Origin of the sequence: Methylophilus sp. 42, assembly GCF_000384155.1 — a bacterium.
Lineage (GTDB): Bacteria > Pseudomonadota > Gammaproteobacteria > Burkholderiales > Methylophilaceae > Methylophilus.
This window is the reverse complement of sequence record NZ_KB913031.1, coordinates 1,381,468-1,439,138: the sequence shown is the minus strand read 5'-3', so window position 1 is coordinate 1,439,138 and position 57,671 is coordinate 1,381,468. Positions and strand designations below refer to the sequence as shown.

Annotated in this window: 60 protein-coding genes and 1 other RNA gene (2 of these 61 only partly in view); 13 read left to right on the top strand and 48 right to left on the bottom strand. The window is 50.6% G+C overall.

From position 1 onward, the window contains the following. Together MET42_RS0107100 and glgC are read right to left on the bottom strand one after the other, a co-directional pair. Positions 1-409 carry the 5' end (the start) of a glycoside hydrolase family 57 protein gene (locus MET42_RS0107100; RefSeq protein ID WP_019882174.1) on the bottom strand. Its footprint begins 1,298 nt before the window's first position, so the window shows 409 of its 1,707 coding nt (coding positions 1-409); the start codon lies at positions 407-409; its stop codon lies beyond the left edge, outside the window. Between the two features lie 41 nt (positions 410-450). Continuing rightward, positions 451-1,773 carry a glucose-1-phosphate adenylyltransferase gene (glgC, locus tag MET42_RS0107095; protein ID WP_019882173.1) on the bottom strand — a complete coding sequence of 441 codons (1,323 nt, stop codon included), beginning with the start codon at positions 1,771-1,773 and terminating at the stop codon, positions 451-453. Between the two features lie 217 nt (positions 1,774-1,990). Here glgC and glgB point away from each other — a divergent pair, with 217 nt between their 5' ends. Continuing rightward, the gene (gene glgB, locus MET42_RS0107090) at positions 1,991-4,207 is read left to right on the top strand and encodes a 1,4-alpha-glucan branching protein GlgB (RefSeq protein WP_198289764.1); all 2,217 of its coding nucleotides are present in this window, start codon (positions 1,991-1,993) and stop codon (positions 4,205-4,207) included. A gap of 113 nt (positions 4,208-4,320) precedes the next feature. After that, complete coding sequence (pgi, locus tag MET42_RS0107085) at positions 4,321-5,973, top strand: glucose-6-phosphate isomerase (RefSeq protein ID WP_019882171.1); 1,653 nt, start codon at positions 4,321-4,323, stop codon at positions 5,971-5,973. 73 nt (positions 5,974-6,046) lie between these two features. On the opposite strand, the gene MET42_RS0107080 is transcribed toward pgi, so the two are convergent. The 3 genes from MET42_RS0107080 to MET42_RS0107070 form a co-directional block, all read right to left on the bottom strand. Next, positions 6,047-6,688 carry a response regulator transcription factor gene (locus MET42_RS0107080; protein WP_019882170.1) on the bottom strand — a complete coding sequence of 214 codons (642 nt, stop codon included), beginning with the start codon at positions 6,686-6,688 and terminating at the stop codon, positions 6,047-6,049. A 78-nt stretch (positions 6,689-6,766) separates the two neighbouring features. Then, complete coding sequence (locus tag MET42_RS0107075; protein WP_019882169.1) at positions 6,767-7,915, bottom strand: sensor histidine kinase; 1,149 nt, start codon at positions 7,913-7,915, stop codon at positions 6,767-6,769. A 96-nt stretch (positions 7,916-8,011) separates the two neighbouring features. Next, entirely contained in the window at positions 8,012-9,799 is a 1,788-nt protein-coding gene (locus tag MET42_RS0107070; RefSeq protein WP_019882168.1) for a GGDEF domain-containing protein, read from the bottom strand. Positions 9,800-10,015: 216 nt separating this feature from the next. Here MET42_RS0107070 and ffs point away from each other — a divergent pair. From ffs to MET42_RS0107050, 5 genes are all read left to right on the top strand, one after another. After that, an RNA gene (gene ffs, locus MET42_RS14585) (signal recognition particle sRNA small type) lies at positions 10,016-10,112 on the top strand. A gap of 144 nt (positions 10,113-10,256) precedes the next feature. After that, positions 10,257-12,074, top strand: coding sequence for a DNA polymerase III subunit gamma/tau (gene dnaX / locus MET42_RS0107065; RefSeq protein ID WP_019882167.1), 1,818 nt, complete (start codon positions 10,257-10,259; stop codon positions 12,072-12,074). Between the two features lie 23 nt (positions 12,075-12,097). Continuing rightward, positions 12,098-12,406: a YbaB/EbfC family nucleoid-associated protein gene (locus MET42_RS0107060; RefSeq protein WP_019882166.1), complete on the top strand. Its 309-nt coding sequence runs from the start codon at positions 12,098-12,100 to the stop codon at positions 12,404-12,406. 16 nt (positions 12,407-12,422) lie between these two features. Further along, positions 12,423-13,022, top strand: a complete 600-nt coding sequence (gene recR / locus MET42_RS0107055) for a recombination mediator RecR (protein WP_019882165.1) — start codon at positions 12,423-12,425, stop codon at positions 13,020-13,022. A 266-nt stretch (positions 13,023-13,288) separates the two neighbouring features. Beyond that, on the top strand, positions 13,289-15,670 hold the full coding sequence (locus MET42_RS0107050) for an EAL domain-containing protein (RefSeq protein WP_019882164.1): 2,382 nt from the start codon (positions 13,289-13,291) through the stop codon (positions 15,668-15,670). Positions 15,671-15,685: 15 nt separating this feature from the next. On the opposite strand, the gene MET42_RS0107045 is transcribed toward MET42_RS0107050, so the two are convergent. The 16 genes from MET42_RS0107045 to gltX form a co-directional block, all read right to left on the bottom strand. Next, complete coding sequence (locus MET42_RS0107045) at positions 15,686-16,330, bottom strand: HAD family hydrolase (RefSeq protein WP_019882163.1); 645 nt, start codon at positions 16,328-16,330, stop codon at positions 15,686-15,688. An 11-nt stretch (positions 16,331-16,341) separates the two neighbouring features. Continuing rightward, positions 16,342-17,040 carry a bifunctional 2-polyprenyl-6-hydroxyphenol methylase/3-demethylubiquinol 3-O-methyltransferase UbiG gene (gene ubiG, locus MET42_RS0107040; RefSeq protein ID WP_019882162.1) on the bottom strand — a complete coding sequence of 233 codons (699 nt, stop codon included), beginning with the start codon at positions 17,038-17,040 and terminating at the stop codon, positions 16,342-16,344. A gap of 35 nt (positions 17,041-17,075) precedes the next feature. Then, on the bottom strand, positions 17,076-18,425 hold the full coding sequence (locus tag MET42_RS0107035) for a TRZ/ATZ family hydrolase (protein ID WP_029512358.1): 1,350 nt from the start codon (positions 18,423-18,425) through the stop codon (positions 17,076-17,078). 104 nt (positions 18,426-18,529) lie between these two features. Beyond that, the gene (locus tag MET42_RS0107030) at positions 18,530-19,621 is read right to left on the bottom strand and encodes an OmpA family protein (protein ID WP_019882160.1); all 1,092 of its coding nucleotides are present in this window, start codon (positions 19,619-19,621) and stop codon (positions 18,530-18,532) included. Between the two features lie 138 nt (positions 19,622-19,759). After that, positions 19,760-20,467 carry a (5-formylfuran-3-yl)methyl phosphate synthase gene (locus MET42_RS0107025; protein ID WP_019882159.1) on the bottom strand — a complete coding sequence of 236 codons (708 nt, stop codon included), beginning with the start codon at positions 20,465-20,467 and terminating at the stop codon, positions 19,760-19,762. A gap of 8 nt (positions 20,468-20,475) precedes the next feature. Continuing rightward, complete coding sequence (locus MET42_RS0107020) at positions 20,476-21,051, bottom strand: DUF447 domain-containing protein (protein ID WP_019882158.1); 576 nt, start codon at positions 21,049-21,051, stop codon at positions 20,476-20,478. Between the two features lie 5 nt (positions 21,052-21,056). Further along, positions 21,057-22,514 (bottom strand): DUF6513 domain-containing protein, encoded by a 1,458-nt coding sequence (locus tag MET42_RS0107015; RefSeq protein WP_019882157.1) that lies wholly within the window; start codon positions 22,512-22,514, stop codon positions 21,057-21,059. Positions 22,515-22,518: 4 nt separating this feature from the next. Beyond that, positions 22,519-23,106 carry a flavoprotein gene (locus MET42_RS0107010; protein ID WP_019882156.1) on the bottom strand — a complete coding sequence of 196 codons (588 nt, stop codon included), beginning with the start codon at positions 23,104-23,106 and terminating at the stop codon, positions 22,519-22,521. Positions 23,107-23,124: 18 nt separating this feature from the next. Further along, positions 23,125-24,459: an adenylosuccinate synthase gene (locus MET42_RS0107005; protein ID WP_019882155.1), complete on the bottom strand. Its 1,335-nt coding sequence runs from the start codon at positions 24,457-24,459 to the stop codon at positions 23,125-23,127. A 42-nt stretch (positions 24,460-24,501) separates the two neighbouring features. Then, positions 24,502-25,656, bottom strand: coding sequence for an ATP phosphoribosyltransferase regulatory subunit (locus MET42_RS0107000; protein WP_019882154.1), 1,155 nt, complete (start codon positions 25,654-25,656; stop codon positions 24,502-24,504). Positions 25,657-25,781: 125 nt separating this feature from the next. Continuing rightward, positions 25,782-25,961 carry a DUF2065 domain-containing protein gene (locus MET42_RS0106990; protein ID WP_019882152.1) on the bottom strand — a complete coding sequence of 60 codons (180 nt, stop codon included), beginning with the start codon at positions 25,959-25,961 and terminating at the stop codon, positions 25,782-25,784. Between the two features lie 33 nt (positions 25,962-25,994). Next, positions 25,995-26,864 (bottom strand): protease modulator HflC, encoded by an 870-nt coding sequence (hflC, locus tag MET42_RS0106985; RefSeq protein ID WP_019882151.1) that lies wholly within the window; start codon positions 26,862-26,864, stop codon positions 25,995-25,997. Positions 26,865-26,886: 22 nt separating this feature from the next. Further along, positions 26,887-28,077: an FtsH protease activity modulator HflK gene (gene hflK, locus MET42_RS0106980; protein WP_019882150.1), complete on the bottom strand. Its 1,191-nt coding sequence runs from the start codon at positions 28,075-28,077 to the stop codon at positions 26,887-26,889. A gap of 27 nt (positions 28,078-28,104) precedes the next feature. After that, on the bottom strand, positions 28,105-29,232 hold the full coding sequence (hflX, locus tag MET42_RS0106975; protein ID WP_019882149.1) for a GTPase HflX: 1,128 nt from the start codon (positions 29,230-29,232) through the stop codon (positions 28,105-28,107). A gap of 3 nt (positions 29,233-29,235) precedes the next feature. Further along, a complete protein-coding gene (hfq, locus tag MET42_RS0106970) occupies positions 29,236-29,478 on the bottom strand; it encodes an RNA chaperone Hfq (RefSeq protein WP_019882148.1) in 243 nt (80 codons plus the stop codon). Between the two features lie 110 nt (positions 29,479-29,588). Continuing rightward, a complete protein-coding gene (gene gltX / locus MET42_RS0106965; protein ID WP_019915234.1) occupies positions 29,589-30,995 on the bottom strand; it encodes a glutamate--tRNA ligase in 1,407 nt (468 codons plus the stop codon). A gap of 128 nt (positions 30,996-31,123) precedes the next feature. On the opposite strand from gltX, the gene MET42_RS14360 reads away from it, so the two are divergent. Beyond that, the gene (locus MET42_RS14360) at positions 31,124-31,459 is read left to right on the top strand and encodes a hypothetical protein (RefSeq protein ID WP_198289763.1); all 336 of its coding nucleotides are present in this window, start codon (positions 31,124-31,126) and stop codon (positions 31,457-31,459) included. A gap of 76 nt (positions 31,460-31,535) precedes the next feature. Here the strand turns inward: MET42_RS14360 and rimO are convergent, their stop codons facing one another. The 6 genes from rimO to rluD form a co-directional block, all read right to left on the bottom strand. Then, positions 31,536-32,870, bottom strand: a complete 1,335-nt coding sequence (rimO, locus tag MET42_RS0106955) for a 30S ribosomal protein S12 methylthiotransferase RimO (RefSeq protein WP_019882145.1) — start codon at positions 32,868-32,870, stop codon at positions 31,536-31,538. Positions 32,871-32,882: 12 nt separating this feature from the next. Next, positions 32,883-33,800, bottom strand: coding sequence for a ZIP family metal transporter (locus MET42_RS0106950; RefSeq protein ID WP_019882144.1), 918 nt, complete (start codon positions 33,798-33,800; stop codon positions 32,883-32,885). Positions 33,801-33,910: 110 nt separating this feature from the next. Then, positions 33,911-34,336: a hypothetical protein gene (locus MET42_RS0106945; protein ID WP_019882143.1), complete on the bottom strand. Its 426-nt coding sequence runs from the start codon at positions 34,334-34,336 to the stop codon at positions 33,911-33,913. Between the two features lie 11 nt (positions 34,337-34,347). After that, complete coding sequence (locus MET42_RS0106940; protein ID WP_019882142.1) at positions 34,348-34,995, bottom strand: HAD family hydrolase; 648 nt, start codon at positions 34,993-34,995, stop codon at positions 34,348-34,350. Positions 34,996-35,286: 291 nt separating this feature from the next. Next, positions 35,287-36,015, bottom strand: a complete 729-nt coding sequence (pgeF, locus tag MET42_RS0106935) for a peptidoglycan editing factor PgeF (RefSeq protein ID WP_019882141.1) — start codon at positions 36,013-36,015, stop codon at positions 35,287-35,289. Continuing rightward, a complete protein-coding gene (rluD, locus tag MET42_RS0106930) occupies positions 36,015-37,124 on the bottom strand; it encodes a 23S rRNA pseudouridine(1911/1915/1917) synthase RluD (RefSeq protein ID WP_019882140.1) in 1,110 nt (369 codons plus the stop codon). Before rluD ends, pgeF begins: the two co-directional genes overlap by 1 nt. 47 nt (positions 37,125-37,171) lie before the next feature. Here rluD and MET42_RS0106925 point away from each other — a divergent pair, with 47 nt between their 5' ends. Then, positions 37,172-38,005 (top strand): outer membrane protein assembly factor BamD, encoded by an 834-nt coding sequence (locus MET42_RS0106925; protein ID WP_019882139.1) that lies wholly within the window; start codon positions 37,172-37,174, stop codon positions 38,003-38,005. Positions 38,006-38,082: 77 nt separating this feature from the next. Here MET42_RS0106925 and MET42_RS0106920 read toward each other — a convergent pair whose 3' ends face one another. Continuing rightward, on the bottom strand, positions 38,083-38,487 hold the full coding sequence (locus MET42_RS0106920; protein WP_232411373.1) for a hypothetical protein: 405 nt from the start codon (positions 38,485-38,487) through the stop codon (positions 38,083-38,085). A gap of 114 nt (positions 38,488-38,601) precedes the next feature. Here MET42_RS0106920 and MET42_RS0106910 point away from each other — a divergent pair, with 114 nt between their 5' ends. From MET42_RS0106910 to MET42_RS0106900, 3 genes are all read left to right on the top strand, one after another. Next, positions 38,602-39,114 (top strand): sigma-70 family RNA polymerase sigma factor, encoded by a 513-nt coding sequence (locus MET42_RS0106910; protein WP_019882135.1) that lies wholly within the window; start codon positions 38,602-38,604, stop codon positions 39,112-39,114. 23 nt (positions 39,115-39,137) lie between these two features. Then, on the top strand, positions 39,138-40,160 hold the full coding sequence (locus tag MET42_RS0106905; RefSeq protein WP_232411372.1) for a FecR domain-containing protein: 1,023 nt from the start codon (positions 39,138-39,140) through the stop codon (positions 40,158-40,160). Between the two features lie 77 nt (positions 40,161-40,237). Continuing rightward, the gene (locus MET42_RS0106900) at positions 40,238-42,661 is read left to right on the top strand and encodes a TonB-dependent receptor (protein WP_019882133.1); all 2,424 of its coding nucleotides are present in this window, start codon (positions 40,238-40,240) and stop codon (positions 42,659-42,661) included. Positions 42,662-42,694: 33 nt separating this feature from the next. Here the strand turns inward: MET42_RS0106900 and MET42_RS0106895 are convergent, their stop codons facing one another. From MET42_RS0106895 to MET42_RS0106810, 18 genes are all read right to left on the bottom strand, one after another. Continuing rightward, complete coding sequence (locus MET42_RS0106895) at positions 42,695-42,931, bottom strand: MliC family protein (RefSeq protein WP_232411371.1); 237 nt, start codon at positions 42,929-42,931, stop codon at positions 42,695-42,697. 74 nt (positions 42,932-43,005) lie between these two features. Further along, positions 43,006-43,338, bottom strand: coding sequence for a YnfA family protein (locus tag MET42_RS0106890; RefSeq protein ID WP_198289784.1), 333 nt, complete (start codon positions 43,336-43,338; stop codon positions 43,006-43,008). A gap of 67 nt (positions 43,339-43,405) precedes the next feature. Then, positions 43,406-43,813 (bottom strand): hypothetical protein, encoded by a 408-nt coding sequence (locus MET42_RS0106885; RefSeq protein WP_019882130.1) that lies wholly within the window; start codon positions 43,811-43,813, stop codon positions 43,406-43,408. A 7-nt stretch (positions 43,814-43,820) separates the two neighbouring features. Next, positions 43,821-44,126 carry a hypothetical protein gene (locus MET42_RS0106880; RefSeq protein ID WP_019882129.1) on the bottom strand — a complete coding sequence of 102 codons (306 nt, stop codon included), beginning with the start codon at positions 44,124-44,126 and terminating at the stop codon, positions 43,821-43,823. Between the two features lie 109 nt (positions 44,127-44,235). Continuing rightward, entirely contained in the window at positions 44,236-45,435 is a 1,200-nt protein-coding gene (locus MET42_RS0106875) for a PQQ-dependent sugar dehydrogenase (protein WP_019882128.1), read from the bottom strand. A gap of 188 nt (positions 45,436-45,623) precedes the next feature. Further along, positions 45,624-45,851: a hypothetical protein gene (locus MET42_RS0106870; protein WP_232411370.1), complete on the bottom strand. Its 228-nt coding sequence runs from the start codon at positions 45,849-45,851 to the stop codon at positions 45,624-45,626. Positions 45,852-45,931: 80 nt separating this feature from the next. After that, positions 45,932-46,570: a hypothetical protein gene (locus MET42_RS0106865; protein ID WP_232411368.1), complete on the bottom strand. Its 639-nt coding sequence runs from the start codon at positions 46,568-46,570 to the stop codon at positions 45,932-45,934. A gap of 166 nt (positions 46,571-46,736) precedes the next feature. After that, entirely contained in the window at positions 46,737-47,165 is a 429-nt protein-coding gene (locus tag MET42_RS0106860; protein ID WP_019882123.1) for an EamA family transporter, read from the bottom strand. Between the two features lie 125 nt (positions 47,166-47,290). Next, positions 47,291-47,980 (bottom strand): aquaporin Z, encoded by a 690-nt coding sequence (aqpZ, locus tag MET42_RS0106855; protein ID WP_019882122.1) that lies wholly within the window; start codon positions 47,978-47,980, stop codon positions 47,291-47,293. 252 nt (positions 47,981-48,232) lie between these two features. Beyond that, positions 48,233-48,601 carry a VOC family protein gene (locus MET42_RS0106850; RefSeq protein ID WP_019882121.1) on the bottom strand — a complete coding sequence of 123 codons (369 nt, stop codon included), beginning with the start codon at positions 48,599-48,601 and terminating at the stop codon, positions 48,233-48,235. A gap of 65 nt (positions 48,602-48,666) precedes the next feature. Continuing rightward, positions 48,667-49,092, bottom strand: coding sequence for a VOC family protein (locus tag MET42_RS0106845; protein WP_029512355.1), 426 nt, complete (start codon positions 49,090-49,092; stop codon positions 48,667-48,669). Positions 49,093-49,101: 9 nt separating this feature from the next. Next, positions 49,102-49,458, bottom strand: a complete 357-nt coding sequence (locus MET42_RS0106840; protein WP_019882118.1) for a hypothetical protein — start codon at positions 49,456-49,458, stop codon at positions 49,102-49,104. Continuing rightward, positions 49,451-49,972, bottom strand: coding sequence for a GNAT family N-acetyltransferase (locus MET42_RS0106835; protein WP_019882117.1), 522 nt, complete (start codon positions 49,970-49,972; stop codon positions 49,451-49,453). The genes MET42_RS0106840 and MET42_RS0106835 overlap by 8 nt, the downstream gene beginning before the upstream one ends. Positions 49,973-50,056: 84 nt before the next feature. Beyond that, positions 50,057-50,377, bottom strand: a complete 321-nt coding sequence (gene sugE / locus MET42_RS0106830; RefSeq protein ID WP_019882116.1) for a quaternary ammonium compound efflux SMR transporter SugE — start codon at positions 50,375-50,377, stop codon at positions 50,057-50,059. A 105-nt stretch (positions 50,378-50,482) separates the two neighbouring features. After that, on the bottom strand, positions 50,483-50,920 hold the full coding sequence (locus MET42_RS14580) for an SRPBCC domain-containing protein (RefSeq protein ID WP_029512354.1): 438 nt from the start codon (positions 50,918-50,920) through the stop codon (positions 50,483-50,485). Between the two features lie 102 nt (positions 50,921-51,022). Further along, positions 51,023-51,481 (bottom strand): hypothetical protein, encoded by a 459-nt coding sequence (locus MET42_RS0106820; protein WP_232411366.1) that lies wholly within the window; start codon positions 51,479-51,481, stop codon positions 51,023-51,025. 32 nt (positions 51,482-51,513) lie between these two features. Beyond that, positions 51,514-52,215, bottom strand: coding sequence for a hypothetical protein (locus MET42_RS0106815; protein ID WP_019882111.1), 702 nt, complete (start codon positions 52,213-52,215; stop codon positions 51,514-51,516). Positions 52,216-52,296: 81 nt separating this feature from the next. After that, a complete protein-coding gene (locus tag MET42_RS0106810; RefSeq protein WP_019882110.1) occupies positions 52,297-53,532 on the bottom strand; it encodes an HNH endonuclease signature motif containing protein in 1,236 nt (411 codons plus the stop codon). A 1,036-nt stretch (positions 53,533-54,568) separates the two neighbouring features. On the opposite strand from MET42_RS0106810, the gene MET42_RS0106805 reads away from it, so the two are divergent. Then, positions 54,569-55,552: an integron integrase gene (locus MET42_RS0106805; protein WP_019882109.1), complete on the top strand. Its 984-nt coding sequence runs from the start codon at positions 54,569-54,571 to the stop codon at positions 55,550-55,552. 13 nt (positions 55,553-55,565) lie between these two features. Here MET42_RS0106805 and MET42_RS0106800 read toward each other — a convergent pair whose 3' ends face one another. Together MET42_RS0106800 and MET42_RS0106795 are read right to left on the bottom strand one after the other, a co-directional pair. Then, positions 55,566-56,087, bottom strand: a complete 522-nt coding sequence (locus tag MET42_RS0106800; RefSeq protein WP_019882108.1) for an HPP family protein — start codon at positions 56,085-56,087, stop codon at positions 55,566-55,568. Positions 56,088-56,165: 78 nt separating this feature from the next. Next, a protein-coding gene (locus MET42_RS0106795; RefSeq protein ID WP_019882107.1) for a bifunctional diguanylate cyclase/phosphodiesterase crosses the window boundary here: on the bottom strand, positions 56,166-57,671 show its 3' portion. 678 nt of this gene lie beyond the right edge of the window; the window shows 1,506 of its 2,184 coding nt (coding positions 679-2,184); its start codon lies off the right edge, out of view; its stop codon occupies positions 56,166-56,168.

Here is a 57,671-nt window from a genome sequence, read left to right as displayed (position 1 = left end):
GCATGATGGGCTCGACCAGTTCGTACAATTTCAGCAGGCGCTGGTAATGCGGAAACGGGCTCAGCATTTTTTCATGATGCGCCTTGAAGCAACTGTCTACAATGAGCTGGCATTCGGCATCGGTAATATTGTCCAGATCCGGGTTCGCCAGCAAGCGCAACAAGGGGTCACGCCATTCACCTGTGCGCGACTGGTCAGCGTAATCCTGTAACTGCTCAACCAGAATCGGCACAAAATTGAAACTCACCCTAGCCGCCGCATTCTGCTCCAGGTGATAGGCCATATCGCTATAGTCTTTGAGTGCGTGCAGGTAGGTCCACGGCAGTACATACTCGCCGGTGACCAGGTCGCGATAGTCAGGTTGATGCATGTGCCAATACAGATTCAACAGCAATTTTTTATCGGACATCCCTCAACCTCTTTTCCATCGTTACCTCATCTCAATTGATATTACTTCACACGGTACAAATCCTGTCCCAGCATATCTGGCGTCACCAGAACAATGCCTTTTTCAGACACATAAAAACGCTTTCTGTCACGTTCAAGATCGACGCCAATATGCATACCGGCCGGAATCTCGCAACCACGGTCGATCACGGCATTACGCATGACCACGCCTTCATTGATCTTGACTTTTGGTAGTACGACCGCACCATCCAGATCGGAATAATCAGCGACATGCACGCCTGAAAATAATACCGAGTTAGAGACACATGAGCCGCTGATCAGGCAACCGCCAGACACCAGTGAATCCGTTGCCTTACCGGTACGTCCCTCGTCTTTAAACACAAACTTGGCCGGCGGCAATTGCTCCTGATAAGTCCAGATCGGCCAGTCGCTGTCATACAGGTTCAGCTCTGGAATCACTTTGGTCAGCTCCATATTGGCTTCCCAGTAAGCATCAATCGTACCGACATCGCGCCAGTAATAATTATCGCTTTGCGCACCGACACAACTATCGACAAAGCGGTGTGCCTGCACTTTATATTTCTTGATGATATAGGGAATAATATCCTGGCCGAAATCGTGGTTGGACTTACGGTCGTAAGCATCCCGGATCAACTGTTCATAAAGGAATTTGGCGTTAAACACATAAATACCCATGCTCGCAAACGCCACCTCTGGGTTATTGGGCGTTGGCTTGGGATGCGCCGGTTTTTCATCAAACGCCACCACCCTGTCGGTACTATCTACCTCCAGCACGCCAAAGCCTTTGGCGTCCTCCAGTGGCACATTAATGCAGGCAATCGTCATATCCGCATTGCTGCGCGCATGTGTGGCCAGCATTTTGCCGTAGTCCATTTTATAAATATGGTCGCCAGCCAGCACCAGAATGTATTCGCCACCATTCTCGCGCAACAAGTCGATATTTTGGTATACGGCATCTGCCGTACCTTTGTACCACTCTTCGCCTAAGCGCTGCTGTGCCGGGATGATGTTGACGTACTCGTTAAACTCGCCACGCAAGAAGCCCCAGCCACGCTGCACGTGCTGAATCAGGCTCTGCGCCTTGTATTGTGTGGCGACATTAATGCGGCGGATGCCAGAGTTAATGCAATTAGATAGCGGGAAATCGATAATACGGAACTTGCCGCCAAACTGCACTGCCGGCTTCGCTCGCCAATCAGTCAGGTTTTTCAATCGGCTACCACGGCCACCGGCCAGGATAATCGCGACGGTATTTTTTGTCAGGTTACTGATAAAGCGGTCAGAAGGACGTTCTTGCCGCCGGTTGCTTTTACGACGTTCGATAAACTCTGCTGCTTGAGACATGATGCTGTTCCTGTTTTTCTGATCCTGAAAATCAGCCCGAAGTCATGCGCAGCGATGTGCGTTCCGGTAGAGACGACACAACGCTTGGTAACCGCAGGTCCGACACCCACAGTCTGCATGATAATTCGGGTAAAGACAACGATATTTTCAGCGATAAATGACGTAAATCTTAACTTTTTTTGATAGGATTGAGGCTAGTCAAATGGACATTGCTAGCATGACAGTCAAACCTTCAGCCACTCCCCATCCCGACACCTTGCATCTGCAACGTATTTTAGACGCGACACATCACAACCCTTTTGAATACTTGGGTGTACATGCAGATAGCCAGCAAGGCCCGTGGCATGTACGTGTTTTTCTGCCGAATGCCGACAAGGTTTGGGTGAAGGTCGATGATGCCTGGCAAGCCATGACACTCAACCATCCGCAAGGCCTGTTTCTTTACAAGTCAAGCACAGCTGTCAATACGCCGGTTGCACTCAAAATACAATTGCATAAGCAGGCATCCAGCTATGAAACGTTCGACACCTATAGCTTAGGCAGCACCTTGTCGGCAGACGACTTGCATCTGTTTGCCGAAGGCAAATTATTTGAGGCCTACAACACACTTGGCGCCATCCCCATGACAGTCAATGCTGTGCCTGGCGTCAGGTTCGCCGTATGGGCCCCGAATGCTGAGCGTGTCAGCGTCGTTGGCAGCTTTAACCAGTGGGATGGCCGCGTACATGCCATGCGCGTACTCGGCAGCAGTGGCGTATGGGAATTATTTATTCCACACTTGACCGAGCACGATTTATATAAATTTGAAATCCGCAATCGCGAACATGGCCATGTCATGGTCAAGGCCGACCCGTATGGCAAGGCCTTTGAAGCCAGGCCAGGCACCGCCAACCGTATCTGTGAGAGCCACTACACCTGGCAAGATGACAGTTGGCAGCAACAACGCCAGCAACGTGACTGGTTACATGCGCCTTTTAACTGCTATGAGGTGCATCTCGGCAGCTGGCAGCGCGACCACAATGGCCACTTTTTAAGCTATCGCGCCATGGCAGATGCACTGATTCCGCATTTAACTGACATGGGTTACACCCACATTGAATTATTGCCCATTGCCGAGCATCCGCTCAATGAATCGTGGGGCTATCAAGTCACGGGATACTTTGCCCCCACCCAACGCTATGGCAACCCGGATGATTTGAAGTATTTTATTGATCGCTGTCACGCGGCTAATATCGGCGTCATCCTTGATTGGGTGCCAGGGCACTTCCCCAAGGATGACTGGGCACTGGCGCGTTTTGATGGCACGGCCCTGTATGAGCATGCCGACCCCAGGCTGGGCGAGCATATGGACTGGGGCACCTATATCTTCAATTATGGCCGCAATGAAGTGCGCTGCTTTTTGCTCAGCAACGCCTACTACTGGCTAAAAGAGTTCCATGTTGACGGCTTTCGCGTGGACGCAGTCGCCTCCATGCTCTATCTCGACTACTCACGCAAAGATGGCGAGTGGTTGCCAAATGCTTATGGCGGCCGCGAAAACCTTGATGTGATTGAATTCCTGAAGCAACTCAACATGATGGTTGGCGAGCGCTTTCCTGGTGTGCTTACCATTGCTGAAGAGTCGACTGCCTGGCCTGCAGTCTCGCGCCCGGTCTATGCCGGCGGCCTAGGATTCAGCATGAAATGGAATATGGGCTGGATGAACGACATCTTGACCTATATGCAACTGGATCCGGTATACCGCCAATATCATCACAATCGGCTGACTTTTGGGCAGATGTATGCTTACTCCGAGAACTTTGTGCTGCCGTTCTCGCATGATGAAGTGGTGCATGGCAAAAAGTCCTTGCTGGAGAAAATGCCCGGGGATGCCTGGCAAAAATTCTCTAATTTGCGGCTGTTACAAACCATGCAAATGACCATGCCAGGCAAGAAATTGAACTTTATGGGTAACGAATTTGGTCAAAGCCGCGAGTGGAGCGTCAACCAGAGCCTGGATTGGCATTTGCTCGAAGCATCAACTCCTGACCATGCCTTGCATAGAGGCATACAGGCATTAAACCGCGACCTGAACGCACTTTATCGCCAGCATCCTGCCCTGCATGCGCATGATTTTGACGCGCAAGGCTTTCAGTGGATAGATTGCGAGGATGCTACCCAGTCAATATTGAGCTACATCAGACGCGGCAATGACCATAGTTTTGTTATAATAGTGTTAAATTTCACACCAGTACCGCGCCATCAATATCGTTTGGGCGTACCACAATCTGGTTACTATCAGGAAGTGTTAAACAGTGATGCCGCTTGTTATGGTGGCAGCAATTTCGGTAATGGTCATGGCTGTCAAAGCGATTCCGTCCCATGGATGGAACATCCGGCCTCTATCAGCCTTAACTTGCCGCCGCTGGCTGGTGTCATACTTCAGTTACAATAGCTGGTTAAACTGGCTAAAAATGCAAGCTTGCAGTACAGATTTTGGCAGCGCAGACTGAATGTTTGCGCGCCCTATAAAATTAATTGACTTGAAAACGATAGCAACAACATAACATGGCAAAACTAACCACACACCCGAGCTGGCACGCGCTGAACCAGCATCAAATTGAAATGCGCGATATTCAAATGCGCGACCTGTTCAAACAAAATCCAAAACGCTTTGAAGAGTTCAGCTTAACCGTCGAAGATATCCTGCTCGACTACTCGAAACACCGCATCACCAAAGAAACGCTGGCACAACTGTTCCAGCTGGCGCGTGACTCCAATATCGAGCAATGGCGCAGCCGCATGTTCAGCGGTGAAAAAATCAACATCACTGAAAACCGTGCCGTCTTGCACACTGCCCTGCGCAACCGCAGCAACACGCCTGTATTGGTCGACGGCAAAGATGTAATGCCCGACGTCAATGCCGTGCTGGCACAAATGCGCAGCTTTACCGAGCAAGTGCGCGGCGGTCAATGGACGGGTTATACCGGCAAACGTATCACTGACGTGGTGAATATCGGTATTGGCGGCTCAGATCTCGGCCCGGTCATGGCCTGCGATGCATTGAAGCCTTATGCCAGCCCAGACTTGAAAGCACATTTTGTCTCCAACATTGATGGCGCGCACCTGATGCGTGTGCTGGAGAACTGCAATCCTGAGACCACGCTATTTATTGTGGCGTCTAAAACCTTCACCACCCAGGAAACCATGACGAATGCACACTCTGCACGTCGCTGGTTCCTCAATGCCGCCAAACAAGACCAACACGTGGCCAAGCACTTTGTGGCGCTGTCTACCAACGCGACCGCGGTGCAAGCCTTCGGCATCGATACCAACAACATGTTCGCTTTCTGGGACTGGGTTGGCGGTCGCTATTCCCTGTGGTCTGCGATTGGCTTATCCATTGCGCTGTATGTCGGCATGGACAACTTTGAACAGTTACTGGCTGGTGGCCACGCCATGGACCAGCACTTCCAGACTGCACCGCTGGAACAAAACATGCCAGTCATCATGGCCTTGCTAGGGGTCTGGTATAACAACTTTTTCCACGTCGATACACACGCTATCCTGCCTTACGACCAGGGTATGTCACGCTTTGCAGCTTACCTGCAACAGGCAGACATGGAAAGTAATGGCAAATTCATTTGCCGCGATGGCAGCCGTGTCAGCTACAAAACCGGCCCGGTCATCTGGGGCGAAGCAGGTACCAATGGCCAGCATGCGTTTTACCAGTTGATCCACCAGGGTACGCAAATGGTGCCAGCGGACTTTTTAATGCCAGCTAACAGCCATTACAAAATTGGCAGCCCGGATGACCAGCACCACAAGATTTTGCTGGCTAACTTCCTGGCACAAACCCAGGCACTGATGTTGGGCAAAACGCGTGAAGAAGCGCGCGCCGAGTTGGAAAAACAAGGCCTGAGTGGTGAAGCGCTGGAAGATCTGCTGCCTCACAAAGTATTCGAAGGTAACCGCCCAACGACGTCTATCGTGTTCAAGCAATTAACGCCTTACACTTTGGGTAAACTGATTGCGCTGTATGAACACAAAATCTTCGTACAAGGCATCATCTGGGACATTAACAGCTATGATCAGTGGGGCGTGGAATACGGCAAACAAATTGCCAGCCAGATCCTGCCACAGTTGACCACACCAGATGCGGTGACCAGCTTTGACAGCTCAACCAATGGCTTAATCAATTACGCGAAGAAAATATCTTAGTAATTTGATTAATAAACAAAAAAGGCCTCTTAATGAGGCCTTTTTTATTGTGTTTTAACCATGCTTTAAACGACTAGACCAGCTGATTTTTAATTGCATAATGCGTGATATCCGCATTGTGCTTCAGGTGCATTTTCTCCAGCAAACGCGTGCGATACATACTCACCGTTTTTACCGACAAAGCAAGTTTATCGGCAATCTCACTCACCGAGTTACCGGAAGCAATCAGACGCATGACCTGGAACTCGCGGTCAGACAAGGCTTCATGCGGCGCCACGGCATGGTCATTCCCCACCTGCTCCGCCAGGATTTCTGCCACGTTGGGCGTAATGTATTTTTTGCCTTTAGCCAGCGTGTGAATCGCGGTCAGCAACTCCTCAGAAGCCGTATGCTTGCACAAATACCCCGAAGCACCGGAGCGTATCGAACGCACGGCATATTGTTCTTCCATGTACATGGACAACATAAGGATATTCAGCGCGGCATTTTCACGTTTAATCAGCTTCAGCGCCTCAATGCCTGTTTTGTCCGGCAAAGAGATATCGAGCAGCATGACATCGGCCGCGAGCTCACGGACACATTTAATGGCCTGCGCCACATTTTCTGCCTCACCAACGACCTCTATATCGCCACTGGCGATCAATATCTGCTTGATCCCAGAACGTAAAATAGCATGGTCATCCACAATAATGACTTTAATTTTTTGTATATCCACCCTGATCCCTCTAATTCGCTCGCGCGGCTGTCATGTCATGCATGATCTAATTGATTGTAAATCGGATACGCACTTCTGTCACGAAGCAACCGCGACCAATGGCGCGCGCACATGAATGCAGGTACCTGGCCCAGTGGCAGAAGCGTCGATATGGCATTCTCCACCCAATGCCGCCGCCCGCTCTTGCATACCGCGCAGGCCGAACGAATTGGGTTTGATTTTATCCGCAGGTGCAATGCCAATGCCGTTATCAACAATACGCATCAACAGCACATCCTCTTCCAGTGACAACTCGACGGACACCTGGTCTGCCTGCGCGTATTTGGCGATATTGGAAAGGGCCTCCTGGCAAATGCGGAACAAGGCCATGGACTGATCGGCATCACATTCCAGGTCATGACAGTTAGTGACAAACTTCGCTGTCACGCCCAGCTGTTTTTTAAACTGGCTGACTTGCCATTCCAGCGCATCTACCAGGCCCAGGTCCAGAATATTCGGACGCAAGTTGCCAGAGATTCTATGCACGGCATCAAAGGTCTGATTGATAATGGCCTGTAACATGGTGGCCTGCTCGAGGTTCACGGGCAAGCCGCCTTCAATCTGCTGGATAATGGTAGACAGCCCCAGCTTCATCGCCGTCAGGTTGCCGCCCAGATCATCATGAATCTCGCGCGCAATACTGACGCGCTCTTGCTCCTTCACCTGGTGAATGTGCGCCGTAAGCGCCTGCAAATCACGCCTGGCCTGTTCAATTTCGTGTTTTTCATGTTTGCTCTGGCTGATATTCAGCATAATGCCGTCCCACTGCACGGCACCATGGCCTAAATCCTGCACGGTGGCACGAATATTGACCCACTTCATATCTTGCCAGTCAGCGATCCAGATTTTGCCTTCCCAATCCAGCCGTTTATGCTGCCTGGCCGACTTTTGCAGGTTATGCCTGAATTGACTGGCTGAATGCTCTTCCATCGCATTAAACAGCGTTTGCGCGTCTTTTAACAACGCCGCTGCCGGGATGCCCAGCAAGGCCTCACAGCCCTCACTCAAGTAAGTAAAGACCACTTGCGCATCGGCAGTCATATGCATTTGGAACACCAAGCCAGGGATGCTGGACACAATCGCAGAAAATCTGCGCTCGCTTTCATGCAAAGCGTCTTTGACACTATCGGCAGGTGAATTGGCGCCAGCAGGGCTGACGGCAGCAGAATGGATGGCAGGAGTGGACACTTGGCACCTCGCTTAAGATGCCGATTAGCATATCATGCCCACGCCAGGCTGGGTATGTCTGTCATGACTGGTGTATCCCGCCAGTCATGAGGTTCATTAAGGATTTGCTTGCAGGTCGATTTCCGTCATGACGCGATTTTTACCGCGTTTTTTAGCCAGGTACATGGCCTGGTCGGCGCGCGCAAGAATCGAATTAACGTCATCTTCGGTTTTAAACAAGGCCACACCGGCACTAAAGGTAATCAGCAACTTCTGATTATTACCAAGGAAATATTCTTTGGTGAGCGCACGCTGTAAGCGGCTCATCGTCACGACGGCCTCCTCCAGGTTGGTATTCGGCAAGATCACGACAAACTCTTCCCCGCCCATCCTGGTCACGATATCGGTCGGCCTGACGGCGCGTTTGACTACACCCGCCAGATGTTTGAGTGCAGAGTCCCCTGCCGCATGCCCATGTTGGTCATTCAGCATTTTAAAGTTATCAATATCCAGCAAAGCAATGCTCAGCAATTCGCCACTGCGGCGATAGCGGGCAATTTCAGTACTAAACGCCTCATCCATACCGCGGCGGTTGAGCACACCTGTCAGCTGGTCGATACGGACAACCTCGCTCAATTGCTGTAATTCTTCCTGCAGCTTCTCCATGCGTTGCTGGGTATCGGTCGCCACCCGTTGCTGGTTCAGCAAATCATCACGCGAACGCATGATATCCGTCTGCATCACAGAAGTATCTCGCATCAAGTGATTAACCAGCTCATTGATTTTAATCAGGTCATCGGTCTGCGAGAGCTCCTGGGCATAATTTTCAATTTTGCCGCTATAGAGTTCACTCGCTTCGCCCATGTATTTCAGCTTGTCAATAAAAGTACTGATCAAAGTTTTAAACGAGTTTCTGGCTTCCACCAAGCTATGTTTTACCAGGCCTTGCTTGTAGACCACCTCTTTCAGGCTTTTTTCTGCCTGCTTGAGCTTGGCGCGATCCAGCGGGCCGCTGATAATTGATTGCACGGCATAGACCTGGCCGCTCAGCCAGCTATCCTCCGCCACCAGTTCACCAATATTGGATAACAGCAAATGCAGCAAATCAATAATGTCACCACGCACATCATCCTCTTTGGCACCAATCACTTCCACACGCATCAACAAGGCTTTGAGTGACTTGGCCAGCGCCTCCCACTCTTTAACCTTTTTAGCGCGTTCGGTGCTTTCCTGCAACGCGACCGCCTCTGTTTGTAAGTCAGGATAACCTTCCAGGCGCGGAATCAATCCGAGCTGCAAGGTTTGTTTGAGCAAGGTTTGCAAGATGGTAAATGCACCATGAAACTGCTGCACATCACTCGGCAAACCTTCAGTGCTGGCAGGCTCAACCGCAGCTGAAGGTGCCGCAGTCTCTGTGCCATCCGTTAAAGGAATGCCATCACCGCCGGCATCAGACGGCAGCCAGTGATTCGCCATACCAATCAGTTTGTCAGACAATGACTCATCGTTACCAAAGTTGATCAGCACGCGCTCCAGTGTTTCGCGCTTTCTGGCGATATCAACCCCGCTGCGCTTGTCGTCCCAGGCTTGCAGCAGTGTGCGTATGGCTTTGGGCCATTTGGTCGAATGACTTAATTGTTGCTGCATGGACTCAGTAAGCAACTCACCCAACCCTTGCCAGTTATCCTGCTTGAGCAGTTTTTCCCAACGGTTGATCCAATTGGTCTGCTCCAGGGAATCATGCGGCAGTTGTTTAAGTGCTTTGCGCAATGCGCCAACGGCATCTTCTTTCACCGGCTTGCCGGCAACCTCAAAATAAATTTGAGTGTAATTGTCCGGGGTCGGCTCTACGCGGCGAACGGCCATTTGTTTAATGGTTTCGCGGGCAATTTCCGACGCGGTCATGGAGGGTCCGTTGGCTGCCATAGTCTTAAGTCACATCCTTGAATCACATCATAAATGAATGAAAAATATGCCTCATTATGCAGTGAAAAATCGGGGCGTTATGCCACTATAAGAAGGTAGATTATTGGTCATTTCCACTGCTTGAAAAAGCAGCGCATGTCATGGTCAATTTAAAAAGAAGCTTATGCCAAATAGTTTTTGCGTTACAATAGCAGCCGCGGGCCTCCCCGCATTGTAAGGTAGCCAACCTGGTCAGGTGCGGAAGCAAGCAGCCACAACTATCAAGCAAGTGCCGGGGGTTGGGCTCGCCCCTTCCCATATTGCCCTTTGATTGACCTACACCAGACACGCATTCATTTAGCGCGCATTAATTTAGTTGGTATCGAGTCAAGCATGAGCAGGCAATTTAAGCTAAAGTACGGGTTTGCCTTATAGCATTTAATCAGTAGAGTGCGCGATGTCTTACCAAGTATTGGCGCGTAAATGGCGCCCAAAATCCTTTAGTAGTCTGGTCGGACAAGACCATGTGGTTCAGGCCTTAAGCAACGCCCTGAGCCAGCAACGTCTGCACCATGCCTATTTATTTACCGGCACGCGAGGTGTCGGTAAAACCACGCTGTCACGTATCCTGGCCAAATCCCTCAACTGTGTGACTGGTATCACGGCCACCCCCTGTGGTGAGTGCGAAGCCTGCCGTGCCATTGATATTGGCCGCTATGTCGACTACGTGGAGATGGATGCGGCGTCTAACCGCGGTATTGCCGACATGGTCAGCCTGCTCGAACAGGCGATTTATGCGCCCTCTTCCGGCCGCTTCAAAGTCTATATGATTGATGAAGTGCATATGCTGACCAAGGAAGCGTTTAATGCCATGCTGAAAACGCTGGAAGAGCCACCTGCGCACGTCAAATTTATCCTGGCGACCACTGATCCGCAAAAAGTACCGGTCACTATTCTGTCACGCTGTTTGCAGTTTAACTTGCGCCAAATGGCTAGTAGCACGATCACTGCACATTTGCAGGATATTCTCGGCCAGGAGCAACTGCCGTTTGAACCGCCAGCATTACAACTGATTGCACGTGCCGCCAATGGCAGTATGCGTGATGCCTTGTCGCTCACCGACCAGGCGATTGCTTACGGTAATCAATCTGTGCGCGAAAGTGATGTACGCAGCATGCTGGGCGCAATTGACCAGAGCTATTTATACGAACTGCTACGCGCGCTGATTGCCAATGATGCGGTAAGTTTGCTTGGCATTGCCCAGCAGATGGAGTCACGTAGCATTGGCTTTGAAAGTGCCTTGAATGACCTGGCGGCCTTGCTGCATTTACTCGCTGTGGCGCAATACAGCCCGCAAGCCATTGCCGATGACCACCCGGAACGCCAGACACTGCTAGACCTGGCCTCACAGCTCACGGCGGAAATGCTGCAACTGTATTACCAGATTTGTATTCTAGGCCACCGCGACATTGGCCTGGCACCTGACGCTTACGCAGGCTTTACCATGACCTTGCTGCGGCTGCTAGCGTTTAAAGCAGACGCCATGACACCATCAGCCGCACCGGCCACTGGCGGCAGCGCACCCACAGAAGGCACGCCTCGTGGCAATGCAGGCGGTGGCGCCCGCGCAGCACTGGCACAAAGCCGCCAGATGAGTGCTGCAAGTGAGCCTACTCAGGCAGTTGCACCGCCAGTCACACCCGCTACACCGAATATGGCAGCGCCTGCGTTGAAAGCAGAAACGTTTACGGCTCCGGTACCCGCTGCAGCGCCAGAAGCTATGACGACGCATGTAGCAGACATGCCTGAGCAAGCGATACCTGATATCGAACAGATTCCACAACAAGCCTTTTCACAACCGGTAGTCACTCAGAGTGACTCAGCCTCACTCGCATGGGATGGCAACTGGCGTGCGCTGGTTGAAAACCACCTGAGCAAGTTGGGGCTGGTGCGTGCACTGGCGCAGAACTGCGAACTGGTGAGCTACGATGCAGACAATATGACCTTGCGTATCGGTGAAGCCCATAAACATCTGGCCAGTGCCAATTACCTGGAAAAACTTAACAGCGCGTTAAGCAGCCATTTTGGCCGCCGCCTGAAGTTGAATATTGTCACTGGGCAAGAAGCGAATACGCCTGCCAGGCAATTAGCCGTTGAGCGTGCCGAATTGCAGGATCAAGCCACAGAAGCCATTATGGCTGACCGCTTTGTGCAAGGCCTGATGCAGGAAATGGGCGCGACTATCGTGCCAAACTCAATAAAACCCTTACATTAACCACAACACTTTAGGAGCAGACAATGATGAAAGGTGGCATGGGCAACATGATGAAGCAGGCCCAGATGATGCAGGCCAATATGCAGAAAGCACAAGCCGAACTCGCAAACACTGAAGTCGAAGGTATCGCCAGTAACGGCATGGTCAAAATCACCATGACCTGTAGCAATGATGTCAAACGCGTGCAAATTGATGACGCCGCGATGGATGACAAAGAAACACTGGAAGACCTGATTCTCATCGCACTCAAAGATGCCAGAACCAAGGCCGAAGCAACCAGCACAGCCAAAATGGGCAACGTGATGCCCGCTGGCTTCAAACTGCCGTTCTAAACGCAGGAAACCCCGCTTGAACAATCCCGCCGTACTTGAACAGCTGATTGGTGCCTTGCGCTGCTTGCCGGGCGTCGGCCCCAAGTCGTCTACGCGTATGGCCTATCACCTGTTGCAGCGGGATAGAGAAGGCGCACAAAAACTGGCGGCCAGTTTGCAGCAAGCCTTGGACAAACTGGCCCATTGCGATTACTGCAACAACTTTAGCGAACATAGTGTATGTAGCCTGTGCCAGGATAGCAGCCGCGACAAATCCATTTTGTGCGTGGTGGAAATGCCTACCGATCTCATGATGCTGGAAAATACTCGCAGCTACCAGGGCCAATATTTTGTATTAATGGGCAAACTCTCGCCCATGGATGGCATAGGCCCTAAAGATATTCACCTCGACACCCTGCTCAAGCGCGCACAGGACAGCGCGATTCACGAAGTGATCGTCGCCACCAACTTCACCTCCGAGGGTGAGGCCACTGCCCACTACATTGGCCAGATGCTCAAATCGCGCGGCATCCGCGTTAGCCGTATCGCGCGCGGCTTGCCGATGGGTGGTGAAATTGAGTATGTTGACAGCGGCACCTTATCCACGGCTTTGCTGGAACGTAAGTCAGTCACTTAAGCAGCTTACCCAGCTGTTTGCATGCCAAGCAACAGCGTTTCATCTGCACACGGCCTAATACGCGTGCGCTTTCCGCACCAATTTGATGCAGACAATTAGATTGTTTCGTGGCTTTTATGCCCGCTCTTCACGCAAATAAACTCCATCCCCTGTCGTTATAGTAGTGATGCGACCTGTCATAGAACCAGCGCAGTATTTGTCTGGCTCTGTGAGGTCTAGCCATAAGCAAGCCTGCACTCAACCTCTCACAAGCAAAGTGATTTTTCATGGAACTATTTCTGCATATTTTCGATGCCAACAGTCATGCCAACATGGAAAGCCCGCGCTTTTCAGGGCAGAATCAAACATCGTTGCGTTATCACACTGAAGCTGAACTATTGCAGATATTAGATCAGATGATCGCCGAGGAATCCGCGCATACGCTTAAGGACACCTGGGTGCTGGTTTCTGAGGACAATCAGCCTATCGGCCCGATGCAAGCACTACAGGCCACCATGCCGTTTAATACCTTTTACGCACGGCACAAATATCCGTGGTTATTGTCTGAGCTTGAGCCGCATGTGCAAATGCATTACCAGCCGATTGTCGACTTTGGCCAAGGCGGCAAAGTATTCGGCTTTGAAGCGTTGTGCCGCCTTAAAACACCAGAAGGCAAGTGGCTCAACGGCATGGAAGCATTTGCATTGGCCGCCGAGGTCAAGCGCACACACGAGTTAGACCTGGCTTGCCAGCGTCTGGCCTTGATTGGTAAGTCACAATCCATTTCTGCGGAAAAACCCATTTTTATTAATGTGTTGCCACAAACCATTATGAGTCCTGGCTGGCTCGATTTCATCTTACAAATTCTGCTACAGCAAAACATTGATAAACGTGATGTCGTCATAGAAATTGTCGAAAGCGAGAAAACAAACCCTGAGGTACTGGCACGCTACTGCGATGAAATTCGCATGCATGGCCTGCGCATTGCCTTGGACGATATGGGATCAGGCTTTAACGGGCTGCGTATCCTGGCAGAAGTCCGCGCTGATTTCATTAAAATAGACCGTGCAATTGTGCATGAAGCACAAGGTAGCCGCGTGAGAACCGTGCTGCTGGAAGCGATTATTTCCATGGCTCAACGTTTGGGCTGCACCATTATTGCAGAAGGCCTGGAGCGCGTAGAAGATATTACCTACTGTCAGGACTTAGGCTTACATTACGCACAAGGCCATTATTTTGCCCATCCGCAAAGCATCCCCAGCGACCAGGTAGCCGCACTACCTGCACGTGACGAATCGCATCGCTCGCACGTGCCGGATGACTTTCACATTGGAGAGTTCATTAGTCACGGCCTGACCATTGATGTCAGCAACTCGATCGCTGAAGCCAGAAGCTTATTTAATATCCATATTGATGTCGCTATCGCCGTCGTTCTCGATGGGAAAACACCACTTGGCGTATTACGACGTGGCAAGGTATTTTCCAAAAAAGTCACCGGACTAGGCGCATGCTGCGACCCTCTACCCAAGGTGATTAATCACCTCATCCCCTCTTCCGTACTTGCGCGACTGTTTTATCTCGATCGCGCCAATACTGATATATGGATTACGGTGAACGAAGAAGGTGCCTATGTCGGCATCCTGCAACCCATGGAAATCATGGCCCAGTTGATCAGCCGTAAAGCCTCCACCGGCAATTTACACCCGCTGAGTCATCTCACTACCGGGCCGACCTTAAGACAGACCCTGGACAATAGCTTGCGTAACAACCCCAATACGCAGTTAGTGTATATCGACCTGGATCACTTTAAGGCGTACAACGATCGCTACGGCTTCATCCGTGGCGATGCCATGATCCGATTATTGTCTGAAATCATCCGTCAGGAATTTCAAGACAAAACCGGCGTCATGGTCGGTCATATTGGCGGCGATGATTTTGTGCTGATTTACGATCACAATGCCCCGACACTCACCGATATCCTGCTACACATTATTAGCCAGTTCCAAGCCTTAGCGGTTCACCTGTACGATGCCAGTGATCTTGAGCGTGGATTTTTCACGACCGAAGATGGCAAAGACCACCCTGTCGCCAGCGTGTCTATCGCGGTGGTGAATGGCAAACAAGGCTTGCTGGAGAATAGCGTTATGGCTGCCGAGCGAGCGGCCGTGCTGAAGAAAATCGGCAAAGCCAATCTTGGCAGTATCGTGGTGGTAGAAGATACGCCGCCACAAACCATTTTGCCTAAAAAAGAGTTTTACTCTGACTGGCAACAGAGAGCCTTATCCGCCCTGCAATCGTTATTGAAAATCCAGCGCTCAACAGGGTCACATGATCTGGATAGCTGCTTTGCCGAATTCCCTTATTTTGAAGTGATCTTTGAGCTCGAACCGAATGGCGTGCAACGTTACGCCAACTGGATCAACCCGAATATGTATGGAAAAATCAAGGCAGGTGGTGCTGGCATAGACCGCAGCCAGCAAGCCTACTACCAGAGAGTGGCTGAGTCACATGCGCCTTATATTTCCACCATTTACCTGTCTACGGCGACTGAAGACTTCTGCCTCACGGTATCATTACCAATTATCAATGAACAAGGCATGCTGGAAAGCATCCTGGTCGCGGATATTAATATTGCGGCCATGGCTGTGCTGAGCAGCGCACGCAAGTAAGGTGCAGATCAGCGATTATAAATACGCGAGCAAATCCTGAGGCTGCTGGATGCAGCCATCGGCACCCCACGCCTGTGGGTTGTCAGTGCTTGCCAAATAGCCAAACAAGGCCACCAGCGTCTTCATGCCAGCCGCCTGGCCAGCTTGTATATCACGCTCGGCATCACCAATATACAACACGGTTTGCGGATCTATATTCATACGCTCGCAGGCCAGCAGCAGGGTTTGTGGTGAGGGTTTGGGTTGTGGCGCATCATCGCCACTGATCACGGCCCCGGCACGGACATCCAGCCCCATGTGGGCCACCATCGGCATGGTAAAGCGGCGTGGTTTATTGGTGACTATACCCCAACGCAAGCCGCGTTGCTCAATCGCCTGCAAGGCCTCGGCCATGCCGTCAAACAATACAGGCTGACGCGTCATCACTTGCGTATACAAGTCCAGATATTCCGTACGCATGGCTTCAAAATGAGCATCGGTAGGCAATAAGCCAAAGCCGACTTCAAGCAAGCCACGTGAACCATGTGAGGCATAAGGGCGTATGGTGGCATCCGCTAAAAAATCCAGGCCATGACGTTCACGTTGCAAATTCAGGGCGTAACCCAAATCCGGAGCGGTATCAACCAGCGTCCCGTCCAAATCAAACAAAACAGCTTGCATTTAACTTCCTGTCAGGCTTCTTTAATCGCGTGCAACATGTAATTCACGCTGGTATCCAGCGTCAGCGCATATTGTTTGCTGAACGGGTGGTAAGTCACACCGGTTTGGTGTTGTAACTCCAGCCCGGATTGACGCATCCATGCCGCTAATTCGGAAGGTTTGATAAACTTGCTGTAATCATGTGTGCCTTTTGGCAGCAAATTCAGCACATATTCTGCACCAACCACCGCCATCAAATAGGCCTTGGCATTACGGTTTAAGGTCGAGAAGAAAACATGACCACCTGGTTTCACCAAGGCGGCACAGGCACGCACAACACTGGCAGGGTCCGGTACATGTTCCAGCATTTCCATGCAGGTCACTACATCAAAAGCCTGCGGCTTTTCTTGCGCCAGAATTTCAACGGCGACATTACGATACTCAAGCACCACACTGGCTTCCAAGGCATGTAATTGCGCCACCTGCAGAGACTTCTCTGCCAGGTCGATACCGGAGACCTGGGCGCCGCGCTGCGCCATAGATTCGCTTAAAATACCACCGCCACAGCCCACATCCAGTACTTGTTTACCTGCAAGGTGCGCGCGACTATCGATATAATCCAGACGCAATGGATTCAGTTGATGCAATGGTTTGAATACCCCTTGCATATCCCACCACTGATGCGCCAACTCTGCAAACTTGTTTACCTCTGCAGCTTCTACATTCGCCATGCTCACTCCTTTTGCTTGATCTTTATTTGCTGCGATTAGCTATGCGCGGATTGCAGCTTGAGTTGCCACTGCAATGCAATAGACCGTAATTCTTCAGTTTCCATGCCTGCAAACTGGCTTTGACCCTCCACGGTGCGCTGATAACGTAATTCACCATCTACCCAGGTGTGGGTAACCTGCTCGCGCCCCGCGACGTAAACCAAATGCGAAATGGGATCAAAGCAAGGCAAACTGTTTAAATCGTCCAGCCTTACTGCCACCAGGTCGGCCTGTTTACCGACTGCAATACTACCAACCCTGTCTTGTAAGCCCAAAGCACGCGCACCATGCAGGGTAGCCATTTCCAATGCCTGATAAGCAGGCAAGGCTTCTGCATTCTGATCTGCGACTTTGGCAAGTAATGCCGCCGTACGCATTTCTTGCCACATATCGACGCGGTTATTACTGGCGGCACCATCCGTGCCCAAACCGACATTGATACCAGCCCTTAATGCAGCGGCGACCGGCGCAATGCCGCTGGCCAATTTAAGATTTGAACTCGGGCAATGGGCGATATGTGCACCTAATGTCGATAATGATTCGAGCTCTTGTGTTTCAAGATGCACACCATGCGCTAATACAGTGGCCGGGCCAATCACACCCAGTGCTCGCAAACGTTGCAATGGCCTCACGCCATATTGTTCCAGACTGTGCGCGATCTCGGCCTGTGTTTCGTGCAAGTGGGTATGAATACCGAGGTTTAGCTGTTCAGACAGGGTTGAGATTTGCTCAAAGGTCTGGTCACTCACGGTATAAGGGGCATGTGGCGCAAACGAGAAGCTGATATGCGGATCGGCTTTATATTGGTCCCGCACCTCGGTGCCTAGCCGGATGTAATCATTAGCTGTTGCTGCATAATTGGTCGGAAAATCTAATACAGTCAGACCAATATGGGCACGCATGCCTGCACGCTTCACCGCCTCAATCGTAGCTTGCGGGAAGAAATACATGTCATTGAAGGTGGTCACACCGCCACTCAACATTTCTGCACAGGCCAGCAAGCTACCATCATGCACAAACGATTTAGATACCCACTGCTTTTCTGCCGGCCAGATATGCTCATTGAGCCAGGGCATCAGTGCATAATCGTCAGCATATCCCTTTAACAGGTTCATGCTGCTGTGTGCGTGTAGATTAATCAACCCTGGAATCAATACATGCTGGGAGCAGTCAACCACTGGCCAATCAGCAGCCCATGCCGGGATATCAGTCTTGGGCACAATGGCTTTAATTTGCCCGGCCTCCACCAACACTGCATGCTGCTCTAAGAGGGTATGGTTCGCGTCTACGTTCGCATCTATGGGAATCACCCAGCGTGCTTTAATAATAAAGTGTGTATCAACCATTGCAGAATTATAACTGAGCCAGTCATGCAAAAGGCTGACTCAAAACAACAGGCATAAAAAAAGCCACGCTGACGCGTGGCTTTTTACTCAGAAGCTAGTTCTGATTATTGGCAACCAACTTGTTTGGTGCCTTCAGCGCGGATGTCAACGCGGCGGTTTGGTTGCAAGCAAGAAATCAATTTTTTGCTTACTTTTTTGCCATCGCATTGAACTACTGGCTCAGTTTTACCTTTACCTTCAGAAGTGATGATATTGCTATCAACACCTTGAGCGATCAGGTAATCAGCTACTTGCTTAGCACGACGCTCAGACAACTTTTGGTTGTAAGCGTCAGAACCGATACGGTCTGTGTGGCCTGTAACGATCACAGCAGTAATTTCTGGGTTAGCCTTGATCTTAGCAGCTGTTTCTTCCAGAACTTTACGGCCTTCTTCACGCAGGTTAGCCTTATCGAAACCAAACAGTTTTTCAGCACTTACTGTCACTGTTTCGTTTTGTGGCTTACATACTGGTGCTGGTACCGGAGCTGGTGCTGGTGCCGGCGCTGGTTCAGCGGCTGCCAATGGTGCTGGTGTTGGCTCTGGTGTTGGCTCTGCAACCACTGGTGCTGGTGCGCCAAAACGGAAGATACCACCCAGGTTAACCAAAGTATTACCAATCGTTTCGGTATCGCTACCTACGCCAGCAATATCAATTTTTGCACGGCTCCATTGATGACGCACATCAGCTTGAATACCAAACTTATCGTTAAACAAGTATTGAGCACCCAAACCTACATTGGCCATCCAGGAATTTTTCTTACCATCAATATCGGCACCAGGAGCAGAGTAATCAACATCATTACGTGCTGCGCCAAGACCTGCCAACAGGAATGGACGGAATTTTTCGCGGCTGAATACATACAATGCATCCAGACCTAAGGCTGTTTGTTTGTATTTACCACTTACACCGGCAAGATCATTATCAGCACGGTTGTAGCCCAAACGACCTTGAATGTCCCAGTGCTCGCTCAGCTCTTTACCGATAGACAGAAAACCGCCACGGCCATTGTCAGCTTCGAGATCATTGTCAGTGTTCATGTAGGTTGCACCTGGAACAACATACCAAGCGCCACGGTACATGTCTTCAGCTTGTGCAACTTGCGATGCAAACACAAATGCAGAAGCAATTGCCAAGCCTAAAAAACTTTTTTTCATTCATCGACTCCTTCGTTATTGGGCTTTTTTGCCACATCTTTGAAAAAACTTACAAATTGAACTATACGCAAAGGTCGCTACAGACGCAACCCTAAGCGCCATCTCAAAGGCGTATTTATTAGGTTTGAGACCAATTATTCAACAAATTTCTGACACTCTTGCAATCAGCGCGTGCACGCGTTCTGCCAATAAGCCTTGCGCTCTTTGTGCGCCTTCGCACAAACCACTGCGAAATCCCAGATAATCTGGCGCCAATATAGACAGCGGTTCGATATGCGCCAGCAATAATCCGCCAGCTATGCCGACGAATAAGCGTGCTGATTTTGCCGCCCGCACAAAATCAGCGAGCGCAGCGATAGGTACGATCTCTAGCAATGCGCGTGATTTTTGTGTCGTATCCACCATCACGCCCCAGTACCCTTGTTGCGCCAAAGCCTGTAGTCGCTGTTGCATATTGGCAGCCATCAGGCTGTCAGGATGCATCACAGCAATCAATTTAAGGCCCTGCGCAAGCAAGGCAACAATTGTTGGCTGGTAGAGAGATTCGGCCCAGATAGTTTCCGGCAACTTGATCACTTCAACCCCAATTTGCAGGCGGCTTGTAATCATCTGCCTGAGGTCATCGACCGTGCCACCGTGATCGCCCACCGTTGCGCTGATGACAATATCTGTCGCCGCGGTTTGTTGCCTATGCTGGAGAATCGCTTCAATAATCGCGGTTGAACGATCTATATCCAATGCCGCCAATGCACCATGACTGGTCTCTTTGAGATCGATTAATGGTACTCCGGCAGACAGCACGAGTTGTGCCTCGACAACGGAATTCACACTCACAAGTACTTGCATAGACTGACTCACGCTTGTTGCATGCCGCTTTGTTGCGCCAAGTGGTTGTTAACGCAATCGACCAGCCATTGCCAGGCTTCTTGCTCGCGTGGCCCGGCCGTTTTATCAATGGCGATTTGCAGATACTGCATTTCCTGGCTGATTTTTTCAACCGGCAACATATGCAAACGGCTGACCAGCACGGCTAATTCAATCACCGCTGCCTGCGCGCGGTTAAATCCCATAAATGGTGCGTGCGATGCACTTTCGACTACTTGCATCCACAATTTTGGACGTACATCATCCTCTTCAATCTGCTGCAAACTGAGTACATGATGCGCCAAACAATCTTTGAGCCTGACGCCTTGACCGCTAGCGATCGCCTCGGTAGCAAAGGCGGTTTTCCTGGCAATTGCCGCAGCAAACACGCGTACGTCGTCAGTTAGATTCAGGACAGCAAAGCCGGTCTGCAAGATATTCTGCAAAGTAGTAGACGGTTTAAAAGGCATGATGAGTACTCTGCCCTCATGCCATTGAATACCAAATGGTGCGACATGCACATCACCATCCACCGAACAGCTAGTCACTATCGTTTCATAAATCATGAAAATTATTCCGTGCCCGATGTAGGGCTATCAGGCGTTGTATTGTCATTAGATTTGGTGCGCGCGTTCTCCAAACGTTCCTGGATAGAGGCCTCGCGGTGGGCTACTTTGGCTTTCTTGTTTTGTTGCACCGAGGCCACGCCCCACTCCAGCAACTCGTCTTGTACATAGCGCTTTTTCAACTGCCAGGCGATTTGCGCGCGTGCCAGTTCAACGCCCAGGTAAAACGCGTGCGATGCGTCATCCTGCACGTTTAATGTCGGGTAAAAACGGTATGGGTCCGTGTCGTGCTGAATGCCATCCCGATTATAAACATGCACCCCCTGCTCGCTCACCATAATGCGAAAACTGGGGTCTTTGATCTGGCTCGCCATTGCCATGATTTCTTCAGCACTATAAGGGAACGGCTTGCGGTCATGTAAGCCAAGCAAACCATTCGAATAGCCGCGCGGCAGGCGCTTATCCTGGCTGGCACGATACATAACGCGGCGCGCCACATCTGCCTCAGCCACGGCTTCGCTGGCATGTGGACTCACTGACGTTGCCAGTACGGCGTTGATATTCAACTCACTGATCATGCCAAACAACAAGGCATTGACGCCGGTAGTATCGGCATCGGTCAGCTCGGTCAGGTTGCCTACGCCCATCATGATGGCAATATCCGGGTATTTTTTGCGCAATTTGTGATAGCGCACAATGGAGTCAGTCAGGCCAAAATGAATAGGATCCAGAATCGGGTCAGCAATAAAACGTCGGCCGCGCTTTAAGCAATGCTCAATCGCACGCTGCAAGCTGGCAAAACTGCCAGGTACTGCCGGAATTAAGATCGGCGTGGCCGCGACTTCATCAGCAATCCACAAATTCTTTTCATGCAAACTCAGCAGGTAATCGGCACCCGCCTTCCCCGCCGCCAGTAAGTCCTCATCGCGCATGGAATCTACACTGACCTGAAAACCTTGCGTTTTCAGTGCCTGTACTGCGTCTGTCATATGGGCAAAGGCTTTACCCGGCAGACAGCCCAGGTCGATAACGTCCGCACCCTGTTGCTGAAAATGGCTGGCCTTAGCCACAATTTGCGCAACAGTGAGGTCTGGTGCATCGACAATTTCAGCAAAAATAGTGACGCTATGTTGCGTCAGGTCTGGCGCTTTACCTTGCTGGCCAAAGTATTGTGGCAAATCTTTCAAGTCTTTTGGTCCTCGTTCCACCGGCACGCCCCATTGCGCCTCAAGCAGTGCCAAATCGCCCTGGCATAAGCCAGGCAAAATGACCTTGTCTATATTCTCCACTTTTGCCAGACGTCGTGCAATTAAAGGCGGCGTCATCAAAGCAGCAACAGACACGCCAATTTGTTTGACTTCATACTCGAAAGGAGACTGTTTACTGTCAGCCTGAATGGACTGCAATATTTGGCGCAGACTGTGTTCTGCCAGTTTTCCGGTGAGGAACAGCAGCCGTGTCATGGGTTTACTCTGTGAGCGTATCTAGCACCTGTATGCCATCGTGCAAATGCAGATCATGGCATGCAGCCAATCGCTGCATAATGGCATTTTGCAAAGCAGCCATATCCTCGACCACCGTGGTATCAGCAAACTGCTTTAACTTAGCCACGTTGTCGAGGTCAATCTGGCGCGGGAATACTTTTACGACATGATCGCGCGGCGCTTCAGATTCCAGCTCTGGGGCAGTATCACAAGCAAACAAAATGCTGTGTACACGTGTTTTACCCGCTTGCGCGAACAGGTTGGTCACCAGGCTGTCAGAAAATCCGTAGGCCATTTTGGCGATGGTATTAGAGGTCGCTGGCGAAACCACCAGTGTGTGATACACACCTTCATAAAAGCGCTCGACTGGCACACTGCTGGCCGTTTTGTCCTGATAGACCTTGTGACCCGTGGCTTCCAACGCGGATTGGAACCCGTATTGCTGGATGATTTCAGACGCAGCGCGACTGAGATAGATATCCACATCCTGCAAGGTTTGCAGAATGGCCAATGATTCACGCAAGTAGTGGCCAGAACCCGTAATTGCCCAGGCCAGTCGTTGTGCACTCATATCAACGGACTCTTATGCTTAAGCAAAAGGATGTTGCAGGACAATGGTTTCGTCACGCTCTGGGCCGGTAGACACAATCGCAATCGGCACACCGCACACGGCTTCCAAACGCTTGAGGTAATGCTGTGCATTTTTAGGCAGTGCATCCCACGTTTTTGCGCCAAAAGTCGTTTCAGTCCAGCCCGGTACAGTTTCGTAGATAGGCTCACAACGCGCGACATCATCAGCGCCGACTGGCAGCATGTCAACGATTTTGCCATCCAGTTTGTACCCGGTACAAATATCCAGTGACTCAATGCCATCAAGCACATCCAGCTTGGTAATGCACAGGCCTGTCAAACCATTGATACGGGCTGAGCGACGCAAAGCGGCGGCATCAAACCAGCCACAACGACGCTTGCGACGGGTCACGGTACCGATTTCCTGGCCTTTGTTAGACATCTGGTGACCAGGTGCGCCTTCGGTATCGATATCCAGCTCGCTCGGGAACGGACCGCCACCCACACGGGTGGTGTAGGCTTTGGTGATACCCAACACGTAATGCAACATATTGGCGCCGACACCGGTACCCGCTGAGGCTTGGCCAGCGATACAGTTGCTGGAGGTCACATAAGGATACGTACCATGGTCAACGTCGAGCAAGGTGCCCTGCGCACCTTCAAACAACAGGTGTTCGCCGCGCGCATTGGCGTCGTACAGAGCTGCTGAAATATCGGCCACCATAGGTTTCAACGCGACTGCGTGTTGCATGCTGGCGTCATATTGCTGTTGAAAGTCGACAGCCGCTGCGCCCAAGTAATTAGTCAATACGAAGTTATGGTAGTCCATGACTTCACGTAATTTTTCGGCAAAGCGTTCCGGATGGAACAAGTCGTACACACGCAAAGCACGTCTAGCGACTTTGTCTTCATAAGCGGGGCCGATGCCTTTACCGGTGGTGCCGATCTTTTTCTCGGCGCTACGCTTGGCTTCACGTGCCAAGTCAACAGCAACGTGATGTGACAGAATCAATGGGCAGCCAGGGCTGACTTTCAGGCGGTTTTTAACATCCAGGCCGCCTTGCTCCAAGGTAGAAATCTCATGCAGCAAATGCGTAGTATCGAGCACCACACCGTTACCGATATAGCAATTGACGCCATCACGCACAATGCCAGAAGGCACCAGATTGAGCTTGTACACTTTTTGTGCAGCCCCCTGACCAACGACCAAGGTATGACCAGCGTTATGACCGCCCTGAAAGCGCACGACGCCTTGGGCGTGATCCGTCAACCAGTCTACGATTTTACCTTTACCTTCGTCGCCCCATTGGGTACCAATCACAACGACGTTTTTTGCTTGCTTAAATTGTGTCATGTTCAATCAATATCTTGTAAAAACAAAAAAGGGTACGCTGTGTTACACAGCCACCACTTGCCAGTGGCCATCTACTTTTTGCAAAGTGCGGTCACAAGCCAATTCAGAATAGTTCACAGGCATATCGGGCAATGCTTCCACCACAATCTGCCCCTGAGAACGTAAGGTATCTATCAGTGACAATAATTCGGGTTCTGTAACCACTGGCGCCAGAATCCCTTTATGCAATGTTGCCGGGCCCAATGCTTGTAATGCGCCACGCAAATCCAGGCTAAATCCGGTTGCCGGACGCGCACGCCCAAATGCCGCGCCGACTTCGTCATAACGTCCGCCCAATGCGATCGGTCCTGCATAGCCTTTGGCGTATGCCGCAAACACCATGCCGCTGTGATAGTGATAACCACGCAGCTCGCTCAAATCAATGGTGACGGTGACATCATCCGTGGTCAGCGTTTTGGCCACGGCTTCCAACTCACGTAAAGCCTGTTCAATCTCTTCAGATTCTGGCAACACATCACGCGCTTGATCCAGCACCTCAATACCACCGTTCAACTGCGTCAGCGCAACAAAAGCCTGGCGGGATTTTTCAGGCAAATTAATGACTAACTGCTCTACCAATGTGATGTCTTTTGCCTGTAAAGCCGCCTGCAACGCCTGCTCCTGCTGTACACCCAACTGTGCCATATGCGAGAGGCTGGCAAAAACCGCTGCGTGACTCAGGTCTACGAACAAAGTGCGCATGCCTAACAACTGCAAGGCTTTCACCATCAGTCGCTGCACTTCAATATCGCTCTCAATCCCGGCGTGACCATACAGCTCAGCGCCCAATTGCAGTGGCTCACGTGTGCGTGCCAAACCATCAGGCTTGGTGCGCAGCACCGTACCGGCATAGCACAGGCGCGAAACGCCTTGATGGTTCAACATATGCGCATCGATGCGCGCGGCTTGCGGTGTCGTATCCGCGCGCAAACCCATCAGGCGACCGGTTAACTGGTCAACCACTTTAAAGGTCGCAATGTCCAGATCATGGCCAGTGCCGGTCAACAAAGACTCCACGTATTCCATCATCGGCGGCACCACATATTGGTAACCATGGACGCGGAACAAGTCCAGCAATTGTCGGCGATAAGACTCAAGACGCGCCGCTTCAGCAGGCAATACGTCTTCAATATATTCAGGAAGTAACCAATTATGCATCCCGTCATTATACCCGCAAACCCCTATCTAAAGCACGGCTTTAGCAATGGCGATCTTCAGGTCTTGCGTAGAAAACCAATAAAAAAGCACGCCATCATGCGTGCTTTTTTACTTCAAGCTGGTATTTAACGGTTCAGCCACAAAATAAGTATCCCGATCGCCGCAGAGGCAAAGCCAACAAAGCGTATCTGACCATCTTGCAACTGCAATAGCTTTTCAAATGTTTGACGCCATGCGCGCGTAAACAGCAATGGCATCAAACCTTCAATCAGCAACACTCCACCAATCAGCCACCACCAGTTCATCGACAAGTCAGCTAAGCAGCCACAGACAACAAGTTACTTCTTGCCACTGCTACGCATATATTTAAAGAAGTCAGAGCTTTGATCAATGACCATCACGTCAGACTTGCTCTTGAAGCTGTTTTTATAAGCTTCCTGGCTGCGGTAAAAAGCATAAAACTCGGGGTTTTTACCAAATGCCTGTGCGTAGACTTCAGACGCCTTGGCATCGCCCTCGCCCTTGACTTTTTGCGCATCACGGTAAGCTTCGGCAATAATCACTTCACGCTGCCTGTCGGCATCCGCACGGATTTTTTCAGCCGCTGCTGCACCTTGTGAACGCAACTCGTTGGCCACCGACTTACGCTCGGCCTCCATACGCTGATACACAGACTCACTCACCTCTTTTGGCAAGTCGACACGGCGCAAACGTACATCCAGAATCTGGATGCCCATCTGGCGACTTTCTTTGTCGGCACGCTGACGCAGAATCTCCATGATTTCGGAACGCTCACCAGATACCACATCATGAATAGTGCGCTTACCAAACTCGGCTCGCAAACCATCATTCACCATCTGCGACAGGCGACGCTCAGCTTGCACTTCATCCCCACGCACAGACACATAGTATTTGGACGGATCAACAATGCGCCACTTCACAAACGAATCCACCAAGACGTTTTTCTTCTCGCTGGTAATAAAGCGGTCTGGCTCTTCCCAGTTCAGGGTCAGAATGCGTTTGTCGTAATAGCGGATATTTTCCACCATAGGCATCTTGAAGTAGAGGCCGGGCTCGCTCTTTACGGACACGATCTCACCCAGACGGAACACCAGTGCATATTCACGCTGATCAACGGTATAGGCCGAAGAGGTAATGATCACCAGTAGAACAAACACCCCGATTAACAGACTTCCAATATTTCTCATATGTATATTCCTTCAGGGCAATCTAGCGATATTCACGATCGCGGCTTCTCATCGCATCACGCGAGCGATCCGAGGTGCTTGCGTCGGCTTGTGGTTCCTGCACCGGCTTGTCAGCCGTTGTCGCAGGTGCAGATGCCGCATTATTGCCTGCACCACTCATGGTCATGAGTTTATCCAGCGGCAAATACAGCAGGCTATTGCCACCCTTCTGGTCTACCAGCACTTTGCTGGTATTGGCTAAGATATGCTCTTGCGCATCCAGATACAGGCGCTGGCGTGTCACTTCAGGCGCTTTGTTATATTGCGACAGCACCTGCTCGAATCGGTCAGCATTACCCTTGGCTTCGTTTTCTACACGCAACTTGTAACCTGCCGCCTCTTCGGTCAAACGAGAGGCAGTGCCTCGCGCCTTAGGAATTACATCATTCGCATAGGCCTGGCCTTCATTCTTCTGGCGCTCCAAATCCTGCTTGGCTTTCACTGCATCATCAAACGCGGCTTGCACCTGCTCTGGTGGTTGCGCATTCTGCATGGTCACGTTAACCACATTGATGCCAGATTTATACCTGTCCAGCATGTCCTGCATCAGCTTTTTGGCTTTGGCCGCCACATCATCACGGCCTTCATACAGTACAAAGTCCATTTTGCTTTTACCAACGATTTCACGAATCGCGGTTTCTGCTACGCCACGTACGCTTTCTTCAGTCGAACGGTTGCTAAACTGGTAATCCTCAACAGACTTCAGGTTATATTGCACCGCAACTTGCAAGTCGATGATGTTTTCATCATCGGTCAGCATCAAAGACTCTCGGAGCTCTTTGCTGCGGCCAGACTCGCCTTCAAATGAGCGATAGCCCATTTCAATGGTACGCACCTGCTCCAGGTTAACGTTTTCGATGGTTTCAATCGGGAACGGCAAATGCCAGCGCGGACCAGGCATGGTGGTCTCAACATGCTGGCCGAAACGCAATACCACACCACGCGAACCCTGATCAACAATATAAAAGCCTGAGCCCAGCCAAATAAGCGCGACCAGGCCTAAAATAGGCGCCACTGGCAATGGTTGCGGTGCAGGTGAACTGCCACGTGGGCCACCCTGTCCGCCTTTGTTGCCAAACAAACGATTCAGCTTTTGATTCAAATCCTTGAATACCTCATCCAGGTCAGGCGGGCCTTCGTTATTCTTATTCCAAAAGCCGGGGAATTTTCTCATGCTAGTACTCCGTGTTTTTTTGATCTTTTAAACATAAGCACGCTCTTCAGTGCTCAGTTTTTTCAAATATTGCTGATGCTCCAACAACGCCTGGCGTAAATCATCAATACCAGTGCCTTCTCTAGCCGAGACGCGCACTGTACGGATGTTACCATACTCGTCTCTATCAATTCCTGGCGCCATGCCCATGCGGTCTATCTGGTTCAATACCAGAACCTGTGGGACATTGGCGGCGCCAATCTCGTTCAGCACAATGTTGACCTGCTCAATTTGATTATCGCGGTTAGGGCTGGCGACATCGACAATGTGCAGCAATAAATCTGCTTGTGCCGCTTCTTCCAGCGTCGCACCAAAGGCTTCAATCAGTGTAGTGGGCAAATGCTTGATAAAACCAACCGTGTCTGAAAGCACCACGGGATAGCCATCAGGCAGATGCATTTTGCGTGAAGTGGTATCAAGCGTGGCAAATAGCTGATCTGCCGCATAGACGCCAGAATGCGTTAAACGGTTAAACAAGGTCGATTTACCAGCGTTGGTATAGCCGACCAGAGACACGGTCATCAGGTTGGAGCGTTTGCGTGCACGCCGCTGCATCCCGCGCTGCTGCTTGAGTTTGTCCAGTTTTTCACGCAGTTGCTTGACGCGTACGCGCAGCATGCGTCTATCCAGCTCCAACTGTGTTTCACCTGGGCCGCCACGCACACCGATACCACCTTTTTGGCGTTCAAGGTGGGTCCAGCCACGCACCAGCCGTGTAGACAGATGCTCCAGCTGCGCTAGCTCTACCTGCAACTTACCCTCGTGCGACTGCGCACGCTGGGCAAAAATATCCAGGATGAGACCGGTGCGATCAACAACGCGTGCTTCGAGCAGTTTTTCGAGGTTACGCTGCTGCGACGGACTCAAATCATGGTTAAAGGCAGCCACCTTGCTATCGTGCGCTGCCAACAATGCCTTGAGCTCATCTGCCTTACCAGAGCCGATAAAATATTTGGGATCGGGTGCCTGACGCTTGCCTTCCAGCGTCGCTGAGATATTCAATCCGGCAGTGCCGGCGAGGTGGCGGAGTTCTTGCAAACTTTCTTCGTAGTCAGCATCACCAAAATTGACGCTGACCAGAACGACGGCATCTCCGCCGCTTGGCCTATCAAACATGCATTAAGATTCTTGTGCTGTTTCGTGTGGCGCCAAACTGACCGGACGCGCTGGAACGATGGTTGAAATCGCGTGCTTGTACACCATTTGGGTCACTGTATTTTTTAACAAAATCACATATTGGTCAAAAGAGTCAACCTGACCTTGCAGTTTGATACCATTAACCAGATAAATAGACACTTGCACGTGTTCTTTTCTTAAGGCGTTCAGAAAAGGGTCTTGTAACATTTGGCCTTTATTATTCATAGAATTGCTCCTTGTTTGTTTTAATCGTATTGGAGTTTTATTATCTTGAACACCAATCCCTCATAATGACTATGATTGTACTAATTTGTTCCAATTTCAATCCCCGCACCTTATTTTTTTGGAAATAATGCGCGAATACGCTGCAAACAAGCCTCTTTACCCAATATCGACATCACCTGATCAATGCTGGGTGACTGTGCAATCCCGATTAAAGCCACCCGTAATGGCATGGCCAATTTGGGAAATTTAATCTGTTGCTCAGCCACGACCTGATTTAGCGCATCGTGTAAGTTATCGGCAGTCCAGGCAGAATCTTGAGTCTTTTGCAAAAAGCTTTCGATATACGCAGATGTTTCTTCCTGAATGTGTTTGGTCGCATCTGCTTCATTGATCGCAGGCATCTGGTAGAAGAACGCAATTTCTTTTGCCAGTTGATTCAGGTTGTTAGCCCGCTCACGGTATAAATTCAGCACCGCCAGCAAGTCTGGCGACTGCGTTTCCGTGATACCCAGCGCAGCCAGGCGCGGCTTCACTTCGTCCGCAATTTGCGCTAGTGGCAAGCTTTTAATGTAATGTGCATTGAGCCAGTTGAGTTTCTCGGTATTAAACTGCGCCGCAGAAGGCGTGATATGATCAAGATCAAACCACGCACAGAACTGCTCCATACTGAATACTTCATCATCACCATGTGACCAGCCCAAGCGTGCCAGGTAGTTAAGCACCGCTTCACGCAGATAACCGTCTTCGTGATACTGCATCACACTCACGGCGCCATGGCGCTTGGATAATTTCTGGCCGTCATCGCCGAGGATCATGGACAAATGCGCATATTGAGGCACTTGCGCGCCCAAAGCCTGCAACATATTGATCTGGCGCGGCGTGTTATTGACGTGGTCATCACCACGGATCACCTGCGTCACGCCCATTTCCCAGTCATCGACAACCACACAAAAATTATAAGTGGGCGTGCCGTCAGCACGCGCAATAATCAGGTCATCCAGCTCGGCATTGGCAATCTCGATACGGCCTTTGACCATATCGTCCCATGCAACCACGCCAGTAGTCGGGTTTTTAAAGCGCACAACAGGCGGTACATCTTTGGGCGCCTCCGGCAAGACCTTGCCTGTTTCCGGGCGCCAGCGGCCATCATAGCGCGGCTTTACGCCCTGCTGCATTTGCGTTTCACGCAAGGCATCCAGCTCTTCTTTGCTGCAATAGCAATAATAAGCATGGCCTTCATCCAGCATTTTCTGGATGATTTTCTTGTAAGTATCCATGCGCTGCATCTGGTAAAACGGACCTTCGTCATGGTCCAGCTGCAACCAGGCCATGCCATCCAGAATCGCCTGCACCGCCTCTGGTGTCGAACGTGCGACATCAGTATCTTCAATACGCAGGATAAATTGCCCGCCATGGCGCTTGGCATATGCCCATGAAAACAAGGCAGTACGTGCGCCGCCAATATGAAGATATCCGGTAGGGCTAGGTGCAAAACGGGTTTTAACAGCTGATGACATGATGACTCTCTGAACGCTCAAGCCTGCCATTTTAACATGGCAGCCGCACTCCTGCCTGACTCCTAAGCTTGGTGCAAAATGGCCGCAACCAGATTGAAGCCAGCAGGCAAACGCGATATGATGCAGCCATGACGCAATCCCCTACTTTCAGCAACGATATTCATGTTGGCGAGCTTTATGGCAAACCTGCCGCACCTGGCCAAACCAGTGCGATTTATCATGTGGTCGCCGTGCACAAGCTAGGCATTACCTTGCAAAATATGGATAACCCGTTGAGCCAGTTTGAGACCACGGCCAGCAAATTACTGCAATCCGGCTATGTGCGTTTAAGCCAAACGCCTTATGTCAACCTGCAACAGGCTGGCAAACGCAAAACAGCGCAACAAAAGCTCAAGCGCTGCCCGTTTACGCTAGATGTATTTGCTGAGCGCGCCGATTGTGAACGACCGGCAGTGATCGCCTAAGCGACACCTACAATAAGAAAATGCCGCAATAGCGGCATTTTTTACGACTTGACCCAGCGGATAACATCCTGGCTGATTAACCCTCTGGCGGCGCACCAATCAAGTCGTGACCTTGCGAGTCCACAATCTGCACATCGACAAAGTCGCCCGGATTCAGACCATCAGCATCCTGCAGATAAACAATACCATCAATTTCTGGCGCGTCGCTTTTCGTGCGCGCGATAGCAATGACATTGCCTTCGTCGTCTTCAGTCAGCTCATCCACCAGCACGGTTTGCAGGCTACCAATCTTGGCAGCTACTTTAGCGGCACTAATACGCTCTTGCACTTCCATAAAGCGGCTTAAACGCTCCTGCTTGATTTCTTCAGCCACCTGGTCCGGCAAGGCATTCGCCACTGCACCATCGACGGCAGAATAGGCAAAGCAACCCACACGATCCAGCTGTGCCTCTTCCATAAAGTCGAGCAGCATTTTAAAGTCGTCTTCGGTTTCACCCGGGAAGCCGACGATAAAAGTACTACGGATGGCGATTTCAGGGCAGATATCGCGCCAGGCCTTGATACGCGCCAGGTTGTTCTCGCTACTGGCCGGGCGTTTCATGGATTTGAGAATGCGTGGACTGGCGTGTTGCAGCGGCACATCCAGATACGGCAAAATCGCGCCCTCCGCCATCAGCGGAATCACATCATCCACATGCGGGTATGGGTAGACATAATGCAAGCGCACCCACACACCCAGCTCGCCCAGTGATTTACTGAGTTCTGTCATATGGGTCCTGACCGGACGGCCGTTCCAGAAGCCTTTACGGAACTTCATATCTACGCCATATGCTGACGTATCTTGTGAAATCACCAGAATTTCTGACACACCGGCGTTGACCAGGCTTTCGGCTTCGTTGAGTACATCACCAATCGGACGGCTGACCAGGTCACCACGCATACTCGGGATAATGCAGAAGCTGCAACGGTGGTTACAGCCTTCTGAAATCTTGAGGTAAGCATAATGCTTGGGCGTCAGGCGGATGCCTTGTGGCGGCACCAGGTCAATATAAGGATCATGTGGCTTGGGCAGATGTGTGTGGACGTGGCCCATGACTTCTTCCAGCGCATGCGGGCCAGTCACCGCCAGTACGCTGGGGTGCGCACCGGTAACGACGTCTTTTTTGGCGCCCAGACAGCCAGTCACAATCACTTTACCGTTCTTGTTGAGCGCCTCACCAATTGCATCCAGCGATTCCTGCACGGCAGAATCAATAAAGCCACAAGTATTGACCACCACCAGGTCAGACTGCTCGTAGCTGTTGCTGATTTCATAGCCCTCGGCCCGCAACTGGGTCAAAATACGCTCGGAGTCAGACCCGGCTTTTGGGCAACCCAGCGAGACAAAACCGACTTTAGGCGAACTTTGCATAATGATTCTCTCTTAACCTTCTACCAACCATTTGGTCAGGGCGACCGATGCCACACCCAACACAATTAACAATAACTGACTCAGGGTATCGCGCAACGCCGTGCGTTTATGCAAGCCCGGAATCAAATCGGCCACGGCCACATACAGCATGCTGGCGGCAGCCAAACTGAGGATATATGGCACCCATTGCTGCACCAGGTTTAAGGCCAGATAGGCCAGTAAACCACCTGCCAGGGTTGCCAGGCTGGACCCTATATTAAACAAGAATGCTTTTTTCTTGCTGTAGCCGGAGTGCAGCAAAATCAGGAAATCGCCTACCTCTTGTGGAATCTCATGCGCAATAATCGCCAATGCCGTCACCAACCCGACTTGCATATCAACCATAAAGGCCGCACAAATCAGGATGCCATCGACAAAATTATGAAAGGTATCGCCAACCATAATCATCAAGCCACTGCGGCCGCCATCGTGGGCATGGCCATGATGATGCCCAACCACCTGCGCTGGCTGAGCCTGTGGCAATTTAAACTTGATCGCACCTTGCGGCTTCTTGCCTGCCTGCTGTTCCGGGTGCAACTCGGGACAATGTGCCTCATCATGCATGGCATGCATTTCACAGTGCTCACCGTGACAATGGCGCCATAACACCAGTTTTTCCAGGGTAAAGAACAGTAACACGCCAAACAGCATGGTGGCAGTCATCGCCTCTATATTGGGGCTGGTTTCAATCGCATGCGGCAAGATTTCGAGAAACACCGCAGCCAGCAAGGCACCAATGGCGTAACTTACCAACAAAGGCACCCAATGTTTTTTGGCATTGAGCGCAAAGATCGCTGCGACACAGACGCTTAAGACTCCACCCAGCAAACAAGCCAGCACCATGCCGGTAAAGGGTGAAATGTCAGAAAGTAATGTGGTCAAGGCAATCATGCAGTGTTTATCGCTGGAAGGCGCGCATTATACGTGAGTTATCAAAAAAACAAAGCATAAACAAATAGTTAACCTTTACCAGAAGCAAGGTTTTAGCAGGCGATCAAGCGCTAAATAAACTGCGCCACGATATAGCCAATGACAATACCGATCAATAAGGCCATGGTCAGTCCGCGATAAGTCAGCACATCACGTGAATAACCACGGCGAATCGCGACATAAGAAACCAGATAACCCATCGCATTCAGCAACCAGATAAAACCGAAACTCAACACTTTCACGATAATGGGACCAATCAGTGGTACCAGGCCGATCAGGCCTACCAGCCATACAAACAGCCCGGATACCAAACCGACCAGCACGGCCACGCCGGCTAACACGCGGGCATCCCAATCCAGATACATGCCCGCAGCGATTAATGTCGTCAGACTAACCACCAGCAAGATATTCGGCCAGACCCGTTGACCACTCAACAAAGGGTCGACACCCGTACTAAAGCTTGCCGGATGGCGCCGAACACGTAATCGTTTGAGCATAATGAAAAAGTCTATAAAGTTGAGATTAAACCAGCAAGGTCCTGCACCTTGGCGCAGCTATGCCAATGTGGTTTGCGCATGCCGACATCGCCCGCATAGCCCCAGCTCACCAGCGCAAAATCCATCTGGTTGGCATCGGCTGACATGCCGTCTTCCAGACGGTCGCCAATATACAAACAATCGTCTACCGCCAAACCGTTGTCTGCCACCACGCGCCCTATCATCTCGGCTTTGGATTTAAGTGCAGGGTTAAAATAATCCAATGCATACACGCCGTTGAAAAACGCCTGCCAGCCAAGATGCGCCATAATTCTTTCGGTCGGGTAAAAGCGCTTATTGGTCGCAATATATAACTGGTAGCCCTGTGCTTGCAGTTTCTGCAACATGGCTGGCACACCGTCAAACACTACGGACTGCAAACAGCCCGTGCTGTCGTAATGCTGCTTGAAAGCCGCCGCCAGTGTGTTTAATAAGGTAGCATCCTCGCTACCTGAAAGCCGCTTCAGCGTTTCCATCAGCGGCGGGCCGATCACATCATGCGTCAACGGTGCTGCCAAAGGCGTATTGGTGGTGCTAAACGCCAGACCAAAACAATGCAGGATGCTTGGCGCAGAATCAATCAATGTGCCGTCTAAATCAAAAATTAAATGCTGTTTCATAAAATACTGTGAGTGAATCGTTAGAATGACTTTTTTAGTTGTTTAGCCACAGAGGTCACAGAGTACACAGAGTACACAGAGGAAAACTAAAAACAATTTTTTGACTGATTTAGCTGAAAAACAGGTATTCAATGACGTCTTAATATTGCAAGACAGGCTCACTCAAAAATTTTTTCTATGTGTACTCTGTGTACTCTGTGTACTCTGTGTACTCTGTGTACTCTGTGTACTCTGTGTACTCTGTGTACTCTGTGTACTCTGTGTACTCTGTGTACTCTGTGGCAAAAGCATTTATTCCAGCCAGATAAAACTACCCATGCGGCCAGTATCCCCATCGCGCCTGAAGCTGAAGAAAGTCTCCGGCTCGCTATAGGTGCAGCGTCCACCACCATATACCTGCGTCACGCCTAATGTTTGCAAACGCTGCCCGGCAATGGTGTATAAATCGCCCAGCCACTTATCGCCTTTGGCTTTAAACGCAGACTCGGCTTGTGTATCTTGCGCCATAAATTGCGCCCTTACCTCACCGCCCACTTCAAATGCTTCCGGGCCAATGGCGGGCCCCAGCCAGGCCATGAGTTGATTAGCAGGCACCGGCATGGCAGCGATGGTCGCTTCAATCACGCCATCGCACAAACTGCGCCAGCCAGCATGAATGGCCGCCACGGCCGTTCCGGCCTGGTCACAGAGCAACACTGGCAGGCAATCTGCGGTCATGGTCACACACACCACCTGTTTACGGCTGCTGAAGCTGGCATCTGCACTTTCCAGGCAAGAGGACAAAGCGGCGTCAATCACCCGCACACCGTGCACCTGGTTCAACCATACCGGTTCGCTGGGCATATAAGCGCTCAATAATTGCCGATTGGCTGCCACATGCTGTGGCTGGTCTTTGACATGATCGCCTAAATTCAAACTGGCATACACGCCCATGCTCACCCCACCATTGCGTGTAGTTTGCAAGGCTTTCACATTGGCAGGTGCGGGCCAGTCAGGCGTGATGAATGCTAAGCCAGTCATTATTCGTCCTCGTCAGCCCAATCTTCATCATCCAATTCGGCGTCATCATCAAAGTCGTCGTCGCCCCAATCTTCGTCATCGTCCCCGACAAACAGACCGTTTTCATCGACATTAAAATCCGGGGGCGGCAGTTCTTCCACCGGCTTGACCACACGCATGGCTTCCAGCAACTCACGCATATCGTCGGCCAACTCAATCTGCCATTCCATCGGCTCATTGGTGACCGGGTGTATCAAACCCAATTTAATAGCGTGTAACGCCTGGCGTTTAAAGTTGCCAATCACCTCGCGCAGTTCTGGCGTCATCATTTTGTGCGGAATAATATTGCCGATGCCATACATCGGATCCCCCACCATGGGCGCTTTTAGATGCTGCAAATGCACGCGGATCTGGTGCGTACGGCCGGTTTCGAGGTTACAGCGCAGATAAGTGTTGGTGCCAAAGCGCTCGAGGATTTCGTAATGCGTGATGGCCGGACGGCCGCGACGGATCACCGCCATTTTGGTACGGTGGTGCGGATGGCGGCCAACCGGCTGGTCGACTTTGCCGTTACGCCATAACTGCCCCCACACAATCGCGCGGTATTCGCGCTTGACCGTACGTGCCTGCAACTGGCGCACCAGGCTGGTTTGTGCTTCCAGCGTTTTAGCCACCACCAGCAAGCCGCTGGTATCTTTATCCAGCCGGTGCACAATACCTGCCCGCGGCACTTCTTTGAGTGACGGCCAGTGAAACAGCAAAGCGTTGAGCAGCGTGCCGCTCCAGTTACCGGCAGCCGGATGCACCACCAGCCCGGCTGGCTTGTTAATAATGATCAGGGCATCGTCTTCATAGACAACATCCAAGTCAATATCTTCAGGCTCAAATGCGTTTTCCTGTGCATTTTTAGGTGGCGTGACGACCAGCGTCTCACCGCCCCAGACTTTGGTTTTAGCTGTTGGTGCTTTGCCATCCAGCAAGACCAGCCCTTCTTTGATCCAAGCCTGTAATCGGCTGCGAGAATGATCCGGCAACATTTGCTGCAAAGCCAGATCGAGACGCTGCCCGCCAAGATTGCCAGGAACGACCAGATGTAAGGAGGCGCTTTCTTTCATATTTTCAAACAGCATCAGTTATAATGCCCTGAGTTTCCTTTGATAAAACAACATTAAACAACATGCTTCGCATTTTACCGCTTAACACCCTGTTCACGCGTGCTTTTATTTTGATCACCGCGCTGGCTTTGAGTGCTTGTGCCATTTTCGGCAATCCGAATCCGCCAGATGAGACCAAGGGCTGGGCAGAACAACGCCTCTACGCTGCGGGTCAGGAGAAAATGGCCGACAAAAACTACGACAAAGCCATTGAGTATTTCCAGAAACTGGAAGCACGCTATCCGCATGGCGCCTATGCCACGCAAGCGCAGCTGGAAGTGGCTTATGCCTACTATAAAAAATCTGAGCCAGTGCTGTGCTTATCCGCCGTTGACCGTTTTATCAAGCTGCATCCTAACCACCCTAACCTCGATTACGCCTTTTACCTCAAAGGTCTGGCGACATTTAACGAGCGCGGCATTATGGAGAAATACACCAAGCAGGAAATCAACGACCGCGACCCGAAAACCTTGCGCGTCTCATTTAACGCATTCAAGGAACTGGTTGAGCGCTTTCCGACCAGCCGTTATGCCAAAGACTCAACGCAGCGCATGGTATATCTGGTCAATACACTGGCCATGCATGAAATGCACGTGGCACGTTACTACATGCAACGCAAAGCCTATGTCGCAGCACTCAACCGCTCCAGATATGTCTTGGAAACCTACCCGAACTCCAGCTCAGTGGAGGATGCCCTGGTGACCATGATTAGCGCCTACGATGCGATGGATATGGCGGACCTGAAAGGTGATACATTGCGTATTTTGAAAACCAATTACCCTGAAAATCCGATGATCACCGGCAAAATTAATGAAGATGAAAAAGTCTGGTGGAAATTCTGGGAGAGTTTGTACTAAAGCTGTTTATTTAGTTGCTTATTTAGCACCCAAAAAAACGCCAGTCAAGCTGGCGTTTTTTATTGCGTCAAACAACACTATTTAAGCCCTTGATCACAAGCAAAACCTTCCGCGCGCTCTGCCGCAAAAGCTTCTCTCTCAAACGGATGATCATAGTAAGCATGTCGGCCACACAATAGCTGCCACAACCCTGCCAGCAAATAAGCTGGAATAAAAAATATCCCCCAGCGCTCAGCTTGCTTGACATGCACATGTTCGTGCGTGCGCAGTTGATCCAATACACCAGGCGAACAGCCGATAATCACATGCCCCAAGGCCATGGCAGCGAATCCACCCAGCTGTAACATACACGTTGCCATCCGGCCACCATATACCTCAACCACGCCATGGCTGATGCGTACCTTCGCCCCTAATAATATCCACAGCAGACCAGCAACCAGGCCTATCAAGGTCGTTGGTAATGCCCACAAAAAAACAAGCATGCGTATCATCATAGATGCCAATCATACAGAATGCCTGTCACCCGTGCTTGGTTGACAGTCGTATGCTCCATGCATATCATATGAGAATAGTTATCATTACATAAACAATCCCCCATGCCCGCAGCGGATGCTACTCCTCAACAAGCGCTACGCACTTTTTATCATACGCACCACGCTTGGCTGGTCAATTGGTTAAAACGACGTCTTGGCTGCGTTCATCATGCGAATGATCTTGCACATGATACGTTCCTGAAGCTGGTTGCCAAACCATCCACATTGACGCACATTCAGGAGCCACGGGCTTTTTTGAGCACCGTGGCGCATGGGCTGATGGTGGATCAATTTCGCAAAAGCGCATTAGAACAAGCCTATCTGGACGCGATCAGGCATTTACCAGTATCCTTGGCGCCCTCCCCAGAAGAGCATCTTGCCATGCTTGAAATCCTGCTACAGATAGATCTCTTATTCCGTGGACTAAAACCGAATGTGCGCAATGCTTTTCTGCTGTCGAAACTGGAAGGACTGACCTATCCTGAAATTGCAATGCGACTCGGTATTTCCTTGCGTACGGTTGAAACTTACATGGCCGAGGCACTACGCCACCTATTAACCGTGCCGCGCGCTTAATACATCCAAAGCAAACTCGCCCTATGTCTACACTCAACGCTCGCCCAATCAGTACATCTGCTAGCATCCCCCCTGACATTATGGATGAATTGATCGCCTGGTCAGTCAAGTTAAATTCAGGCACCGCAAGCGATGTTGACCAGCAGCGCTTTCAGGAATGGCGGGCTTTTGATCCCATGCATGAACACGCCTGGCAAACACTGCATGCCATGGAGCAAAATTTCACAGCTATTCCAGCACACGCCAGGCAGCTTGTCGCGAACACCATTACGCGTGCTGATGCACAAACTATCACGGCAAAGCCGCGCAAACCTAAACTCAAAGCGTTGGCGATGACGACGGTCACACTGCTTACAGCCGCCTTACTGATCAATCAAGTTTCGCCATGGCAACAGCCAATACACTATGCTACCCACATTGGTCAGCGCGCGACGTTCCAACTGGCAGATGGCACGCAACTCATGCTGAATACCAACTCCAGTGTAGATGTGCGCTATACCCTGTTGAAACGTGAAATTGTGCTCAACCACGGTGAAGTCTATCTCATCACCGGCCACGATACTGACGCGTTGTTTGGACGTCGCCACTTCTGGGTCAATACGGCGCAGGCAAAATTTGAAGCCATAGGCACCCGCTTTTCGGTATACCAGCAAGCAAGCACCACTCAACTGCATGTGGCCGAGGGGATTGTGGCCATGCATGTCGCGCAGCAGCCAGAAATCCGTGCATATGCTAATGACACCTACCGCATGCAAGGGGCAAGCGCTTTACCAATTAAAACTGAGTCATCGCATTCTGACCCAATGGCTTGGGTAGATGGCGTCATTATCGCCAAACAAATGCGCTTAGAGCACTTGATGACCGAGCTCTCACGTTATCAGACACTACCACTCAGCTATGAAGACAATACCGGCAACCTGGTTGTATCTGGCGTATTTCAGCTCAATCGTAATGACCCGGCCGAACATGCTTTACAAACATTGGGCCACACCTTGCCTATCCGCATCACCCGGCAGCACGGGCAATTGCTTATCAGAAAAAAATAATTCCAATAAATCTGCGGGTTTTTGCCCAGTTATTCGGCATAGGGTTATTTCTCTCATTTTCACAGAGGTTTAACGCAATGCCTGGGCAATCACATCAACAAACACCATTTTTCCGCAAACATATTTCAACCGCCTTGCATGCGGCATTGATTGCAAGTGTGAGTGCTGGTTTCACGGCCACCTACTCCAACGCGGCCTATGCCGAAGAGAACCAGGTATTTGACTTCAAATTACCGGCAGGCAAGCTTGAAGATGCTCTCAATGCCTTAGCAAAACAATCAGCAATTACCCTGACCTTTGATGCAAACCAGGTCAAAGGCAAAACGGTGCCTGCCATCAAAAAGTTGTTAACGCGCGAGCAAGCCCTGCAACAATTGCTGAAAGATACCGCTTTAGAAGCCAAAGCCACGAATGGCGCCATCATTATTGTGCCAAGGCCAGTCGCTGCACACACCGACACCTTACCCGAAGTCAATGTCAGCGCAAGCCGTTCACGCGCCACTAACACCCTGTCTCAGCCCTTTGCAGGTGGCCAAGTGGCAAAAGCCAGCCGTATGGGTATTCTTGGCAATGTCGATATTTTTGATACCCCATTTAGCACACAAAGCTACACCGAAGAATTCGTGCTTGACCAACAAGCAAGACGCCTGGCTGATATTATTGCTGCAGATCCTTCTACCCGCAGCGCCATGGCGGAATATGGCGACAGTGAAACCTACCATATTCGCGGATTTCCTTTATTCACCAACCAGGTGGGTATTAATGGTTTATATGGCATGACCGACTTGCGCCGCATTGCGCCTGACTTCTATGAACGGGTCGATGTATTAAAAGGCCCTGCTTCCATGCTCAATGGCAGCAGCCCATTTGGCGTCACGGGTGGCAATATTAACTTGGTCTCAAAACGCGCTGGCGACACGCCGCTTAATCGTTTCACCGCCAGTTATATTTCAGACAGCCAGTTTGGCGGACACCTTGATCTGGGTCGCCGATTTGGTGAAGACAACGCCTGGGGCGTGCGCCTGAATGTGCTGGCACGTGATGGCGACACGCCGATCAGCCGCCAATCAGACCGCATGCATATTGGCTCTTTGGCGGTGGATTATCGCGGTGAAAAACTCACCGCCAGCTTTGACCTGGCAAGCCAGGATCGCTTAACCCGAGGCTATTCAGCTAACATTACTTATGGCTCAGGTTTTGCGTTACCGCGTGCCCCGCAAAATGATAAAAACTTTGTCAACGACTGGGAGTTCTTTAAAGGCGACTCACATTATTGGATGACAAAATTCGAATACGAATTCACGCCCGCCCTGACTGCTTACATTAACTACGGGCAAGCCAAAGGCAATGAAGAATATTTTTATGCGGGCTCACAAGGACGCCGCATCATCAACAGCGCAGGCGATTTCACCGCACGTGTCGGTGGTTATCGAGGCTGGTATGAGGTTGACACCTACGAGGTAGGTTTGCGTGGTTTTAAGCAACTGGGCAGTGTCAGCAACAATTATGCGCTTGTCTACAACGACTTTAACCGTACCGCTGGGGGTGCCGTCGCACATGCCACGGCGCCATACACCGGCAATATCTATCAAAGCCCTAATCTGCCTAAACCCACGGTCAATTTTGGCGTGATTCCACAAAACGGCGACTTGCAATTAAACAGCATTGGCCTCATCAACACCTTCGGTTTTGTGCAAGACAATGTGTTACTCACCTTGGGTGCACGTCAGCAAACACTTTACAGCGGGATTTTTAACAACGGCTCTAAAGTAAATGCTTATGATGAGAGCAAAGTCACACCAACGACTGCGCTGCTGGTTAAACTCGGCAATTACTCTTTGTATGGCAATTACAGTGAAGGCTTATCTCAAGGCGCTATTGCACCCAGCACAGCGTCCAACCCTAACGAACAGTTGCCGCCATTTGTCGCCAAGCAACATGAGGTTGGAGTGAAATATAATGCCGGAACCTTTGGTGTCACTGCCGCCGTTTTCCAGATTACGCAACCCAATGTCTTTACCACTACCGCCGGCCGTCTGGTCGATGACGGCGAACAACGCAACCGTGGCCTGGAACTGTCAACCTTTGGTCAACCCTTGAGTGGACTACGCCTACTTGGCGGCGTCACTTTTATTGATGCAGAACAAACAAAAACACTCAACGGCATCAACAATGGCAAAGATGCGATTGGCGTACCTAAAGTCAATGTGGTGATCAATGGCGAATATGATATTTATGCGCTCCCCGGTTTAACGCTGACTGGCCGAATTTCCAGCTTTAGCGAAGCACAAGCGGATAATGCCAATACACAAAGCATTCCCGGATGGACTACCTTTGATGCAGGTGCACGTTATGTCACACACTTCTCGGGCAACAAAGTGACGTTACGCGCCAATGTAATGAACCTGGCGGATAAAAATTACTGGAACTCAGTATCGCGCAGCTTTATTACCATGGGTGCCCCACGCACGGCCCTGCTTTCAGCAACAATAGACTTTTAATGTCACACAAAGGCCTGCCGAGCAGGCCTTTGATTATCTGGCCTGGCACTGGATGGGCAGCATGCGGCCAATCTCTACCGTCAAGGCATTGCCTTTACCGCGGATGGTATTCGGCCCGTTGCTGTAGATAAATCCTGAACCGCTGGGCTGCTGTGGCAGGCTGATTTCACTTTGCTCACGCATCAGCACCGCACTGGCAGGCTCAGCCACAAAGCGTACACGCAATACTTCGCCATTCTGGCAATCAAACACCACTGCCTCGGAGCTCACTACCGGCACCTTGACAGCACATCCCGCAAGTACCGAGGCAACACATGCACTGCGCAGAAAAACCATCGCCAAACTCATACTGGCCTCGGCGCAAACATGATAATAGCCATACCCAACATAGCGACGGCCACCCCCAGCATATCCCAGCCGGAAGGTTTAATGCCATCCACCAGCCACAACCAGATAATCGCGACGCCGATATACACACCGCCGTAAGCGGCATAGACACGCCCAGCCGCCGTTGGGTGCAGCGTCAGCAACCAGGCGAACAATGCCAGGCTGAGTGCCGCAGGCACTAATAGCCAGGCACTTTTACCGGCCCTTAACCACAAATAAGGCAAATAACAGCCAACAATTTCAGCGACGGCGGTCAGTGCAAATAGAAATAGTGTTTTCAGCAAAAGAATTCAATTCCAGAGGATAGGCGAGCTATTTACTCGCCTGAATGGGGGAGTCTAAGCAGCAACGCTGTTTTTATGCACATTCTGCCGCATCGGGTACGCTCTTCGCAACGCGCCTGTATTGCAGCCAGTAAAGTAATACCCCAGCCGCAAGATTAAACATCGCCTGTAATAAGGGCAAAAACAGAAAAATAAGCCCTTCCTGTGCATCAGGATACATGAGCAAGGTCTGGCCATATACCCATACAACGACCAGCACTTCGAACACGGCAAACCTCAACCATTGTTTCTGGATATCACAGCGGTGAAAGAAATACCTGCCAGCAAACAGAATGACATAAGGCATCACCGTCCACAAAGTGATGAGCAACCCTGCGCGCTGGCTTAAAAAACGTAAACTGCTGGCGGCAATAATCTCAAAGCAAACCGCCAATATGGCGCCAGCCAAGGCCACCAGCGATAGTTTTTGCGTAGGTTTCATCACACGTTCAAGAAATTTGCAGCCATCGGTAGTTACTAATTTTGCCTGGTGGCAAATCAAATGAGCGCGCACCGGACAGGGTAAATGACGCACCAAAAGAAACAGATGCAGGCGCATCCAGCACTGCAGTTGGCCGGGTTTTATCCACCACGAGCACCTCCACCTCGCTCGGCGAGGACTGGTTGCCTGCGTCGTCTTCAACCACCAGACGGAAGCGATGCCGCCCCGGTGGCAGAGGGTTCGTCGCATCTACCGTGACTTCAATGCTGGCCGTGTTGGTTTTGATTTCCTGCCCTGGGATAAACTTTGCCATACCACCCTCCCTTTGTCGCAAAAGACGTGTGAACTTACCTGCCTCACAATGTATGACAGATTGCATGCACGGGCAAGGGACAGTTTTGAAAGCAGCGGCGCAAGCCGAATTATTCCTGCTCTGAAATCAGCAATTGGTTATGGTCTGTTTTGAGGTAAAAAGTACCGTTCTGGTCAATCTGGATCGCACGTATACGATAGCCGCTCAATACCGGCTCGGCATAGACCAGAGACGTGCCCTCTTTGCGCACGCGGTACAAGGTGGTATTGCCCATGCCAGCAACAAACAGATCGTTATCCCAGAAGTCATTGCGGCCGGTGGATGGATATTTTACCAAGGGACCGATACCGATCGAAGGCACAAACGTCATCGCTGGTTTTTCGTAGCCTTCATGGCTATTAAACTTGTTACCATAATAGCCGCTCATGCCATCGCGCTCATAGATCGTGCCATAACTGACAATCGGCCAGCCATAGTTTTTGCCGCGTTTGATCAGGTTAATTTCATCACCGCCACGGGGGCCATGATCGGTGAGCCATAGCTCATTGCTTTCACGGTCAAAATACAAGCCGCCTGAAGGCGAGCGGAAACCGGAAGCATAGACTTCAGCATTCAGGCGCTGCAAATCAATACGCACGACTTTGCCTAAGGAGGTCGTTTTGTCCTGAACACGGTCTGGCTTGGAAAAATCGCCGAGGCTAAGGTATAAAGTACGCTCATTCTCACCCAGCGCCAACTTGCCGCCTACCTGATGGCCTAAAATTGGTTCTTTAATGGCTGGGCGGCTGATATAAATCTCACGGTCAAAGCTGACTTCACTATTCTCGACGTCGACCTCAAACTCACTTACGGCCAGCCGCACACCATTACTTGCCTCATCCCAGGCGGTATAAGCCACATAGAGGGTTTTGCCCACCAGCAAAGAGTCTTTCACACCAGACAATTCCCGGCAATACACCAACTGCTTACTGCTGCTTTCGTCAGCCGAGGTTTCGCCGCCAGGGATAAACTTAGCCAAGGGTTTGCCTGGCTTCACCAACTCCATGCTGTCGTTCTGGCGCACGAAAAACACTTCGCCACACTTGCTGATAAACAGGAATAGTTTTTTATCCAGCCGTTCAAAAGGACCGGACGGATACTGATCTTCAAAGGGTAATTTGTATTCCTTGAGGGTTTGCGTGCCAAACACAGAACTGATCCTGGGTGGCTCGGGGGCTTTGTTGGCTTCTTTATCAGCCTCAGCCGCCTCGCTTCCAGACAGCAACAACCTGGGCACCACATCTTCACCGGCCAACGCCGTGACTGGCAATACACAACTTAGACACAAAGCAATAATGACACTGAATGCCCCAAGGGCAGCGTTCGCGATTGAACATCGCTGATTAGAATAATGCAAAACAAGACTCTCCGTTAGCTAGCTTCTTTTCGAGTCCCCCATCCAAAAAAAGTTTACAAAACCTTATTATTTAGGATTTAATACTAATATAAATCAATAATTTATTTATTTTTGTTAATGTAATTTGTAACTATTATTTTCAACAGCAAGGCCAAAATCATCACGCCCCAGGCAGCCAATGTCAGCTTGATAAACGCCGCAAATGCATCCTGCTGACAAACCGCTTGCAAGAAAGAAAATGTATCCTCACAGCCAAAGGCAACCACCGCAAAAGCGAAGCCAGGCCCCAGATGCAAAATACTCAAACCATAAATCAAACCACGTAACAACTCAGACTCCAACCATAAAAATTTAAAACGCTTTATCCTTAAGACAATATGCCTCTAATATGCCTCTGGGCAACAGTGACTTACTGCATGCCTTTAAATATCTGGTAAGTGCCACCCGTGTAATTACCTTGAAATGAACTGGCCCTCACGCCGGCAGCGACTTCCATTTCGAACGGCACGCGCTCATAAGCATAAAAATAGCGCCCTTTTTGCACGCAACGATCACAAGGGCTATTGTCGTAACTATACACGTCAACTTGTGCATCGCCGACCCCTTGAATGCGCTGTTGGTGATACCCGGCAAGAATCACTTTCTCAATCACCACGCCAGGCGTGGTTTTAATCTGCCAGGTGACCCCCTCATAGGCCATCAGGCCTAAAATAATCGGCGTCGTCTCATCACTGACATTCACGGTAATCGTGCGCTGATCTCGTCCAGGATTTAACAATGCCTGGCACGTATTCATAATGGAAGGTTCTGATTTAACTGCGGCCTCGTTCATCGCCTGGCACTGCGCCCACCATGGTCGTTTATCCGCGGTTTCCGGCAGCTGCCCCTGGTAAACGCCGATCACATGCAAAGCCGCTTGTGAGGCGGATTTGGGCTTCACAACAGGCGCCTGGGTGATCGTGCTAGGCACTGTGCTGCAACAACTAGCTGCCAGCAGTGGCAGGCAGGCAACAAACAGATAGGCCATTAATCGACGCTGATTCGTCATTCTTACTCTTTCTGGTCTGCGAAAACAGATCACTCATTCAAAGTGATTGATATCATAAAAAAAGCCCCTGCCGGGGCCACATGGTTTGCAATAGCCAACCCTGTTTATAAATGAATCTCCCAGCTTTGCAATAGCCAGTTTGAGCTATGCCTGTGTGAATGTGTCGCTAACGTTTGATTGCCAGCACCAGCACACCGACAGCCACCAGCGCTAAGCCCAGCCACTCACGTGCATTTAAGCGCTCGCCCAAAAACAGGCAGGCAAACACCGCAACCAGCACCAGGCTCAGCTTATCCACCGGCGCGACCTTGGAGGCTTCGCCCAACTGCAGCGCACGAAAATAGCAAATCCACGAGCCTCCAGTGGCCAAAGCGGATAAGCTGAGAAAAACCAGTGAACGGCCGGGTAGCGTGAATGGATTACTCCATTTACCCGCCAGCCAGACGAACGGGGCCAGCACCAGCGTAATCAGCACCGTACGAATCAAAGTCGCAAAATCAGAGTCTATGCCCTGAATACCGATCTTGGCAAAAATGGCCGTCAGTGCAGCAAAGCAGGCCGACAGCAGCGCCCAGAACAACCATTGACTCACCATAAATGCAACTCCCAAATTTTGTAAGAGACCAGTATAGCAAGTGCGCTCATGGCTGTTAAAGAGATGACGTTTGCATAGAAATTAAAAAGACCGGCCGTAGCCAGTCTTTTTTAACTAAAACATGATTAAGCTTTCTCGCTACCGATAAAACGGTAAATGACTGCACCTAACACTGCGCCTATAATCGGCGCCAGCCAGAATAACCAAAGCTGTGAAATCGCCCAGCCATCAACAAACACGGCCACGCCAGTGCTGCGCGCAGGATTCACCGAGGTATTGGTGACCGGGATAGAGATCAAATGTATCAAGGTTAAACACAAACCAATCGCGATCGGTGCGAAGCCTTGTGGTGCACGTTTGTCGGTGGCACCCATAATCACAATCAGGAACATCATGGTCATGACCACTTCGCTCACAAACGCTGCCTGCAGGCTATAGCCGCCAGGGGAATGCGCATCATAGCCATTAGAGGCAAAGCCTGCGGTCACATCGAAGCCCGCTTTGCCGCTGGCGATCACATACAATATGCCACCGGCCACAATTGCGCCCAATACCTGCGAAACAATATACGGCAGCAATTCTTTGGCCTGAAAACGGCCACCAGCCCACAACCCGATAGACACGGCCGGATTCAAGTGACAGCCAGAAATATGCCCAATGGCAAATGCCATGGTCAGCACGGTCAAACCAAACGCCAGTGATACCCCCAGCAAGCCGATCCCTACATCAGGAAAAGCCGCTGCCAATACGGCACTACCACAGCCCCCTATCACCAACCAGAATGTGCCAAAAAACTCTGCGACATATTTTTTCATTGCGCCCTCTCCTTTTTTAAATAGCCGATGATTTACTCAACATGCCCGTGTACTGACTCGACATCTGGTACCCACTCATAGCACGTTGTGCGCTCAATATAGCAAACTATCGCCCCTGCAGATGCGATCTGTTAAAAAATATTAAATAGCACTATCCCAATATCACATGCCAGGCATCACACCCGCCCAAAATAAAAAAGGCCGGCAACTGCCGACCCTTCAAAATCCCCTTAACCATCATATGGTTAATGATCAATCCACATTTTGCCCAATGCGCCACAACACACCGGATGGATCGGCAATACAAAAATCACGCATGCCCCAGCTTTGCAACTGAATCGGCCATACTTTTACACCATAGGTCTGAATAATGCCGCTCTCTTGTATTTTGTCCCACCAGGCGTCGACATCATGCACCAGCAAATGCATCATGAAATTCTCGGCCAGGTTATCCGCACAAAAATCCTGCAACAGAAAGCTCACATGCGCATAATGAAAATAAGCCACGCCGCCACCTTCTGACGCCATGGTAAAGCCCATGTCTTTATAAAACTGCTTGGAAAGCTCGAAGTTCTTGGAGGGAACAAAGGCTTTGATTTCTGTGACGGTGAGATTAGACATGATGAGATTTCCCGGATTTTTTGCTGATTAGCCCGCTAGTTTGAACAAATTCTATTTTAAAAAAATTATGCCACCTCAACAACCCAGGCCGGGTTCCAGACCACTTCCCAGACATGCCCATCCGGGTCCTGAAAGTAGCCCGCATAGCCGCCCCAGAACGTCTCGTGTGCGGGTTTGATCACTCTGGCACCAGCCGATAGTGCTTGCGCCATGACATGATCGACCTCTTGTGCCGAAGACACATTATGCCCCAGCGTAAACTCAGTCGCGCTGGAAGGCGTCAAAGCCAGTCCGGTATCATGGCTAATGCTCTTGCGTGGCCACAGCGCCAGTTTTAAACCAGAAGCAAGCTGAATAAACACCACGGCACCATATTCATACTCCTCGCCAATAATGCCTTCGGTTTTAAAGCCAAGTCCCTCTCGATAAAACCGTAATGACCGCTCAAGGTCCTCTACGCCCAACGTAATCACGCTAATATGCGGCTTCATTGCCATGGCCTAGTGCTTGCGCGCATGCTGGCGACTCACCTGTTGGCAAAACGCAGCGGTTTTCGATGTATCTTCAGGCTCGATATCAGCCTCAAACGCATCCAATTTATTCAGAATCTCTTTTCTGCCACGGTATTTGCGCTTGAGTTTGGCGAGCTTGTCATCCGTCCCTACACAAGACTGGCACACCGCCTGATCAATATCGGCTTGCCGTTCTTCATCGTAGCCATATTCTCCGCGCCAATGGTCACAAGCCTCGCGCTGTTCCACAAACAGCGTCACGTCTTTGGGTAATGCACTACCTGCACTTGCTGCACCGCAAAAACAAAACAAAGCGAGTGAATAAACGCTCAAAGTCTTAGCCATCAACAGGGTGCTCCGGTGTGTCGAGGATATATTGATAAAACCCCAAATCCAGCCAGCGGCCAAACTTGAAGCCAGCTTGCCTGATGGTACCGGCATGGGTGAAACCAAGCCGCTTGTGGAGCGCAATACTACCTGCATTTTCTACATCTATGCCACCCACCATCACATGTACCTGTTGATCCCTGGCCGCGGCCATCAACTGCTGCATCAGGGCTAGCCCCACGCCTTTGCCGCGATGTGCCGGATGTACATAGACTGAATGTTCTACCGTATATTTATACGCAGGCCAGGCACGGAAGGTGCCGTAGCTGGCAAATCCCAGCAGCACACCCTCATGATTCACCGCGCCAATCACCGGAAAACCATGCAAGGCTTTAGCCTCAAACCACGGCACCATGGCATCCAACACACGAGGTTTGTAATCATACAGCGCTGTCGAATGCAGAATCGCATCATTGAAAATATCAAGGATTTGCTGCGCATGCGCCTCATGCTTACAAGCAACAAACTGCAAGTGGCTCTCCCAAACGACACCAGCGGCATTTGCGCTGGTTATTTTTGAATCACAGGGAGCGTATCACGCCCCCTTCAATAAAAATTATGCAGGCGTTGCAAACTTCAAGCCGATAATGCCGACCACAATGAAGGCCAGGCTGATCAGCCGTAAAGGATGTGCCGACTCTCCCAGCAGCACAATGCCGAGGATCACCGTGCCGACTGCGCCTACGCCTACCCAAATCGCGTAGGCAGTGCCCATGGGCAAAGACTTCATCGCCACCCCCAGCAAACCCAGGCTAATCACCATAGAAAGCACGGTGCCAACCGTAGGCCAAAGTCGTGTAAACCCTTCTGTGTACTTTAAGCCGACCGCCCAACCAATTTCAAATAACCCAGCAACCACAAGAATGACCCAGTTCATAAACACCTCACAATGACATAGGGCCGTCCCCAATTGAAGAAAGCAGTGAGGTCGTCCCCACGCCATACGAAGCATATCACCTCAAACGGCATAGGCGAAGTGCACTTATGCGAGCTTGCTCAGCACGCGCGTCAATCTATCCAGATTTTGTTCGTTGGCTGGCTCGACAATATGCCTAACAGCTTGGGCAGTCTCAACATCCGCAAACGCTTGCGCCCAACTCAGCTCAGTGCCATTGGCTACTGCAGTCAGCTTCACTGTCAGTGTAAATAACGGTGCACAAACATGCTCAATCACAATTTGGCTATTCGGCTCAAGCGCAGCAAACACGCTTTCATTCGGATAACGCTGACCATCCGGGCCATGCATCACAAACGTCCACTGCCCGCCTGCCTTAAACTCGAATACCTCAAATACATTATTGAACCCTTCCGGTCCCCACCATTGAGCAAGCAACTCTGGAGATGAAAAAGCAGCGTAAATAGCTGCTGGGGAGAATGGCAAAACCCTGGAAGTAAAAATGACGCTTTCTTCAACTGACATACGATCACTCCGAAGTTATCAAAACTCGTGAAGCTTAACGTTTAAAGTAAGGGGCTGGCTTTAGCCAGTCCCACTTGATGGATGCCTTAAGAAATGCACGCACTAGACATCAAAGCTACCATCCCAAGGCTTGAAGAATGCAAAGTCGTTTGGTAGCAGATGCACACTTTCATAATTTTCTTCAGGCTTAGATGCATCTACGAGCCCAAAAGTAAAACCGTCAATCTGAACTGAAAACTGCTCTACCTCGACATCACAAAATTGATGATTTTTAAGGCCAGTTACCATCTCATCGCGAATTTTTCTTGCACAAGGCATGAAAACATTCTCACCGTCAGACTCTGTACCAGCGAATATAGCCTCAGTTTTTAGATGTCTGCCTTCTGCTGTGAAGGTATGTAACACGGCATACCAGCGCTTTTGCTTTTCCCAATTTTTAGGTATTGGAATAGGTAACGTTGCTGTAATTAAAGCCATGAACTGGCCTTGATCATATTTGCCAATTGTTTTCGTGTAGTAATCTGGAATTCTTTTAATTTTTATTTTAGACGGAACAGCCAAAATACTCTCTCCAATTTGCCTAACGTTTGAATTCACCGGACTGGCGCGGCTTGCCGCGACAGGTCCGGTGGAATGATGGGTTGGGCTACAGTGCCCTCCAATTCACAGAACCAGAACTGGCCGAACTTTTCCCAGTTAAAGGTGTACGAGCGAGTGAGTTCGATGCTTACAGGCTTGCCACCAATCGGTACGGTGAAGCGCCCACCCTTGAACGTGTGGCCCTGAGATGTATCGTAGGTCCAGCACTTGCCAGACTTCACGGTTGGATTCACAAAGCGTTCAAGGTCGTTCATTACCAACGCGACGCCACGAGAGGCGATGCCTTGGGCGACATACTGTTCCAATATCTGTAGATCTTCGTAGACATCTTTCATGAAAATGTCGTGGGCGCCACGAGTTCCCCCCGAAGCGGCCAGCTTGCGATAACACTTCATCTCAACGGCAATCTTGGTTTTGCCAGCGGAGGACGTTCCATGGACGAGGATGTCGATATTGTTTGAGCCCGTGGCCGTCCTGACGCCTGGCTCCAGTTCAAGCTCTGCGCTCTCGTCAGGATATTGAACCGCAAGAGGCAAGAGCTGCTTCAGGACATAGGCGTACTGAAGCTGCATTGAGGCTTCCTTGTTGATTGGGATGAGTGTACTGCCAACCTTCCGGGCAAAGACTGCCCACGCAGCGGAAATGGCTGATCGGAGGCGGCTGTCAAATGATGTGTCGGTGATGAAGGATGTCATTGTGTGCCTGCGGCCCAACGTTGGAGGTAAGGGGCTGTCTGGAGGCGGTACGCCGGAAGACGGTCCCTCTTGACCGAGAAGTTAGAGAGTTTCATCTGCAGGACCGGATGGGTCTAAACCCGCAACTGCAAGCCACCCATGTTTGTCCCGGAGGTAAAGCTGGCCTAACCCCCAAGCAATACCGCGCCCTTTACGCAAATAGCAGCTAGAGCACATGCACGCCCAATAGCTAGCCCCACGTACGCCGCCATCAATCATGAACTTTTCACCCAAAAGAGATTTACGGCAAAGGTCGCATTCATCAGGTGGCGGAGAAAAGTAAATGCTATGGCGAGCAGCCTCTCGCATATCAACCAGGGCGTCTAGATTTTGTTCCGGAGAAAGTGCTACGGGATTTTCGGTTTGTGATTCCGGGCTTTTGGATAGAGTATCAAATGGGCCAGGGGGTAAGCCAATTACCCATGCAGTTGCCGTTACTACCTTTGCCTCATAGTCAACGTTGGTAATCCTCCCCAATCCGGAAAACACGCTTTGACCTGACGACGGCTTGAATAAAGTAAATGCCGTAGAGGTAGTTATCCAGTTGGGGTCAATGAAAATAACGAGTTTAAATTCCCCTAACTTTGAATAAATATGAGGGTCTTTTGTTAGGTCGCCAGTAAAGCTCTGATTCCATCGGCTTGTTGCATTAATCGCTTCAAATGCAATGTTTTTTGTTCTAAAGCGCGTACGGTCAAAAGAAATCGGGTGGCCGATATGCCCTTCATGGAGGGCCAACTCTTGCAAGGGAAGTGCCGAGAACTCCAGCTCCCTTAGTACTTGTTGAAATGCGGACATCACATGATTCAGCTCCCATCGGAGGCTGTGCAATGTCTTGTCTTCCCGATACTTGCTTAAATCGACTTGGTAACCTTTGAGTTCGGCTTGTTCACATAGTCTTGGAACATTGATATAGCAAAGTTGCGATAGGGTTGATCGCCAAGGTTTTGTTGGGCTGAGTGTGCTCTTGAGCCATTCTAGGTACGAAAGCTTTATGCCCTCTAGTTGCTCAACGGTATAAGTTTTCTCGTCGTCGTCGACAATTTTATGATGCTCTCTGCATAGCAACATTAGATTGTCTGGGTCATTTCTGTCATCCAAGGAAAGAGATGACCTCCCCCGTGCCGCATTTTCCTGTTCGCCAACAATGTGGGCAACCTCTCCGGTGAGAGATGTGACTCCACTTTCTGTGAGATGGATAACCTCCTTGCGGCATAGAGCACATCGACCGGCGAATTGGCCCCAAATAATTTTGTAGGATTTATCGGATATCGGCATATAGAATCAGGTCTCTAACGTTTGAGATAAGGGGCTGGCGACAATGGTGGCACAGCCGATGTTATTAAAATTATTTTCATAGATGCTTGTTCTCGCCAGTCCCGCTTAATGGATGGGTTAGGGACCTGACTACTCAAAAGCAAGCCCCTGCGTGATTACACCCGACAAAAATGGCTAGTGCAAGCCCAACTAGGCTAAATGCAGCAGCTGCAACAGCCACAGAGATGGACATGGCTGGGTGGAAGCGAAACGCTTGCGAGCCAGAAGAGCTAACGCCAAGAGTGAACCAAAGTGGGATAAGAAATGCCGTGACACCGCTTACTGGAATGATGCTGTGGCGGAGATAAAAAGCCAAAGACATTTCTGAATAGCGGCTCACTGGACCTGGAAATTGTGCCGAAGCAATGGCACCAAGCAAAGTGACCACGGTGGCAAAAACGCTAGTAGCACGAAGGATATAGCGAACACGCGGTGATGCTCGCGAACAAGCTCGACTTAACAGCCACATCAGTGCGCCAACAACTACCAATAAACTGAGGGAAGCGATTAAGTACATATCGAATTTAAGGGCCCTAACGTTTGAATTAAGGGGCGCGCTTTAGCGCGTCCTGCTTGAATGACGGGTTAGGCTGGAGAAACAACCACCGCGCTTGAAACTGAACAAATGGTGACATAACAAGCGACCCCAAAACCGTGAATAACTAAAACAGTAACGGAAAAGCACCGAGCTGCCAACAATAGCAAGCGCACAAACTAAGTGGAAATTAACGTGCGTAGCCCAACAAAACCTAGCGTTAAAAAAGCCACCAACTTAACTAAACCAAACGCCAACCAAGACCACAAAAACAGACCATTTAAACGCAAGCAACGCAGGCTAAAACGAGAAGGTTTTAAGAATAGCCTAACGTTAATTAGACCCCAAAAACGACAATAATAATTTATTTAGTCTAGGGGCTATAAAATTTATAGATTTATTTATCATAATAAAATCAATGAGGTGTATCTTTATATTACACCTAAGTTTAGGAGTTACGCGATGGAGAACACACCTGAGGTAAAGCCAGTGCCAAAGTTATTTCCATCTATTGTAGAGCGCTTGCGAGTGAAGCACTACAGCAAGCGTACTGAAGAGGCTTACATACAATGGATTAAACGATATATCTTGCACCATGGCAAGCGACATCCGCGTGATATGGGGGTGACTGAGGTGGAGGACTTTTTAACCCATTTGGCGGTGGCACGAAATGTGTCTGCCAGCACGCAAAATCAGGCGAAAAGCGCTCTGCTGTTTTTATATAAAGAGGTGCTGGAGATTGAGCTGCCCTGGCTGGACAATGTGACACAAGCAAAAGCACCTAAGCGCATGCCGGTGGTGCTTAACAAGCCTGAGGTGCAGGCCCTGCTCAATCGGCTGGATGGCACGATGTGGCTGATTGGTAGTTTGCTATACGGTAGTGGCTTACGCGTGATGGAGTGTCTGCGTTTGCGAGTGAAAGACATAGACTTTGTTAAACGGGAGATTTTAGTGCGTGAAGGTAAGGGGTTTAAAGACCGGGTGACTATGCTGCCCGCGGCCTTAATTGAGTCTTTGAAACAACATCTGCTGAAAGTAAAACAGCTGCATGATGAGGATCTGGCGGCAGGGTTTGGCGAGGTGTTTATGCCAATGGCGCTCGATAAAAAATATCCGGGGGCTGGGCGCGAATGGTCTTGGCAATATGTGTTTCCTTCTATCAAGCGCTCAATAGACCCGGCAAACAACCAGATTCGTCGCCATCATGCTGATGAAAAAACAGTGCAACGCGCAGTAAAAAAGGCTGCCAAGGCCGGCAATATCGCTAAACTGGCCACACCGCACACGCTGCGGCACAGCTTTGCGACACATCTGCTGGAAGGTGGTTATGATATTCGTACGGTGCAGGAGTTATTGGGGCACAGTGATGTATCCACCACCATGATTTATACGCATGTGCTCAATAAGGGCGGGCGTGGCGTAGCCAGCCCGCTGGACGTGATTTAAAACCAGATGTGATTTAAAACCAGTATTTGGGGTAGCTTCCCTCACGCGTGAGGTTGTTATATACCAGCGCGACAACGGTAATCACAACGGCACCAAACAGGGTGGGAAACCACAGAAACTGCCAGCTTATGGCACCCTGGCTGGCAATCAACCAGACGATGACTGGATTAGAACCTGCAGGAGGATGCACGGTCCGGGTGAACATCATGGCCGCAATCGCAAGGCCTACCGCAATCCCTAGCGCCCACCAACCAACGCCCAGTTGAGACACGACCAGCAGACCGATCAACGAACTTAAAAAATGGCCACCAATCACATTGCGTGGCTGGGCAAACGGTGCATCCGGGTAAGCAAACAAAATGACGCATGACGCGCCAAATGACCCCAGCACCAGCAACTGATCTAGGCGCGCACTCATCAGCGCGGCAATACTGATGGCAATCATGCCACCTAACCCAGCCATGAGGATGGCTTTGCCTGTGAACTTTGGCGGCAATGCCGCGTGCTCACCGGCAAGTTTATCTAACAATTTCATGTCTCTCTCCCTGAGATGTTGTAGTGGACCATTCGTCCGCAATGTTGCCAGAAAGAGAGCCTGCCCGGCAAGGATAGGTTAAGCCGCCGATGAATACTGGTTAAGTCCGATCAGTTGCGCAAACTGATTTGCGGGCATAGGCTTGCCAAACAACTCGCCCTGCCCCTCTTCACAGCATTTGGCGCGTAGATACTCGTATTGCTGCTGGGTCTCTATGCCTTCTGCAATGGCTTGCAAATCGAAAGCATGCGCGATATCCAGCGTCGCGCTGACTACAGAATCGTCTTTCTTTTGCTCCAGCATACCTTGCACAAAGCTGCGGTCAATTTTAATACGCGTGAGTGGATAGGTTTTAAGCTGACTTAGCGATGCGTATCCGGTGCCAAAATCATCAAACGCAATGCCAACGCCATAGGCTTTCAGCCTGTGCAAAATATTCAGTACCACTTCATCGCCATCGAGGGCAATATTTTCTGTGACTTCCAACTCCAGCGCAGAAGGCGGCAGACCATGCCTCGCCAGCGTGGAGACCACCTCTGCATATAAATCCCCCGCCTGGAACTGCGCGCCAAACAGGTTGACGCCGATACGCAAATCAGCGCCTGTATGCCTGCGCCAATAAGCCACTTGCGCACAGGCCTCATCCAGCACCCAGGCACCGACGGTGGCAGCCAGCGTGCCATTTTCGAGGGCAGGTAAAAAAGAAATCGGGGCCAGAATGCCGCGTTTGGGATGGCGCCAGCGTATCAACGCCTCCGCCCCGGTCACGGTGCCGGTGGTCAGGTTAACCTGTGGCTGGTAATAGAGCAAAAACTCGCCTTCATTGACTGCGCGGTACAGCTCCATGGCATACAGGCGCCTGGCGACAGCCTCCAGGCGCAATACCGGGCTGAACACACAGGCGCGCCCACGCCCCATGGCTTTGGCTTTAAACAGGGCCAAATCAGCATCGCTGACCAGTTCCAGCGTCTCGTGGGCATGAATAGGCGCCAGCGCCACACCGCAGCTTGCAATGACGCGCACTTCATCTTCACGTATCACCATCGGCTGGGCAATTAAATTAATGGCCTGCTCCGCGAGCGCCAACGCGTACTCCGGGCTGGCTACATCAAGCAGCACAATCGCAAACTCGTCGCCACCTATACGTGCCACCACGCCTGCTGCCCCCACCATCTGGCTCAGGCGATGAGCCATTTCCTTAAGAATACTATCCCCACAGGCGTGCCCCAGGGTGTCATTGATATCTTTAAAGCTATCAAAATCAATCATGAGTACCGCAATCGGGATATTGGCAATAATCGCGTCTTCGACGACTCGGTAATATCTGGCGCGGTTAGCCAAACCAGTGAGCGGATCCAGCGTATTTTGCTGGTCAGTCACAGGCGCTGTCAGTCGCTGGGCCGTAATGTCTTTCAGGATGACCTCAAAACGCATTTCATCTTCGGCTTTCCAGCCAAACAGCGAGAAGCCAAGTTGAAACTCGCTGCCGCCTTTACGTAAACCGCGCGCTTCAAAAGACATATCGAGGTCATCAAGAGATCCGGCAGCCACGGCGCGCGCGACCATGTCACGGAAAGTCGCGCG

Excerpts from the sequence above, each read along its gene's own strand:
- glgB (WP_198289764.1), top strand. The coding sequence starts at position 1,991 with ATGACAGTCAAACCTTCAGCCACTCCCCATCCCGACACCTTGCATCTG.
- MET42_RS0106840 (WP_019882118.1), bottom strand. The coding sequence starts at position 49,458 with ATGGCTAAGACTTTGAGCGTTTATTCACTCGCTTTGTTTTGTTTTTGC.
- MET42_RS0106905 (WP_232411372.1), top strand. The coding sequence starts at position 39,138 with ATGTCTACACTCAACGCTCGCCCAATCAGTACATCTGCTAGCATCCCC.
- MET42_RS0107045 (WP_019882163.1), bottom strand. The coding sequence starts at position 16,330 with ATGCAAGCTGTTTTGTTTGATTTGGACGGGACGCTGGTTGATACCGCT.
- MET42_RS0107000 (WP_019882154.1), bottom strand. The coding sequence starts at position 25,656 with ATGCATAATTGGTTACTTCCTGAATATATTGAAGACGTATTGCCTGCT.
- MET42_RS0106805 (WP_019882109.1), top strand. The coding sequence starts at position 54,569 with ATGGAGAACACACCTGAGGTAAAGCCAGTGCCAAAGTTATTTCCATCT.
- MET42_RS0107070 (WP_019882168.1), bottom strand. The coding sequence starts at position 9,799 with ATGACCGCGTCGGAAATTGCCCGCGAAACCATTAAACAAATGGCCGTT.
- hflX (WP_019882149.1), bottom strand. The coding sequence starts at position 29,232 with ATGTTTGATAGGCCAAGCGGCGGAGATGCCGTCGTTCTGGTCAGCGTC.
- MET42_RS0106885 (WP_019882130.1), bottom strand. The coding sequence starts at position 43,813 with ATGAAACCTACGCAAAAACTATCGCTGGTGGCCTTGGCTGGCGCCATA.
- MET42_RS0106845 (WP_029512355.1), bottom strand. The coding sequence starts at position 49,092 with ATGAAGCCGCATATTAGCGTGATTACGTTGGGCGTAGAGGACCTTGAG.
- MET42_RS0107030 (WP_019882160.1), bottom strand. The coding sequence starts at position 19,621 with ATGAAAAAAAGTTTTTTAGGCTTGGCAATTGCTTCTGCATTTGTGTTT.
- rimO (WP_019882145.1), bottom strand. The coding sequence starts at position 32,870 with ATGCAAAGTTCGCCTAAAGTCGGTTTTGTCTCGCTGGGTTGCCCAAAA.
- MET42_RS0107025 (WP_019882159.1), bottom strand. The coding sequence starts at position 20,467 with ATGCAAGTACTTGTGAGTGTGAATTCCGTTGTCGAGGCACAACTCGTG.
- dnaX (WP_019882167.1), top strand. The coding sequence starts at position 10,257 with ATGTCTTACCAAGTATTGGCGCGTAAATGGCGCCCAAAATCCTTTAGT.
- rluD (WP_019882140.1), bottom strand. The coding sequence starts at position 37,124 with ATGCTGTTTGAAAATATGAAAGAAAGCGCCTCCTTACATCTGGTCGTT.
- MET42_RS0107035 (WP_029512358.1), bottom strand. The coding sequence starts at position 18,425 with ATGGTTGATACACACTTTATTATTAAAGCACGCTGGGTGATTCCCATA.
- MET42_RS0106860 (WP_019882123.1), bottom strand. The coding sequence starts at position 47,165 with ATGGTGAGTCAATGGTTGTTCTGGGCGCTGCTGTCGGCCTGCTTTGCT.
- MET42_RS0106900 (WP_019882133.1), top strand. The coding sequence starts at position 40,238 with ATGCCTGGGCAATCACATCAACAAACACCATTTTTCCGCAAACATATT.
- MET42_RS0106925 (WP_019882139.1), top strand. The coding sequence starts at position 37,172 with ATGCTTCGCATTTTACCGCTTAACACCCTGTTCACGCGTGCTTTTATT.
- MET42_RS0106810 (WP_019882110.1), bottom strand. The coding sequence starts at position 53,532 with ATGCCGATATCCGATAAATCCTACAAAATTATTTGGGGCCAATTCGCC.
- sugE (WP_019882116.1), bottom strand. The coding sequence starts at position 50,377 with ATGAACTGGGTCATTCTTGTGGTTGCTGGGTTATTTGAAATTGGTTGG.
- hflC (WP_019882151.1), bottom strand. The coding sequence starts at position 26,864 with ATGAGAAATATTGGAAGTCTGTTAATCGGGGTGTTTGTTCTACTGGTG.
- MET42_RS0106945 (WP_019882143.1), bottom strand. The coding sequence starts at position 34,336 with ATGCTCAAACGATTACGTGTTCGGCGCCATCCGGCAAGCTTTAGTACG.
- MET42_RS0106800 (WP_019882108.1), bottom strand. The coding sequence starts at position 56,087 with ATGAAATTGTTAGATAAACTTGCCGGTGAGCACGCGGCATTGCCGCCA.
- MET42_RS14580 (WP_029512354.1), bottom strand. The coding sequence starts at position 50,920 with ATGTCAGTTGAAGAAAGCGTCATTTTTACTTCCAGGGTTTTGCCATTC.
- MET42_RS0107010 (WP_019882156.1), bottom strand. The coding sequence starts at position 23,106 with ATGAGTGCACAACGACTGGCCTGGGCAATTACGGGTTCTGGCCACTAC.
- MET42_RS0106815 (WP_019882111.1), bottom strand. The coding sequence starts at position 52,215 with ATGACATCCTTCATCACCGACACATCATTTGACAGCCGCCTCCGATCA.
- MET42_RS14360 (WP_198289763.1), top strand. The coding sequence starts at position 31,124 with ATGACGCAATCCCCTACTTTCAGCAACGATATTCATGTTGGCGAGCTT.
- MET42_RS0106940 (WP_019882142.1), bottom strand. The coding sequence starts at position 34,995 with ATGAAACAGCATTTAATTTTTGATTTAGACGGCACATTGATTGATTCT.
- MET42_RS0107020 (WP_019882158.1), bottom strand. The coding sequence starts at position 21,051 with ATGATTTATGAAACGATAGTGACTAGCTGTTCGGTGGATGGTGATGTG.
- MET42_RS0106950 (WP_019882144.1), bottom strand. The coding sequence starts at position 33,800 with ATGATTGCCTTGACCACATTACTTTCTGACATTTCACCCTTTACCGGC.
- MET42_RS0107005 (WP_019882155.1), bottom strand. The coding sequence starts at position 24,459 with ATGACACAATTTAAGCAAGCAAAAAACGTCGTTGTGATTGGTACCCAA.
- MET42_RS0107050 (WP_019882164.1), top strand. The coding sequence starts at position 13,289 with ATGGAACTATTTCTGCATATTTTCGATGCCAACAGTCATGCCAACATG.
- MET42_RS0106880 (WP_019882129.1), bottom strand. The coding sequence starts at position 44,126 with ATGGCAAAGTTTATCCCAGGGCAGGAAATCAAAACCAACACGGCCAGC.
- gltX (WP_019915234.1), bottom strand. The coding sequence starts at position 30,995 with ATGTCATCAGCTGTTAAAACCCGTTTTGCACCTAGCCCTACCGGATAT.
- MET42_RS0106850 (WP_019882121.1), bottom strand. The coding sequence starts at position 48,601 with ATGTCTAATCTCACCGTCACAGAAATCAAAGCCTTTGTTCCCTCCAAG.
- pgi (WP_019882171.1), top strand. The coding sequence starts at position 4,321 with ATGGCAAAACTAACCACACACCCGAGCTGGCACGCGCTGAACCAGCAT.
- pgeF (WP_019882141.1), bottom strand. The coding sequence starts at position 36,015 with ATGACTGGCTTAGCATTCATCACGCCTGACTGGCCCGCACCTGCCAAT.
- MET42_RS0106920 (WP_232411373.1), bottom strand. The coding sequence starts at position 38,487 with ATGCTTGTTTTTTTGTGGGCATTACCAACGACCTTGATAGGCCTGGTT.
- ubiG (WP_019882162.1), bottom strand. The coding sequence starts at position 17,040 with ATGGCGAATGTAGAAGCTGCAGAGGTAAACAAGTTTGCAGAGTTGGCG.
- glgC (WP_019882173.1), bottom strand. The coding sequence starts at position 1,773 with ATGTCTCAAGCAGCAGAGTTTATCGAACGTCGTAAAAGCAACCGGCGG.
- hflK (WP_019882150.1), bottom strand. The coding sequence starts at position 28,077 with ATGAGAAAATTCCCCGGCTTTTGGAATAAGAATAACGAAGGCCCGCCT.
- MET42_RS0106910 (WP_019882135.1), top strand. The coding sequence starts at position 38,602 with ATGCCCGCAGCGGATGCTACTCCTCAACAAGCGCTACGCACTTTTTAT.
- MET42_RS0106990 (WP_019882152.1), bottom strand. The coding sequence starts at position 25,961 with ATGAACTGGTGGTGGCTGATTGGTGGAGTGTTGCTGATTGAAGGTTTG.
- MET42_RS0107060 (WP_019882166.1), top strand. The coding sequence starts at position 12,098 with ATGATGAAAGGTGGCATGGGCAACATGATGAAGCAGGCCCAGATGATG.
- MET42_RS0107015 (WP_019882157.1), bottom strand. The coding sequence starts at position 22,514 with ATGACACGGCTGCTGTTCCTCACCGGAAAACTGGCAGAACACAGTCTG.
- hfq (WP_019882148.1), bottom strand. The coding sequence starts at position 29,478 with ATGAATAATAAAGGCCAAATGTTACAAGACCCTTTTCTGAACGCCTTA.
- aqpZ (WP_019882122.1), bottom strand. The coding sequence starts at position 47,980 with ATGAAAAAATATGTCGCAGAGTTTTTTGGCACATTCTGGTTGGTGATA.
- MET42_RS0106865 (WP_232411368.1), bottom strand. The coding sequence starts at position 46,570 with ATGACGAATCAGCGTCGATTAATGGCCTATCTGTTTGTTGCCTGCCTG.